This is a genomic window from Pseudomonas sp. F3-2 (genome assembly GCF_038804275.1).
Classification (GTDB): Bacteria; Pseudomonadota; Gammaproteobacteria; order Pseudomonadales; family Pseudomonadaceae; genus Aquipseudomonas.
The window spans coordinates 2,339,126-2,395,314 of the sequence record NZ_CP152388.1; the positions used below are offsets into that span (position 1 = coordinate 2,339,126).

The following is a 56,189-nucleotide window of genomic DNA, read 5'->3' on the forward strand; positions in this document are numbered from 1 at the left end:
GCTGACCGGCGCCTTGTTGCCTACTTGAAGGGATGTGTGGGATATCCGTCCAACGTGCCATATCTGAGCAAACATCTTGCCGCCAACGCTGTGCACGGAATCGGTGACAAGCTTCCACCCGTCAATTTGCTCCGGGCTATAGATTCCCGGGTTGTAGAGATAGCCGTGGCCTTCCCTGGAAACCGGCGTGCCTTCAGAAATGATGAGGCCCGCTGTAGCGCGCTGCGTGTAGTACAAAGCCAACTGTTCATTTGCAACCTCATTGCGCGCTCTCGAACGCGTCAGTGGCGCCATGACGATACGGTTATCAAGCGACAAACCCTTGAGGTCGGCTTTTGCGAAGAGATTATCCATTGCCTGTTTCCTGTATGGGTGACACGGCTGATTGGTCATGCTGTCGACCACACCAGCCGGGGGCTGGCAGTCGACTGGCTGACGAGTGAATGAAGTCTAGGGTTATGCTGGATACGCTACAATTCGTCCGTCCGGCAAAAGACTAATGCTGAAAAAGCATGTCAGCTGCAGTCTTTCTGGTCATCTTGCGAGCGACGATGGTTCGTGAGGTCAAATCTCTGCTGCATTTTGGGGTGGTCATGCAACTGAAGGCTCAGCGGTACCTGGCAATGGTCGCGACCACAGGCAGTTTCTCGGCAACGGCGCGGCACTTCCGCGTGCCGGCTTCATCGGTCTCACGGTTCATTGCCGCGCTGGAAGTGGAGGCAGGGCAGCAGCTGCTTTACCGAAACACCCGTGGCGTCAAACTGACCGAAGCGGGTGAGCGTTACTATCTGCAAATCCGCACGGTGCTGGAGCTGCTCGATGCTGCGGACGAAGAGCTGGCAGGCAACGTTGGAAAAATCCGTGGGATTGTCCGGGTCAACGCCCCTGCCACGTTCGGTCGATTGCATCTCGGCAAGCTGGTCACTGAACTGCGGTCTCTCTATCCGGACCTGATCATTGAGGTGACGGTCACGGATGAGCTGATCGATCCGGTGAAGGAGGGCGCGGACATCGTCTTCCGGATAGGGCATCTGGAAGATTCTGGTCTCATTGGAAGGCGCATCTGTGAGCAGCGTCATGTCTTGTGCGCAAGCCCGGAATACCTGAGCCAGCATGATGAACCCCAGACCCCTGATCAGCTCAGAGACCATTCGTGTCTGGTCCACATCACAAACGGGGGCTCGGAGCGATGGTACTTCCGTGGTCCCGAAGGCGGACTGCCCACTGCGGTGGATGTGACGGGGCCTATTCGAAGCAACAACAGTGAACTGCTGCTGCATGCCGCTCTGGCGGGCGAGGGGATCGTTCTGGTGCCTTCCTGGCTGTTGAAAAGCGACGCCTTCAAGACGCGACAATTAAAGCGTCTGCTGCCCGGGTTTGAGGGGGCGGTGAACGCTGTGCCGAGTCAGATGCATCTGATTTCACCCGAGAACAGGCTGCGCTCACACAAAGTGCGTGCCGTGTGGGACTTCCTGATCGAGGCCATCGGGTCGCCGCCTTATTGGGACTCAACCTCGTAAAGCCCCAGGCGGCTGCCCCGGTTGTGCCTGCCCGCAGCCAAGGCGCCGTCCCTGTTTGTCCCGGTCACGCGTTACCGCGCCGGTTTGCCGAACAAACGCAGCCGGCTGACGCCACCGTCCGGGAACACGTTGAGCCGCACGTGGGTGACGGGGCCCAGCTTTGCCAGCTCATCTGCGTAGACGTGCTCGCGATCCATCTCGGTTTTCTGCGGTGTCAGGAGTTCTCGCCAGAACAGGCTTTGGGTTTCGATCTGGCTGTCTGTGCCGCCTTTGACGCAAGCGGCCTGAATCGAGACCCGATCCGGGTAGTTGCCTTTGTAGTGCAGCGTGTCGATGACCACTCGCTCGATTTCCCCGGGAACGCCGAGGGCGACGATCACCCAGTCGTTGCCAGGTGTGCGTCGGCGCGCGGTTTCCCAGCCTTCGGCCATGACCGCAGCACGGCCCGGATTGAGGATGTTGCCCATTTGTCCATAGTGCTCGTCGGAGCAGGCAATGGCGCGACCGCCATTGAGTGCTGCGCACAGGTCGACGGTGTCCGTGGCGCTCACCGCCGACCAGTCTTTGTGCGGCACGCCATACACCCGCAACCGCGCGACGCCGCCGTCGGGAAAGATATTCAGGCGCAGGTGGCTGTAAGGCCGGGAATCGTCGATGGCATGGAGGTGGTGACTGTTGCCGTTCAACTCGACGGCGCCGAGCACCTCGGTCCACACGGTGGTGTCATCCGGATCGCCGACAGCCAGGAAGCAGGCGTCCAGTGAGGCCGAAGGCGGAAAGTTGCCGGTGAAGAACGACGTGTCGATGTCCACCCCCTTCAGAGTGCCGGCCACGCCCAGGCGGATGATCGCGTGATCGTAGCCCTCGTGGCGTTTGCGCCGCGACTCCCAGCCGTCCATCCATTTGCCGTTGTCATCGAACACATCGGCTTTGAAGACGGCAGGTGTGTGCTGGAACAGCCGGTTCACGTCAGCGAACCAGTCGTCGGTCACAGACAGCGCAACGGTGCCCAGCCGTGCGTCCGCCAGGTTGAGGTATTTCTCGAATGCGTGTTTGACGGTGTTCATGAATCACCCTGTTTCAGAAAGTAAGACGCCGGTCAACGCTGCGCGGCCTTGACGTGATCCGGGACCCACGGGCCCTTGACGGCGACGGCGGCGAACGCCTCGTCGATGACCTGCAATTGCGCATCCTTTGGCGTGTTGTCGCCCTGGCCCTGGATGTTGACGATGTCCTGCGGGCAGGCCGAGAAGGCCACGAAGCAATCCATCTCGGCGCGCAGGGTGATGTAGTCACCAGGGCGGGTGACCGTCGGCAAGGTGGCCAGCGTAATGTTGTCCGGCTGCACACGGATGTTCATGAAGATGTTGAACGAGGCAAGGTTGCGGCGCGGGGGCGTGACGCCCAGTTCCAGCATGCCTTCGAACAGGTTGTCGCTGCAGTTGCGATGATAGTGGGTGCACCCGAGCAACTCGTAGCGGCGGCGATCGCAGGCTGCCATGAAGGTGTCGTGCACACCGGGCGAAGTGTCCTCGACCACGGTCAGGATCGGATGACGTGCGTTGGTGACGAAGCTGTCGCCGACCACCGGGTTCAAGTGCTGCGTCCATACGCGCGTGGCTTCCATGCACATGAATTCTTCGAGGTCGTAGGCGTTCCACGCCCAGCAGTCGACCACCTGGGTGCCATGGGTATTGATGACGCGCACCGATTGCCCGGCTTTCAGGCGCACGGCCTTGCCGTGGCCGGCGGGAATGGTAAGGGACGCGAGAGGGACAGACATGGACAGACTCCTGTTCAGAATGGGTCAGACCGCACGATGGCGGATGAGGCGACGCTCGAGGGCGCCGGCCGCGGTGTCGAGCAACAGGGTGATCAGCCAGTAGGCAATGGCGACCACCAGATAGATTTCGAGCGGGGCGTAACTGGTGGAAATGGCCTGCTTGGCGGCATACATGAACTCTTCCACGCCGACCACCGACAGCAGCGCGGTGTCCTTGACCAAGCCGATGAGCAGACCCACCGAGGGTGGCAATGCCACCGGCAACGCTTGCCTGAGCAGCACGTGGCGCAGGGTTTCCAGGGGACTCAGGCCCAGCGCCGCGCTGGCTTCGTATTGCCCCCGGGCGATGCCGCCGAATGCTGTGCGCAGGACCTCGCCCATGTACGGCCCGTAATACAGCGTCAGCGCGGTCACGCCGACTGCGGGAGAGCTCAGCGTGACGCCGTATTCGGGCAGGATGAAGAACAGCAGATAGATCAGCACCAGAATCGGCAAGCCGAGCACGAAGTCGATGTAGGCGCGCACCGTCGCGCGCAGCCACGGACTGCCTTTTCGCAGTGCCCACGCCAGCAAGGCGCCTAGGGCAAGCGCCGTGCAGGCCGACACCAGGCTCAGGCGCAGGGTGATCAACAGCCCGGCGCCGAGGTCCGGAGCGTTGTCGAGAATCGCCGACCAATCCATCAATGGCTCCTTGCGCGGTTGAAGCGCCTTTCAAGGCGGCGCGCCACTTTCAGCGTCGGCCAGCAGATCAGCAGGTAACCGGCCACCACCAGCGCCAGTACCGGAGTGGCCTGGTAGGTGCGGGCGATCACCAGTTGTCCGGCGTACGTCAGCTCAGTGACCGCGACCACCGAGGCCAGCGGTGTGGTCTTGACCACCAGGGTGAATTCGTTGACCAGCGCCGGCAGGCTGCTGCGTAACGCCTGCGGCGCCGACACGTACCACCACACCTGGAAGTCCGACAGCCCGAGCGCGTGGGAGGCTTCGGTCTGGCCATGGGGCAGGGTGCGGTAATTGGCACGCAGAATCTCGGCGACATAGGCCGCGCTGTTCAGACCGATTGCCAGCACTGCCGCGAGCAGCGGTTTGCCTCCCAGACCGATCAGTGGCAGCGAGAAAAACACGATGAACAGCTGCACGATGGAGGGCACGCCGCGCATCAGGCTGACGTACAAATGCCCGATGCCGCGCCACAGTGGCAGAGACCGTCCGCGCAACCACCAGATGACGTGACCCATGACAAAACTGGTGACGGCTGCCAGCACCGTGAGTTCGAGTGTCACCCACAGGCCTCGGCCCAGATCTGGCAGGGCATTGAGCATTTGTGCGCTTGAGATCATCGATTAAACCGCAAAGTCGCTGAGGTCTTCGGCCACCGACAGTTCAACCGCGCCGGGGATGTCGTTGCCCGCGATGCCGGTGCAGCACGTGGACACCACGAAGAGCGTGTCCAGCACCACGCGGCAGGTGACCGAGTCACCGGCCTTGACAGTATTGGGCTGTGGCGACAGCGTCCCTTGCTGATCCAGCTGCACATGCATGAACAGGTTGATCGGGTCCGGAAGCTTGGGCTGCTCACGGCCCAGACGGCGAAGCTCACCTTGTAGCGCTTCGACGCAGCCCGTTTGCCCGGCATAACCGTTGGCGGCGAGGAACGACGTCGTCGAGGCTGGCAGCAGCAGGTCGTGGCGACCGACGCTGTCCTTGCCCAGCACCATCACCGGGCGACGACGGTTATTGACCATGCGCATGCCCGCGCCCAGCACGTAGGAATTGCTGAACACGCGCGTGTGGTGCACCGACAGATGCACGTCCGGCTCGATTTCGCTGAAGCCGAACAGGCTCGCGACGGCGCCGTCGTTCAGCGCCGTGATGCGCAGCAGTTGCCCGCGCTTGACCAGGATCGAACCGGCAGTGCCCGCTGCGACGCTGACCGTTTGCAGGGGCAACGGCGCGCGGGTTTCGGTGGCGTCTTTCATTAACAGCATGGGGTACTCCTTGAAAGTCTGTCAGGCGAATGGCGGCTGGTCATCGGAGATGACGATATCGATGGGCGTCACCAGCAGGCCGTTGCCGGGGATGATGTCCTGCGGGCACGACGACACCGCGCACACCAGGTCTTTAAGGGCACGGAACACGATGCGATCGCCTGCCTTGCTGATCGGGTCGGTGACTTGCATCCGGCAGTCGGCCGTCACCGGGCCGTTCTGAAACAGGTTGAACGGCTCGGGCACGTTGACCGCTGACACGCCGTACTCACGCAGGCCTTCGTGCATGTTGTCCAGGCAATTGCGGTGCCCGTCCACGCCGAAATCGACGCTGAAACGCGTGCAATCGCAGGCCGGGACGTTGGCGTCGTGCACGCCGACCGTGTCGTGCAGCACGTGAAGCAACGCCTCGTCGGCATTGGAGTACAGGCAGTCGCCGACGCTGAAAAACAGTGAGTCCAGACGCCGGCGGGTGTGGGTGGGCGACAGGTATTCGTCGGCCTGACCGTTGACGATGGCGACAAAGTCGGCTGCCTGCTGGCCGTCACGATCGATCACGGTAATGAACTGGCCGCGGCGTACTTCGAAGGTCCGGCCATGCCCGGCAGGGACATGAACGTGGGTGGTTGGCGAAGACATGGAGGTTCTCACTTGGCAGGGATGAAATCGTGGGAGGGCAGATCGAAGGTCACGCCCAGGTATTGCTGCTGCAATTTCTGCAGTTCACCCGAGCTCTGCATCGCGATGATCTGATCGCTGATGACCTTGTTCAGGCGTGTGTCGTCCTTGCGGGTCGCCCAGCTGATCCACTGACTGGCGCCCAGTTCGCCGACCTGACGCAGGTTGTCCGGGTGCTGCTTGAGCAGGCTGCCGAGAACGGTAATGTCGTCGAGGATGAAGTCGGCGCGTCGAGTCATCAGTGCCGAGAGGGTCTGGTCGACGCTGTCTACGCCGACGATCTTGATGGGGGCCAGGCCCTTGGATTTCAGCTCGACGTTGAACTGCTTGACCAGTTGCTCCGGCGCGGAGGTAGTCTTCACGGCGGCGCTCAGGCCAGCGAGGCTTTCCACTTTCAAGCCGGTGGGATCGATGCGCTTGTCGTCTGCGCGGGTCATTACAGCGTTCACGCTTTTGCCGAACGGGGCCACGAACAGCACTTTGCCGGCGCGCTCGGCGGTGACGTTGAGCGATGAGCCTTCGGCGTCCACCGAACCCGAAATCAGCGCCGGGATGATCCCGCTGAACGCCATCTTCTGGTACTCGACCTTGACGCCGAGGGTCTTGGCGACCTGCGCCATGATGGCCGGGGTGTAGCCGGTGATCGCGCCGCTGTCGTCGGTGTATTCGTACGGGGCGAAAGTCGGATCGATGGCCACGACCAGCGTGCCGCGTGCCTTCACGTCATCCAGTGTGTCGGCCAGTGACGTAGAGGCGTGCAGGCCGACGCCCAGCGTCATTGCGGCCAGAACGAGTGAAAATCCGGAGAACGTTTTTTTCATGATGGCGCCCTTGGGTGATGGGTAGACCCAAGGGGTATCGCAGATTCTGTGCCAGCATCGGCGTGGCGGCCCGAATAAAATCGCCAGCCCAGTAGAAACAAGGGTTTCAGAGGAATATTTTAAGAAACATATGTTTCTTAGGCTGAAACAGTTCTGCGGAGCTCGCGTGCGGCCTGCTCCGGGTTGGTGCGACGTTGCGCTATTATCGGGCCATTACCTGAAAAGAGGCTTATTCCAGCTCTTCCAGTTTCTGGTGGAGCACTTCGGCCTGGGCGAGATGGGTGGATTTCTCGCCTGCCAGCTCCTTGCCGACCAGCGAGCAGATCAGATTGGTGATGCCGGCGACACTGGCGTTGCTGTCGAACATCAGGCTGCCTTCGGTGTGGCAGCGGATGACCCAACGCGCAAGCTTCGCCGGCCTGCCGGTGAGCACGTCAGAGATGTACAGAATCTGCACGCCCAATCCCGCCATCACCGCCATGGCGCCTTCCAGCTGCGGCACGCGTCGGCGCAGTCCGATGCAGATCGCCACGTCGCGCTCGTCCAGTCCTGCCAGGTATTCGGCGAGGCTGTCGCCAGGAGCGGGCAACAAGAGAATGTCGCCACGCACCTGAATCAGATTGCTGCGAAACATCACGGCGATGGTCTGGCTGTGACGAAAACCGATGAGGACCACCCGCCGCGCCTTGGCGATGGCCTGGGTCATGTGGGCAAGATCGGTGTGGGAGAGCGATTCGTAGGTTTTAGCCAGATTGGCGATTTCCTGATCCAGATGATGCTGCACCAGCGCCTGAGGATCGTGGTCGGCGTCGTTCAGGTGCTGCAGATAGAGAGGGGAGCCGCCGCTGCTGGCTTTGCGCGCTTCACGTCGCGCCGCGTCGTAGGAGTCATAGCCCAGCGCCCGGAAAAACCGGGTCGTCGTCGCTTTCGATACGCCGGCGCTGATCGCAAGTTCGGTCGCGGTCTGCATGGCGAGCTGGCCGGGGGACGCCAGAATGACATCTGACAGTTTCTGCTCCACCGCCGACATTTGCTCATAGCGGCTGCGGATGCGGCTTTCCAGTGAGGCCGATGGCTCGGGTGACCTGGAAATGACCTTCGATGACATTGGGCGCTCCCCGGCGGGACAAAAGCGGCAGTGTATATAAAACACCTTTCGAAAAGGTACGGTGTTTGTGAAGGTCTTCGCGATGACTGCGCGGTCGACGGGTTCACGCAGACTGGAGCACCACCTCGTCTGCCGGACTCAGCCGCGTTATGGCGTTGCCGCCTTGCTCTGCACGCTGAATCACCTCGCCGATGAAATGCCGCAGCCAGAGGTGATGGGCGTCGGTGTGTCGCGCGTTGTCCCAGACCATGAAGCAGCGATACGAGGGCACGGGGAGCGGGACCGGGCTGACCTTGAGCCCGATCATCGTGGCGTAGGCAGTGGCGGCGAAGGTCGGCAGGGTGGCGATGGCGCCGCTGGACGCGAGGGTCGACAGCGCGCCCGAGAAGTGGCTGAACGAAGCAATGACTTTGCGTGCGTAGCCGGCGCTTTCGAAGATATCGTCGATGAAGCCCCTACGTCCGTCATACGAGATCCGCACGTGGTCGGCGTTGAAATAGTCGTCGATGCTCAGGCTGTCGGCGGCGTCCGGCCGTGGCCGGAACAGGCAGGAATAAGACGAGGAAAACAGCACCTGCGATGAGAAGCGCGTATTGAAGTCCTTCGGTTCGCAGCAGATCACCAGGTCCATGTCGGCATCCTGGAGTGAGGTTTTCCAGAGCGTGCTGTTGGTCTGGTGAAACGCGAAACTGACGCCCAGGCCGTCTTGCGCCGCTGCACTGACCAGCAAGGGCGCCAGGTAGCTTTCGATGTCATCGGACAAACCGATATTGAACACGTGGTGCGACTGCGCGGGACAGAATTCCAGCTCACCGGCGAGCAGTCCCGAGATCGACGTCAACGCTTCGGTGATCCTCGGCGCCAATAACATCGCCTTGCGCGTGGGCTGCATGCCTGATGCGGTACGCAGGAACAGTTCGTCGTCGAAATGCTCGCGCAGACGCTTGAGCGCCGAGCTGACCGCACCCTGCGTGACATGCAGCACGGTCGAGGCCCGCGTTGCACTGCGCTCGGTCATCAGGCAGTGAAACGTGAGCAGCAGGTTCATGTCGATGCGAGCGATATTACGTACGTTAATCCGGCTCATCTTTTCTAATCGTTTGTCAGGCGGGCTTCATCGTTTCTAGTCTGTTTTCCATCAACTGCACAGCGATGGGGAACGAGCATTGGACACGACACAAGAATCATCAGGGCAGAGCAAAATTCATTCCAGCGCCGAAGTAGACATGCGCAAACGCGCGGTTGCCGTGGGGATCGGCAATTTCATGGAGTGGTTTGATTTCGCCATTTACGGCTACTTCGCCGCCATCATCGGTACGCTGTTCTTTCCGTCCAGTGCCCCGGGCGTGTCACTGCTGTCATCGCTGGCGGTGTTCGCGGTGGGGTTCATTTCCCGACCGTTCGGGGCGCTGATCTTGGGGCCGATCGGCGATCGCCTGGGACGTCGCGCGGTGCTGATCATTACCGTGTTCGGCATGGGCATCTGCACCACGCTGATCGGGCTGCTGCCCACCTATGACGCCATCGGGATCCTGGCACCTGCGCTGCTGATTGCGCTGCGCTTCGTGCAGGGCATGATGGTCGGCGGAGAATGGTCGAGCGCCGGCATCTACATCGTCGAAAGCGCGCCCGCCCACCGCCGCGCCACGGCGGCAAGCGTGATCACCGGAACCGCAGGGTGCGCGTTCCTGTTCGGTACGTTCACTGCGGCGGTGCTGTCGAACGTGCTGAGCGATGCACAACTGAGCGCCTGGGGCTGGCGCCTGCCGTTTGTCGCATCGATCGTGATGACCGCTCTGGCGGTGTACATCCGCCGCAAGCTGGGCGATACGCCGGTCTACGAAAAGATGGTTCGCGAGCGCGGCACCAACAGGGTGCAGGCCCCTGGCGCGGCGGTGAAGCGTCAGGCGTTCATCACCACGTTTGCGTTCTCCGCTCTGTTCGGCGTGTCGCTGTACTTCTTCATCACGTACGCCAACAACCACCTGGTGACCACGGTCGGCCTGCCCAAGAGCACGGCGCTGTGGTTGTGCAGCGTGTCGTTGGTCCTGTACTGCGTGGCGCATCCGCTGATCGGCTGGCTGAGCGATGCGTGGGGCCGCCGCCGTTTGTTGCTGGGCGCTGCCGCCGGGCTGACGGTGCTGGCGTATCCGATCTTTCTGTTGCTCAACACCGGCAACCTGGTGGCAATCGTCTTCGGGCTGACATTGCTGGGCGTGCTGGTGGCCGTCACCGCCGTGATGGACGTGGTGCTGCTGGTGGAGGTTTTTCCAGCGTCCATCCGCTCCACCGGCGCGGCATTGGGGCACAACCTGGCGCTGGCCATCCTGGCCGGCCCTGGTCCGTTCATCGCCGCGGCGCTGGTTCGCGAGTTCGGCAACCCGGACCTGCCGGCGGGTTATCTGGCGGCGGTCTCGCTGATCTGCCTGCTGGTGCTGTGGCGCACCCTTCCCGAAACCAAAGACAAAGACATCACCCAATACTAGGAGCGATACCATGCGAGTGGCAGTTATCCAGGCAGCCTCGATTCCCGATGACGCGGCAGCCAGCGTCGACAAAGCGTGCGACATCCTGCGCCGTGTGGCCGGGCAGGGTGCCCGGCTGGCAGTCTTCCCCGAGGCGTTCATCGGTGGTTATCCCAAGGGAACAGGCTTTGGCAGCGTGGTGGGCAACCGCAGCCTGGCCGGGCGTCAGCAGTATCACGACTACGTCCAGGGCGCGGTGACCCTCGACGGTCAGGAGTTGCGCACGCTGGCCGCCGGCGTCGACGAGACCGGCGTGATCTGCGTGGTCGGCATCATCGAGCGCTTTGGCCGGACGTTGTATTGCACGGCCGTCACCCTGGTTCCCGGTCAGGGCATCGCGGGCTACCACCGCAAGCTGATGCCGACCGGGCAGGAGCGCATCATCTGGGGGTTCGGCGATGGTTCGACGATCGACGCCGTGCCCACAGAGCTGGGTGTGCTGGGCAGCGTCATCTGCTGGGAAAACTACATGCCCGCCTTGCGCCAGGCGATGTACGCCCAAGGGGTGCAGCTTTACTGCGCGCCGACCGCCGACGACCGACCGTCATGGCCCAGCTCGATGGTCCACATTGCCCTCGAAGGCCGCGTGTTCGTCTTGTCGGCGTGCCAGGCGATCAAGCTCGAAGCCTACTCCGAGGCGCACCAGGCGGCCTTCAGCCTCGACTTCAAGGGCGACGACTACATCATGCGCGGCGGCAGCATGATCGTCAGCCCGCTGGGTGAAGTGCTGGCCGGCCCCAGCTACGATTGCGAGACCGAACTGTATGCAGACCTGGACATGAGCCAACTGAGCAAGGGCAACCAGGACTTCGATGTCTGCGGTCACTACGCGCGGCCGGATGTCTTCGAGCTGAAAGTGAACGTGCAACCGATGAAGGCGGTGACATTCAGCTGAGCAGGGCCCACGGCGGCGCCGGCAGACGATGCCGGGCCGCCTGTGCGCCGCCGGCGGCCTCGGCCCTCACAGGCCTTTCAAGGCGTCGGCATCATCGGCGGTGTGTACGCCAGTGTCATGGAGAACGCCCAGAGCATCAGCAGCACCAGCGGGGTATGCACCAGCAATTGAGTGAAGGTGAAGCCCACCACGTCCCGCGCCTTGATGCCCAGAACACCCAGCAACGGCAGCATCCAGAACGGGTTGATCAGGTTGGGCAGCGCCTCGGCCGCGTTATAGACCTGCACCGCCCAGCCCAGGTTGACGTGCAACTCATTGGCCGCTTGCATCACATACGGCGCTTCGATGATCCACTTGCCGCCGCCGGAAGGAATCAGGAAACCGAGTACCGCCGAGTAGATGCCCATGACCACCGCGAAACTGTCGCTGTCGGCAATGGCCACGAACAGCGAAGCGATGTGGTGCGACAAGGTCACGCCATCGACGCCTTGTGCCTTGGTCATCATGAACGCAATGGCCCCGTATAACGGGAATTGAATGAGCACCCCCGCGACCGAAGGCACTGACTTGGCGATGGCATTGAGAAAGCGCTTGGGGCGCCAGTTCAGCAGCATGCCCAGCATCAGGAACAGAAAGTTGTAGGTGTTCAGCGATGAGATCGCGAAAATCGGATCCTTGGTCGAGAACTCGTTGAACAGCCATATCGCTCCCAGTGCCACCAGCAACAAGGTGAGCACCGGACTGTACTCCAGCCATTCGCCGGGCCGCCGAGGACCTTCGGCGGCTTCATCGATCACGCTGAGGTCGACGCCCATGTCCTGAGCCGTGCGTGCGCGGTTGCCGGTCGGCGTGGAGAACCAGGCCACCAGCAATGACACCACGATCAACGCCGCCGCCATGGTCATCGACTGCCAGAGGAAGATGGTTTGCGAGAACGGGATGACGCCGGTGATATCCAGCAGAGACTTGGGCAGGCTGGCGGGGTTGGCCTGCAGTTGCGCCGCCGCCGAACTCAGCCCCAGCGCCCACGTGGCGCCCATGCCCAGATACGCCGCGGCACTGGCAGCGCGATAGTCCATGGCCAGGTCTGTGCGGCGGGCAATCGCGCGCACCAGCAGTCCGCTGAAAATCAGGCTGATCGCCCAGTTGAACAGTGACAGCCCCATGCTGATGAAGGCGACGAAGGTCACCGCCGCACGCGCCGATTTTGGCAGCGCAGCCAGTTTCTCGATCAATGCCGAGGCGGGCGGGGAGACCGCCACGACATAGCCGGAAATCGCCACCAGCGCCATCTGCATCGTGAACGGGATCAGGCTCCAGTAGCCGTCTCCGAATGCGCCCGCGACGGACTTCACCGAAGCACCGGTGGCGAGCGAGCCCAGCGCGACCAGCACCACGGCAATGGCTGCGAATATGTAAGAGTCGGGAAACCAGCGCTCCGACCAGTTCGAGACACCAACTGCAATTCTTTCAAAAAAACCGAGGCTTTCTCTGGCCTCATCGGGGTGCAATACAGACGCTTTCATAATGTCTTCCTGAAGGTTCGGGGCGGAAGGCAGCAAGGGAAAATGACGCGCAGATTTCTGATTATTGTGAGCGTTGAACGTAAACCAGTTGAGCAGCCGCCAGGTCCTCCAGGGCCGTGCCGACTGCTTTGAAAACCGTGATGTGCTGATCGTCGATGCGGCCCGGGCTGCGTTCCTTGCACAGGCTCGCCAGATCAGCGCGGATGTCTTCCTTGCGCAGCACGCCGCTTTGCAGCGGGCTGAGCAGATCACCCGCTTTCATGGGCGCTTCGTCGGTATCGATGAACACCTCGGTGCCATCGAAACAGCCGTCATCGCTCTCGCGCATCTGGGGGGTGAAGCCACCGATCAGGTCCAGATGAGTGCCGGGCTTCAACCATCGGCGCTCGATGAGCGGCGCTGTCGACAACGTCGCGCAGGTCACGATGTCGGCCTGCTCGCAGGCAGCTGCCAGGTCATCGACCGCCCGGGCCTGGAACCCATCTTGCTGCAGTTGATCGACCAGCCGCGCGGCCTGCGCCGGGTTGATGTCCCACACCGCCACCTGCTGGATCGGGCGAACCGTGCGATAGGCATAAGGCAACAAACTTGCCACCCGGCCTGCGCCGACGACCAGCAGTGAAGAACAATCGCTTCTGCTCAGGTAGGTGGCCGCCAGGGCCGAGGCTGCCGCCGTGCGTCTGGAGGTGATTTCGTTGCCATCGATCAACGCCAGTGGCGCGCCGGTCGTTGCGCTGTGCAACATGTACGTGGAATGCAACCCGGGCAAGCCTGCGGCGGCGTTCTGCGCAAAAATGGTCACGGTCTTGATGCCCAGAAAGCCCTGGTTGTTCCAGGCAGGCATCAACAGCATGCAACCGGGCGCCGATGACTCAGGGTGAATGGCGTGGTTATGGCGCAGCGGCACGTGCACCTCTTCGCGGAAGGCCTCTTGCAGGGCGGGAATGAGGCGGTCGAACGGCAGCAGCGCGCGTGTTTTTTCAGCATCAATGATCAGCATGGTTCACCTGGGATTTCACACATATCAAGCATCCAGCGTCAGGGCGCTGGACGGGATGGCCTGGCAGGCCAGGCACGTCGATGGGGTGTCCGGTTCCTGTCCGTGCAGGTGCATGACCTGGCCGTGCCGCACGGTGACGGCGCAACTTTCGCACTGGCCCACGCGGCAGCCGCTGGGCAGGCGCACGCCCAGCTTCTCCGCGAAGGTGAGCAGCGAACCTTCATCGGATGACCAGCGCGCGGTGATGCCTGACCGGCTGAACGTCACCTCGTGGGACTGGCCGGGCGTGATGACCGGCTTGACCGGCGATTTGAAGGCTTCCTGCTGCATGTCGAAGCGCGGCACCCCGCGTTCGAGCAAGGCAGCACCGACTTCAGCCATCATCGCGTCCGACCCGCACAGGTAGACCAAGGGGCGCTGACGCAGCAACGCCTTGGGTATGTGCTCGGCGCTGACCCGCGCAGCCACGTCGTAGTCTTCGCCCTGGCGGTCTGACGCGGCGGGAAGGCTGTAGAAATTGACGATTTTCACGTTGGGCAGCGTCTGCGCCAACGCCCTGAGCCGCTGTTTGAAGGCGTGGTATTCGCCGTTGCGATTGCCGTAAAGCAGCAGAATATTCGGCGTCTGCGGCTGGTCTTGCAACGATTCCAGCAGGTTCAGGAACGGGGTGATGCCGATACCTGAGGCGACCAGCACCAGCGGTCGGCGACTGTGCATCGGCAGGATGAAATGCCCCGATGGCGGGTGAGCCATGAGTCGGTCGCCGACCTTCAATTGATCGTGAATGAAACCTGAGCCCAGCCCGAGCGTGGCCATGCCCTGGCTGTCGGTCGCCACTGCCCGGCGCACTGAAACCTGATAACCACGGCGCCCTTGCAGGTGAGCACGGCCGGTCAACGAGTAGGAACGCAAGGTGGGCTCATCGGGGGTGTTCAGCTCGAGGGTGATGTGCTGGCCGGGTTCAAAATCCGGCACCGTGCCGCCGTCGCTGGCTTCGAAGCTGACGGTGGTGACGTCCGCGGCTTCAGGTATGAGCGCTGTGACGGTGAACGGGCGCAACCCCTCCCAACGGCCGTGCGCAGCATCATTGAGCGTGTCCCGTTGCACGGTGCAGCGGTATGCGCGCAGAGGCGAAGAACCGCTGATGGGATCAAAGGCGGCGTCGCTGACCAGGCTGTTGAAGTTGCTGCTGTGGGAGCCCAGTACCGGCAGCTCGTTCTGCCCCAGGGCTTCACACCGTTGCCACCAGCCGTACTCGCCGACCACAACCGAGGGGTGCAAGCCGTCGACGATGCTCGCGCAGAATTTCGCCTGGCCGCTGTCTGTCGTCACCAACAGGGTGTCGCCGTTGTCGACGTGTTCTTGCCGGGCCAGCTCGGCGGATATCTCCAGCACCGGGTAAAGCGCTTTGCGCCGCAGTGAGGCCAGACTGCGGTGCTGGCTGTGGCAGAAGTAGCCGTTCTTGGCCGAGGTCAGGACCAGCGGAAAGGCGCGATGCATGGCTTCCTTGCGTGGATCGTTGGCGGACGCGCGGGGCAGAGGACTGTAGCCATGACGGAGCAGTTTTTCGGAGTACAGCTCGACCAGCCCGGTCGGCGTGTTGAACGCCCGGTGCCGTGGCTTTGCAGCGTATTTGCGCTGCACATCGGGGGTCTCGATGAACATGCCGCGAGGCTCGCGGCGCAGTTGCTCGACGGTCAGGCCCAGCGGCTCAAGCATGTGGTTCCAGCCTGCTTCCAGTGAGCCGCCGAAGAAATCCCCGGCCATGCCCAGGCGGGTTGCGAGGTCGAACACGATGTCGCTGTCCGAGCGCGAATCGCCGCGGGGCGACACCATGCGCTGGCGCAGTTGAACCCGCCGATCCGCCTCGGCGGAAATCTCGAAACCGATGCGCAGGCCTTCGCGCTCCCACGGCGTGTTCACTGGCAGAAAGATGTCGGCATAGCGCGCGCTGGGCGATTCGAACAGGTCGCAGTGCACATAAAAATCGAGCTTCTGCAGCGCCTGCGCGCCCAAGTGAACATCGGGCTGGGAGAGCAGGAGGTTAGTGCCGAACGCCACCAGTGTGCGGATGGCGTAGGGCTTTTCGTGGACGATGGCCTGGTACACGTCCCGCGCCGTGACCCAGCCCTGAGAAGGCGGCCCCAGCGGTCGCTCGTTGAGACCCAACGCCTTGGCGCGTTGCTCGGGAGCCAGCAAATCGAACGACATCACCGGGTTGTAGGGCGGCTTCTGATAGATCCGGTTGCCGCCGTCGCGGTCGAAGCTGCCGGTCAGGGCGTACAGGCACGCGATGGCCCGGTCGGTCTGTGATGCATTGTCCTGCTGACCCACGCCAGACCAGGCATGGAACGCGACGCGCGACGACGATCCGATCAAGGCCGCGGCCTGCTCAAGTTGCGCCACAGGCACGTGGGTCAGGGCCTCTACCCGCTGCGGCGTGTACAGCGCGCACTCACGGGCGTACAACTCGAACACCGGGGAGCATTCCAGCGGCGTGTCGGCGTCCTGCACATTCAGACTGAACGTTCCGCGCACTGCGGCCTGCTCAAGCGAAGTCGCGGTCATGGGCGAGGAGGCTTTAGGGGCATTGTGAACGGTGTCCCACACCACGTAGTCCTGGTCACCGGTGATGCCGATGTCTGCACAACGCAGGAAGTGGCCGTTATCGGCACGCACCAGCAGCGGCGCGTTGCTCCATTGACGAACGAAGGCCTGATCGAACGTGTCATTGGCGATCAGCAGGTTTGCCAGGCCCATCGCCAACGCCAGATCAGTCCCCGGGCAGACCCTAAGCCAACTGTCCGCCTGGCCGGCCAATGCAGTCTTGCGCGGGTCCACGACGATCATCCGCGCCCCGGCAGCCACACCCGCGCCGATGGCTTCGGCCTGGGCCAACCAGGTATTGGTGGGGTTGTGGCCCCAGAGCAGGATTACTTCTGCGCGGCGGTAATCGGCCGTGGGCATGCCGCAGCCGAAGGTGAACGCGTGAGCATGGTCTTTGTGCCAGTTGCAGATCTCGGTGGCATAGCAGGTGTTCGGGCTGCCGTACAACCGGATGAAGCGCTCGATCCAGTCGATGCTGTCGCTCAAGGGCGTGCCGCTGGGGGTGGTCACGGCAAAGGCCACAGACTCGGCGCCCCGTTCGCGCCGCGCCTGCTCGAGGCGCTCGGCAACTTCGCTCAATGCCTGTTCCCAGGAAATCACTTCCCAGCCAGGATCCGGGTGGTTCTTCGGCTGGGTGCGGCGCATGGGAAACAACTGCCGATCGGCGCTGTGCAACAACTCGGGCGCCGCTTTGCCCTTGAGACACATTGCCTTGCCCGTGGGGTGCTCGACGTCAGGGCGAACTTCGATCAGCCGGTCGTTCTCGACGGTGTTGATCGTTCCGCAGCGAGAGCGGCAAAGGGTGCAATAGCCCGCCTTGTCTTGCCGTTGAGTCACGTTCATTGCCGACCTGCTCTTGGAAAATCTCTGAGGGAGATGGTATTACTCCGGCTGATCACATTGAAAATTCAATGAATGTGTATTGCGATATTGAGAAAATCGATGCTCCCGACGTTGAAACAACTGCAGCACTTCATTGCGATTGCCGACACCGGGCAGGTGTCCAGGGCTGCCCAGCGCTGTCACGTCACCCAGTCTTCGATGACCGCCTCTCTGAAAACGCTGGAAACCACCGTGGGCGCGACGTTGTTCACGCGCCACGCGGCGGGCGTCCGACTGACCGAGGCAGGGGATCGTTTTCTGCGGCACGCCCAGCAAGTCGAAGCCGTCATGCGCGAAGCGATGGATTCCGTTGCGCTGCGGCCCTCGCAAGCCACCGGCCCGATCAGGATCGGCGTGACCGAGACGATCTCGGCGTACGTGCTGTCGCCTGTCATGAAGGCCCTTGAAAAGAAGTTTCCCGGGCTGGTGCCGACCTTCGTGGAGCTTGAGCGCAGCGAGGTCGAGGCGGGCGTTCGCCAGGGCACGCTGGAAATGGCCCTGTTGCTGGCCTCGAACCTGCCGGCCAATGAGTCCCTGCAATGCCAGCCGTTGATCCGTTCTCCCCGGCAACTCTGGGCCCCGCCTGAGCACCCACTGATGGTGGCCGATCGGGTCGCTCTGGCAGACGTGGCCACGTATCGTTACATCCTGCTGGACATGGATGAACACGTGTCCACTGTCGATAAATACTGGCGCGAATACCACCTGAGGCCGGATGTCGGGTTTCGCAGTTCTTCGATCGAGGCGGTGCGCAGTCTGGTGGCGTCGGGGCAGGGCGTGACGATTCTGTCTGATCTGGTTTACCGTCCCTGGTCACTGGACGGTCATCGCATCGTGCGGCGTCAGTTGGCCGATCCCGTGCCGTCGATGGACGTAGGACTGGTCTGGGACTCGGCGCGGCCCCACAGCCGGAATTTCTTCGAAGTGAAGGACTACTTGTCCAGCTCCTTCAGGGACATGCTGAGAATGTCGGCCTGACAAGTGCGTTGATATGAGAATCATTAGCAACTATGATCCGGCCTTCTTTCGGGAGGCGGGTAGTGAGCGAGGATCGTCTGGGGCTTCTCTATGCAGAGCACAATAGCTGGCTGAAAGGCTGGATTTATCGCCGTCTGGGTTGCACCAGTCAGGCGGCAGACATGGCGCAGGACACCTTCCTTCGCATCCTCAGTTCGCAACGTAAAACCGGCGAAAGGCTGAACCTGGACAGTCCGCGAGCCTATCTGGCGACGGTGGGCCAGCGGCTGATCTGCGATTACTTCCGCCGGCATTCGCTGGAGCGGGCGTACCTGGACATGCTCGCCACCCTGCCAGAAACCTTTTCACTCTCGCCAGAAGAACAGTGGGAATTGCGCGAAACCCTGTACCAGCTCGATGCGCTGCTTGATCGCTTGAAGCCTGTGGTACGGACAGTGTTCCTGCTCGCGCAGCTGGATGGCTTGACCTACCTGCAGATCGCCCGTCAGCTGGGCATCGGCGAGCGCTCGGTGAAACGTCATATGGCGACTGCGTTCGAGGCCTGCATCCTCTGGGAAATCGAGCAGTGATGTCGGCGCCGGCATCGATCAGTCGTGACGTTGCGCGTCAGGCCGCCCAGTGGTTGGTGCTGATGCATGACCAACCGCTGAGCGCTGCGCAGCATCAGGCCTGGACGCGCTGGCGGGCCGCCGACCCCGAACATGAACGCGCCTGGCAGCGCGCGCAGCACGTGCAACAACAGCTCAAAGGCCTTCCTCCTTCGATGGCCAAGGGCACACTCAACCGAGAGCGGCGTCAGGCGTTGAAGACCTTGCTGGTGCTGGGCGTGATGTCGCCCGCCGCCTTTCTGGGCTATCGATTTGGCGCCGGTCAGGGCTGGATAGCCGACTACCGCACCGCCACGGGCGAACGCCAGCAGATCACCCTGGCCGACGGCAGCGTGGTAAACCTGAACACCGACAGTGCAATCGACGTTCAATTCGATGCCGGTCAGCGCCTGATCCGTCTGGTGCGTGGAGAGATTTTCATCAGCACCGGCCAAGACCCGGCGCGACGGCCCTTGCGAGTGGCCAGCGAACAGGGCGTGCTGGAGCCGTTGGGGACGCGTTTCAGCGTGCGCCAGCTTGAAGGCGTTACGCAATTGGCGGTGTTGCAAGGCCGGGTGCGGGCGACCCCGAGCCACGCCGCGCCTCAGGTCATCGAAACCGGCGAACAACTGCAGTTCAGCGCTGCGGCGTTCGGTCCTGTGCGTCCGGCCAGTGAAGTGGCTACGCGCTGGACAGAAGGCCAACTGGTGGCCGAAAACCTGCGGCTGGGCGAGTTCCTCGCCGAGCTGGGGCGTTATCGCCCTGGCCGGTTGCACTGTGACGACAGTGCATCGGCGCTGCGTATCAGCGGTGGTTTCCAGCTCGAGAACAGCGACGCCATTCTCGCGGCCTTGCCAGACACCTTGCCCGTGACCGTGAGTTATCGAACCCGTTATTGGGTGACGGTCAGCAGAGCATGATTTTTTTTGGCCCGTTTTTTCAAGGCGCTCGTCCTTGGTAGTGAATCTGTAATCACCCAAGGACATTCGCTCCATGAAACATCCCAGCATCCCGCGCGCGACCACGTGCAACACCCTTGCAATGTCATTGCTGACTTTTGCGCTGGCCACTCAGCCGTCGCCTGCCCTGGCAGACGAAGCGATCCGGCATTACAGCGTCCAGCCCGCGACGCTGGCCCAGGCGATCACCCGCTTCAGCGCGCAGGCAAAAATCACCGTGCAGTTCGCCCCGGAACTGGCGCAGGGCCTGAATTCGCCGGGACTGGAGGGTGACTACGACACACAGAAAGGGCTCGCGGTTCTGCTCGCAGGTTCCGGCCTTGCGGCGGTGCCGCTGGGGGACGGCGTTTACGGATTGGTCAGAGTGCCCACTCAGGACAGCGGTGTGGTGACGCTGTCGGACGTCGATATCAACGGTAGCCCTCCCGGTGCCGATGGTTCTGAGGCTGCGGGTTATGTGAGCGAACACGTCAACAACGTGGGTGCGCTGGGTGGCATGAAGCTGCAGGACACGCCTTATTCCATGAGCGTGACTTCTCAGGCGCTGCTCAAGAACCTGCAGGCGACCTCGACCGACGATGTGTTCAAACACAACCCTTTTGCCCAGCTGTATTCGCCCAAGAGTGCCGGCTACGCCAGTGCTATCACCATTCGCGGTTTCGGCGGCTCGTCCAGCCTCAACATAGCCAACGACGGGCTGCGTTTCAGCACGCTGGCCGATGGCGGCAACTTCATCGAAGACACTGAACAGCTGGAAGTGGTGACGGGCCTGACCGGGTTTCTGTACGGCCCGGCTTCCCCCGGCGGCTTGGCGAACTATGTGCTCAAACGCCCAACTTACCAGCGCTACAACAGCGTCACGCTGGGCAATGCAGGGGGCGAAAACTACTATTTGCACGGCGACTTCGGCGGCCCGATCGACACGCAAGGCAAATTCGCCTACCGGCTCAACGTGTTGACGCAGGATGGCGAGACTGCAATCGACTTGCAAAAGCGCCGTCGGCAGATGATCAGCCTGGCACTGGACTGGAACATCAGTGACGATCTGCAGGTGCAGTTCGACGCGTCCCATAAGGAAAACCGCACCCGGGGCCTGACCAGCTATTGGTACTTTGCCGACGAGGCCTATCGTCCACGCGCCTCTTCACTGGATGCCGACAAGCTCTACAGCCAGAAGTGGGCGTTCTCCGACAACGAGACCGACAAGGCCGGCGTGCGGGCCAACTGGCGCCTGAACGACACGTTCAGTCTGCGTGGGGCATTCGCGGCTCAGCAATACACTCAGGAGTACACCTACACCGGCCCGCAGGTCGATGCGCCCGGTCAGTACACCCAACCGCTGTACGCGTTCGCACCCCTTCAGACTCAGGAATACTCAGGCTATCTGTTCCTGGACTCGCAGTTCGTGACCGGCCCGCTGGACCACAAGGTGACGCTGGGCTATCAGGGCAATACGGCGCGTACGTTGATGTACGAGGACCACATCCCGGATCAGCAATACAGCTCGGTGATCGGTAGCGCCGTGCCGCTGGACGACCAGCCGCAAGTGAGCAAGCCGGATTATTCGGTCGGTCACGGCGCTCGACACATCTCCAGTACCAGCGACACGCAGAACGTGTTGATCGGCGACATCATCACCTTCAACGAGCAGTGGTCGACGATCCTCGGGGCGACCCACACCCGCATCACCAGTTACAACAATGACTTCGTCTATTCCGCGACGCCGCGCAAGACCCGTTATGACAAAAGCCTGACCTCTCCCAGCGTGTCGCTGATCTACAAACCGGTCCCCTGGCTGACGACCTACGTCACCTACATCGAAGGTCTGCAGAGCAGCGGGGTGGCACCGGCCAGGGCCGTCAATGCCGGAACCGCGCTGGCTCCGCAGATCAGCGAGCAGTACGAGATCGGGGCCAAGGCCAGCATCGGCGAAACGCTGGTGACCCTGGCGCTGTTCAATATCGACAAGCCCAACACCTACACCAACAGTGCCCGGGTCTTCGTTCAGGATGGCCGCCAGGAAAACAATGGCATGGAGTTCAGCGTGACGGGCAAGGTGACCCCACAGCTGACACTCGTCAGCGGCTTCACGCTGCTCGATCCGGAAGTGAAGAAGGGCGCAACGCCGGCCAACGATGGCAACTCGCCGATCAACGTGGCCAAACAACTGGCCAAGGTCTATGCCGAATACGACGTGGCCTCCGCGCCTGGCTTTGCCGTGACCGGCGGTGCGTTCTATACCGGCAAGCAATACGCCGACGAAGCCAATGACTACACGCTGCCAGCCTTTACCACCTTCGATGCAGGTGCCCGCTACCGCCTGCCGCTGGGCGATGAAGCCCTGACCCTGCGGTTGAACGTGAGTAACCTGACGGACAAGAAATACTGGCTCAACACCAGTTACCTGGGCGATCCCAGGACCGTGGCGTTCTCTGCACAATTCGAGTTCTGATGACCCGTCGTGCAGACGACGCACGCCTGAAAATGGTCAGGAAGGGAAGGGGGAAGGCGCCGCAAGCCAGGCGGTTGGCCCCTTCCAGCCTAGACAGCCGGGCGGGCGTGCCCACATCGACGTGCTGCTGCAGTACCCTCTGCTGCCCGGGCGGACGATGCCCACGGCATCGACCGCCCCGAGGGCGAATCACATCAGGCGGGCAGAACCACTGAGGAGCGCGGGTCCTGGGCCAGGGCGCGCAACGCCGCTGCCACTTCCTCCAGTGCTTCACCTTGAAGGTCCAGCAAGGGGTGGCGAACCGAGCCGCCTTTGAATCCACGCAGGTTCATGATCGCTTTGGTGGTTTGCGGCTGACCGTGCTTGCGTGCCAGTTCGCGCAACGGGAACCAGAGGCGATGCAATTCGATCGCCCGCTTGGCGTCGCCGTTCTGGATCGCCCGGAACGTGGCTAGAATGAGCTCCGGCAGTGCGCCGCTGTTGGTGGAGCTGATGCCGTCGAAGCCCGCCATCATCGGACCGCTGAATACCAGGTCGGACGCGCAGAACAGGCGTACTTTGCCGCCCAGTTTGTTGGCGATGCGATCGATCACGGTCGGCGTCAGATCACCCTGTTTCAGACCGACGACGCCTTCGATGGCGGCCAGTTGTTCGATCACCGAGACCGAAAGCGTGATGCCGATGCCTGGCGCGTTGTAGATGAGGATGCCGGTTTTCGACAGCGGCGCCATTTCCTTGAAGAACGCGACGATCTGAGCGTCAGTGATTTCCGAGACGAACGGCGGCGTGACCATCGGCAGACCACCCAGATCGCCGGCCAGTTGCGTCAGTTCCCGCACCACGCGGCTGTCTGAGCCGGCCGTGCAGAGCATGACCGGCACTCGGTCACCGACGATATCCATGACCTTGCGGAACATGTCGGCACGCTCGGTGGTGCTCATGACCGGGAATTCGCCGTACGTCCCGCCAATCAGCAAGCCGTCATAACCCAGCGCGATGACCCGTTCGATGTTCTCGGCCATCGCGGCGTAGTCGAATTCGCCGGTGGCCGTGAACGGCGTGACGGTGATGTTGAAGATGCCGTGGAGGCGTTCGCGACACTCTTGAAGGCTTTGCATGCTTGAGTTCCTGAGGGGACGTTCGTAGAAGGCGGGCTGATATTGTATTATTTGTAATCATATGTACAATAAAATTTCTTCGGGCAAAGCGCTCCGCATGGCTGATGCTCATGAGCTAACGGATGGGCGTCCTTGGTAAGATGTGCGCACTTTTATCGTCTCGGGGTTCACTTTCCATGGCTTCGTCAAAGGGTCAGAACAGCCGCCGGCTGGCTAACCAGATTCTTGATTTTGTGCGCAAGGCGCGCTTCGAGCCTGGCCATCACCTGCGCGAGCAACAGATTGCCGATCTGCTGGGCGTGTCTCGCACGCCCACCCGGAACGCCCTGAATCTGCTGGTCGCCGAGGGCATCGTGGAGACCCGGCGCAATCAGGGGTTCTTCCTGCTCAAAGCCTTCGACGCCCTGCAGCGCGTCGAGCTGGCCGTGGGCTCCAGCGTGGAGGACTCGCTGTTCGAACGTCTGGTCAATGACCGGCTCAGCGGGGCGATCCCCAATTCCCTGACGCAGACAGAAATCGCCCGCCGCTACGACGTGGATCGCGTCACGCTGATGAAAACCCTGACGCGCATGGCCGAAGACGGCCTGCTGATTCGCAACAAGGGGCATGGCTGGAGCTTCCTGCCGACGCTGGACGACGCTGCATTGCGCAGCGGCTATCAGTTCCGCCTGATGATTGAACCGGCGAACTTTCTGCAGCCGGAATTCCGGCCCAATGCCGCCGCGCTGGAACGCTCGCGCCTTCAGCACCTTTACCTGGCCAGTCATTCGGACTCCTCGGCGGTGAGCAATGCCCAGCTGTTTGAAACCGATGCGCAGTTTCACGAAATGTTCGCCGAATTCGGCGGCAACACTTTTGTGATTCAGGCGATTCAGCAGCAGAACCGCCTGCGCAAGCTGCTCGAATTCGCCGGCTACGCCAACCGTCGCCGGGTGCGCGACTGGTGCGCCGAACACCTGGCGATCATCGATGCCGTTGCCACCGGGCGCTACGCCGACGCCAGCGAGCTGATGCGCAAACATTTGACTCATGCCGACAGCGCCGCGCTGCCGGGCAAGAAACCGGCGGGCAAAACGCCGGCCAAGACGCCGGCCAAACCCCGCGCCCCGCGCAAGACAGTCGATCTTTCTGTTCCCGGTTAGCGCCGTCTGGCGCCGGCCTTCACGTAAAACGAGGTTTTCATGGATTTAGGTTTGCGAGGTAAACGTGCACTGGTGTTGGGTGCAAGTCGTGGTCTGGGCCTGGCCATCGGCCAATGTCTGGCCGCTGAAGGCGCCATCGTGACGCTGTGCGGCCGCAACCGCGACGCGCTCGTTCAAGCGGTCGGCGCACTGGTCGAAGGCGGGGCCGAAGCCGATTTTCTGCAATTGGACCTCGCCGATCCGGCGCAACGCCGGTCCGCCCTCGACAGCCTGCTGGCTGATGGTCGCGGCTACGACATCCTGATCAATAACGGCGGCGGGCCAGCACCTGGCGCGGTCGCTGGCGTGGACACCGCGCAATGGCACGCGGCGTTCGACAGCATGGTCACCGCGCTGTTTGAAATCACCGCCCGCGTGTTGCCAGGCATGCGCGAGCGTGGCTGGGGCCGCGTCATCAATCTGGTGTCCTCGGGCGTGGTTCAGCCCATCCCCAACCTGGGTGTCTCCAACGCCTTGCGCGCCAGCATCATCGGTTGGGCGAAAACCCTGGCAGCCGAGGTTACCGCCGATGGCGTCACCGTCAACTCGGTCATTCCGGGACGCATTGCCACTGACCGTGTCGGCGAACTGGACGAGGCAGCGGCCAAGCGCAGCGGATCGACCGCAGACGCCATCGCCAAGGCTTCACGTGCCACCATTCCCATGGGCCGTTATGGGCAACCTGCAGAATTTGCCGATGCCGTGGCGTTTCTCGCCAGCGGCCGCGCTGGCTATATCACCGGCACTTCCCTGCGTGTCGACGGCGGCCTGATCCGCAGCATCTGACGTTCCCCACCTGATTTTCCCCTGCACCGTGGTGCAGCCGGTTTTCCTGTGTCACCAGTTGATTTATATGTGTCAACTGGTGCAATAAATGAGAGTACAGACATGATCAACCCGCTTTTGGCTCATCGTATGGGCCGCGTGCGTCCATCACCCACCGCAGAAATATCCGACAAGGTTCGCGCGCTGACTGCCGCTGGCCACTCAGTGATCAACCTGGGCGAAGGCGAACTCGATTTTCCCACGCCGTCGCACATCGCCGAGGCGGGCATTCAGGCGATCAAAGCGGGGGAGACCAAATACACCGCTGTGCCCGGCACGGCGCGCCTCAAACAGGCGATCATCGACAAGTTCGCCCGGGAGAATGGCCTTACCTACGCGCCCGCAGAAGTCATTGCCGGCGCCGGTGCCAAGCAACTGATCTTCAATGCACTCATGGCTACGCTGAACCCGGGCGATGAGGTGATCGTTCCTGCGCCGTATTGGGTGTCTTATCCGGACATGGTTTCGCTGGCCGAGGGCCAATGCAAGATCGTCCAGTGCCATGAGGCCGATGGCTGGAAGTTGCAGCCGCAGGCGCTCGAAGCCGCGATCACGCCCCGCACTCGCTGGGTGCTGCTCAACTCGCCGAACAACCCGACAGGCGCGGTCTACAGCGAGGCGGAAATCCGCAGCCTGACCGACGTCCTGTTGCGCCACGAGCACGTGCTGGTGCTGGCCGACGACATTTACGAACACACGCGCTTCGGCCAGCCGTTCTTCACCCCGGCTCAGGTTGAACCGCTGCTGTTGCCGCGCACCCTGACGGTCAACGGGCTGTCCAAGGCGTTCTCGATGACCGGCTGGCGCATCGGCTACGCGGGCGGACCGAAGTGGCTGATCGACGCGCTGCAAGTGTTGCAATCGCAAAGCACCTCGAACGCCAGTTCGATTTCTCAGGCGGCGGCAGTGGCTGCGCTGGACGGCGGCACCGGTTTCATCGATGAGTGGATCAGCCGTCTGGCGGCGCGCCGTGACCGGGTGCTGGCCAGCGTGGACCGAATCGATGGGCTGGCGTGTGCGATGCCAGAAGGGGCGTTCTATCTGTTCGTGAACTGCCAAGGCATGTACGGCAGGACGACGCCGGACGGCAAGCTGATCACCGACGATTTTGCGTTCGCCAGTTATCTGCTGGACGCTGCCAAGGTCGGGACGGTGCATGGCTCGGCCTTTGGTGCACCGGGTTATCTGCGCATCGCCTACGCGGTGAATGACGATGTGCTGGCCGACGCTTGCCAGCGGCTGGAGCAGGTCTGCGCGCAACTCAAGTAACAAAAAATCCCACGGTGGCATTGGCGTGCCGCCGTGGGATGCGTTTGTTTCAGCGTGGCGTTCAGATCTGCAACAGCGGACGCTCCAGGGTGCCCAGCACGCGGTACCCGGTTTCAGTGATGACCACGGTCTCGCTGACGCCCACGGTGAACTCCCCGTAGATGCGCAGGGCAGGGGGAATGTGGAAACTCATGCCCGGCTGCAGCTCGGTTTTCACACCGCTGTACAGGCTCAGAATCGAGCCTTCGCCCCAGTCTGGCGCGAACGAAATACCCACCGAGTAGCCCGTGCGTTTCTTGAACGCATCGGTAAAGCCTGCACGGTCGATCACCGCCTGACAGGCGATGTGCGACGCCTCGCAGGGCTCGCCGGGGCGCAGTGCATCCAGCGCGGCCTGCAACGCTTCCTGACAGACCTTTTCCATTTCGGCGGCGATGGCCGGCGGCTTGCCGAGCCAGGCGCACCGCATCAGCGCGGCGTGATAGCGATCGTGGCTGGCGGCCATTTCAAGAAATGCCGGTTCGCCGGCCTGCAGCACACGACGGCGCCAGGTGCCGTGGGGCACCCCGGTGCGAGGTCCGCTCGACACCAGCGGCTCCATGCCCATGTACTCGGAACCCGCGGCAATCGAGGCTTGAAGCATGGCGGCAACCAGATCGTTTTCACTGGCGCCTTCGCGTACTGCATTCATGCCTGCGCGCATGCCGGCATCGACATAACGGGCGGCGAACTCGAGCTTTTCGACCTCGGCGGCAGACTTCACCGCGCGCAACTTCTCGACCACGCCGGCGGCGTCGTGAATGGCGCCGAGTTTGCCCTGCAGCGCTTCGTACACCGCAATCGGCAGGAACCAGCCGCGTTTGTCGATGGCAATACGGCGATTGCTCCAGCCCTTGCGCTCGATGGCCGCGACCAGAAAGCTGACTGGATCGTCGCCGTCGAGGTACACCGACGCGTCGCTGATGAAGGTGTTGGCAATGAAGTTGAAATACTCCAGCTGGCGGATGACGAACATCGGTTCGCCGTCCACCGGCAACACCAGCGCCTGGAAGGTGTAGTAACCCGGGGTTTGCTGACCGGTCAGGTAGAAAATGTTTTCCGGGCCGGTGACGATCATCACGTCGATGCCGGCGTTGGCCAGATTGGTCCGGGCGCGACGGATGCGCTCGTCGTATTCGGCCGCCGGGAAGGCGGACTCGCTGCCTTGACGGACGTTGGTTGGAGGCGTTGGGTTCATCAGAAACTCCGAATCAATTGAGTTTTTCCAGGATCCAGGGTGATCCCCAGTCCATGTCCTGCCGGCACCTGCACGGTGCCGTTGGCGTACAGCAGTGGCCCGACGGGGTCGTCGCTCAGGCCGTCGGCGCCGTACAGCTCCGCGAAGCGCGGGTTGCTGGCGCACGCGACGTGCAGGGCGGCCGCCGTGGCCGCGGCGCCTTCGTTCATTTGTCCGATCATGCAGGGCACGCCCGCGCTTGCCAGCTGCCGCGCAGCCGCGAGACACGGCGCGATGCCGCCGACCTTGACCAGCTTGAGGTGCGCCCAGAGCTTGCCGCCCAGTGCGCAGAGGCGATCGACGTCGGCACGGCCGGCCAGACCTTCGTCGATCATCAACGGCACCGGGCTGTGCCGCGCCAGTTCCTCGATCGCCTGCCAGTCACCAGCGGCGATGGGCTGTTCCACATACGTCAGATCGAAAGCGGACAAGGCGTTTAGGTTCTTCGCCGCGGCCTCGCGGGTCCATTGACCGTTGGCATCCACGGCAATTTTGATGCGGGTGCCGAAGCATTCGCGCAGAGCCCGCAGACGCAGCAGATCCTCCTCAAAGGTGCTGACGGCGATGCGCACTTTCAGGTCGCGGAAGCCGCGGTCGACATAGGCTTGAGCCTGCGCCAGGAAGACGTCCATGGGCGACCAGAACAAGGTCTGGTTGCTGGCGTAACGGATGTCTCCTGCCGCAGCACCCAGCCATTGCGCCAGCGGCAATCGCGCACGGCGCGCCAGAAGGTCGTGCAGCGCACAGTCGATCAGGGTGCGCACCGGCATGCTCAGGTTCGCGGCGCCTGTCGAGATTCGCGCCAGCATCTGCGCCGGGTCCTCTTCCAGGTTCAGCCCGTCGATCGCCTGCAGGGCTTGGGCGATCACCTGATCCGGGGTATAGCCGTTGAGGTAGGCGATGTTGATCCGGACCTCGCCGACGCCTTGATGCTGACCGTCGTCCAGGCACAGGTACAGCGATTGCAGCTCGCCGACACTGCCGGAGGATGCCGTGTGCAACTGCACGCCATTGCCGTAATGCAGATTGGCGCGGCGCAATGAGCCTGTGAGGATCATGCGTTTTTCTTCGCCAGCATCTGCAGGGCGATATCCCGGTAGATCAGGCTTGAGGCGATGAATTCATCGATTGGCACGAACTCATCCGGCTTGTGGGCGACCGCAAGGGTGCCGGGTCCGATGACCGTGCCGGTGGTGCCCAGGCTGCGGAAATGCACCAGATCGCAACCGCCCTGGAAACCGAATGGACCGGCGTTGCCGCTGTTGTGTTCGCGACAGGCGGCAAGGCTGGCCTGGACGATGGGTTCCGACTCCGCGGTTTCCGTGGCGCCGCCGGTGGTGGCTTTGTACTCGAGCACCTCGGCGCGCACGCCGAAGCGCTCATTGGCCAGTGCCAGCAGTTGATCGATCTCGGCCTTGACCTCGTTTTCGTCTTCGCCCGGCACCATGCGCCGATCCAGCAACAGGTCGCAGGCGCCCGGCAGCACGTTGTCGGCATGCCCACCGTTGATGCGGGTGACCGTCAGACTCGCTTCACCCACCAGCGCGTGACAGTGGCACTTCACCGAATGCTCGTGATGTTCCTCGATCAGTCCCAACAGCTGGCCGGCGCGGTAGATCGCGTTCTCGCCCAGATGCGGCGTGCCGGAGTGCGCGGTCACGCCATGCACGCGCACCAAGGGGCGCAAGCTGCCTTTGTGGGCAGTGAATGCGGCGTTGGAGGTGGGCTCGCCGATCACGGCGAAGTCGATGTGCGGCGGTTGATGAGCGACGTAGTGTTTGGCACCTTCGCTGGCGATTTCCTCGTCGGCGGTAAAGACCGCCATCAGCGTTCCGGACCAGCGTTCACGGCAGGCAATCAGCATGCGCGTGGCTTCGATCATCGCCACCATCGGACCTTTGGCATCGCAGCTGCCACGGCCATACAGCTTGCCGTCGGCTTCGTGCAGCACGAAGGGGTCAGTCTTCCAGCCTTCGCCGGCGGGCACAGTGTCGATGTGGGTGTTGAAGGCGAACGTCGGGCCGGGGCCATTGGCGTACGTCGCGATCACGTTGACGCGGCCAGGCTTGTATTCCGACAGCGACAGATCGAATCCTTCAGCTTCCAGCAGGACCTTGAGGTGTTGCGCCGCTTCCAGTTCATGACCAGGCGGGTTTTCAGTGTTGATTGCGACGAGGGCGGCCAGGTCGCGCTTCATGCGGGCAAAATCAGGTTGTTCGTTCATGGCAGGGTCTCAGTGCAGGATCTGATCAAGAAAGTGGCGGGTACGCGGATTGACCGTGCCGCCGAAGAAGTCGGCATTGCTGGCGTTTTCGATGATTTCGCCTTTTTCCATGAACACGATGCGATCGGCTGCGCGTCGGGCGAAGCCCATTTCGTGCGTCACCACCAGGCTGGTCATGCCCTCGCTGGACAGGTCGGCCATCACGTCGACGACCTCGCGGATCATCTCCGGGTCCAGCGCGGAGGTCGGCTCGTCGTAGAGCATCACTTTGGGCTTCATCGCCAGAGAGCGGGCGATGGCCACCCGCTGTTGCTGTCCGCCGGAAATCTCGTCGGGATAGGCATCGGCTTTCTCGGGAATGCGCACTTTGCCCAGCAGCTCCAGGGCGATGTCATGGGCGTCGGCGCGGCTCATGCCCAGTACATTCATCGGCGCGAGCATGATGTTTTCGACCACGGACAGATGGGAAAACAGTTCGAAGTTCTGGAACACCATGCCGATGTCGCGGCGTAGCAAGTGCACCTGGCGACGGTCGTAATCGATGCGCCGGCCTTCGAAAAACAGGTCGCCGGCATCCGCCGGTTCCAGCTGGTTGACGCATCGCAGCAAGGTGGATTTGCCCGATCCGGAAGGGCCGATGATGACCACCGTTTCGCCGGAATGGACATTCAGCGAGCAATTCTTGAGCACCTGAAAAGGGCCGAAATGTTTGTCGATGCCGATCAGTTCAAGCAGCGGTTTGCCGTTGACCGGAGGGGAGCTGGTTTTCTGCATGATCGTGTTCTCCTAGCGAACGGTGGCGCCGCGTGACGAGCCCAGCATGCGCTCGGTCAGGCTGACGCGCGGGCCTTTGCGGCGCTGTTTCGGGTCCAGGCGGCGTTCGATCAGGGCTTGTACGCCCATGAACAGCGTGGTCAGCACCAGGTAGTAGATACCGGCAGCTGTCAGCGCCTCGAAGTAGCGGAAGTTGGAACTGGCGGTCTGATTGGCGACCAGCATCAGTTCTTCGACGGCGACCACCGACACCAGTGCGCTGAGCTTGAGCATGCCGACCATCTGGTTGCCGATGGGAGGCAGGATCATGCGCGTGGCTTGCGGAATCACCACATGGCGCAGCACGGCGAAAGGCTTCATGCCCAGGGCCAGGGCGGCCGTGCGCTGGCCCTTTTTCACAGCCTGCATGCCGGAGCGAATGATTTCGGCCATGTACGCGCCTTCGTTGAGCGACAGGGCCAGCACTGCGCTGACCATCGCTGTCAGGCGTATGCCGAATGTCGGCAGGACGTTGTAGATGAAGATGATCTGAAACAGCACCGGTGTGCCGCGAAACAGCCACAAGTAAACCAGCGCGACGGTACGGCCGACTCGCGTGTTGCTGTCCTGGAGCAGGGCGATGATCACGCCGACAGCCACACCGAAGACCAGCGAGTACAAGGTGATCAGCAAGGTGGTGACGGCGCCATGGAAGAACGCCGGGGAAATCAGGTATTGCAGGACCAGGTCGAACGACATGATGCTTCCTCAGTGAGCGGTGCCGGGCGTCGAATCAACACGCCGCCCGGGCTTCCGGAAATGGGCTTCAGTCGAACAGCGAAACGCTTGCAGGGAACTTCCATTTTTCGATGATTTGCTTGTAGGTACCGTCGGCGACGATTTCCTTGAGTGCGCCTTGCAAGGCATCGCTCATGGCCGTATTGCCTTTGGCGACGGCCATCCCGATCTGAGTCTGGGATTCGAATTCAGGGCCTACGGTTTTGTAGACGCCCGGCACTTCGCGCAGCATCTGGACGACGCCCGGCGTCGAATCGAACGTTGCATCGGCGCGGCCCTGACGCAGGCTCAGGGCCGAAGCCTGCGCGGTCGGCAAGGTCTGTACTTTGATCGCCGCAAGCCCGGCGCTCGTGCAGCGTTTGTCATCTTCGCGGGCGTAGGTTTCTTCGATGCCGCCCAGAGTGACCGCCACGGTCTTGCCGCACAGCGAGTTGTCGCGGCCGGTGATCTTGGCCGGGTTGTCCAGGGTGACCACCACCTGATTGCCGATGCGCAGGTAAGGGACGAAATCGACCTGAGTCGCGCGAGCTTCGTTCATGTACATCGCCGAGTTGATCAGGTCGACGCGCTTGCCCTGAAGCGCCGGGATCAGGCCCTGGAACTCCATGTTCATGGCCTTGGGCGTCAATGCCAGCTTCTTGCCCAGGGCCTCGATGAGGTCGATGTCGAACCCGGTCAGTTTGCCGTTGGACTGGAACTCGAAAGGCGCGAAGGTGGCCGCCGTGCCGTAGGTCAATTCACCGGCCGAGATCACCGGAGCCGTTGCGCCGGTCGCAGCGCTGACGAAAGGAGCGACCAGGAGCGAGGACAGTACTGCGAGGGCGCGCAGGTGGGTGGAAAGTGTTCTGGTCATAGGTGTCTCCAAGGTTCAAATTCATTGCACTATTTGTATCAAGTAGTGCAAATAAGTCTAAGGTCGTAGTGAGTCTTCAGAGGGCGTACCGCACTGAAGTGGTGCATTGGGTTGTTGGTTTTAGGTGCATCAAGCAGGGGAGGCGCAGCCCAGAGGAGCGTCAGTCAAATGGAGCAAGATGTGTTCCATGTTGTTATAGGTGTGTCGCAATCTACCGGGTGGCCTCGTCCTCAACGATGGATGGCCGAGCACTCGACGTCATGGCTGCGCGCATGAAGTCTTCGATCAGCGGGTGCGGCTTGCCGGCAGTGGAGCACTGCTCGGGGTGGCCTTGCATGCCTTGATAGAAGACGTGGTGCGGCCAGGCCATGGCGTCGACGACCTGTCCGGTGGCGTCGGTCGCCGTGATGATCATGCCTGCTGTTTCGAGCGGTGCGACGAGGTCGGGATTGAGGAAAAAACGGTGGTTGCAGCGGATCACCGGATGGCTTTGAAAACGCTGCTCAGCGGCTGCCACCTTGAAGGTCAGGCGACGATCACCGAGGCGATGTTCCTCGAGGCCCGGCAAACCGGCCATCGGCACGAAGCTCTTGATGGGCGCGTCCGGCGCGGCCTCGGCCATGTTGGCCTGTTCAAGTCCCGGAAGGCTCTGGGCCAGGGCGGTCGTCATCGACTGCATGCCCAGGCACAGCCCGAGCACGGGTGTGCCCGATAGCAGGCCATGGCGGGCCGCGCGGATTTGCCCTGGCACGTTGTTCATGTCCGAGCCGCCGGGCAGGACGATGCCGTCCACGTCAGCCAGCGCCTGTACGTCCAGCGACTGTGGATCGACGAAACGGACCTGCATCTCGAGGCCGCAGGCGTCGGCGGCATCGGCCAGTGCGGCGAGGGTCGCCGGATACACGTCCTTCTGATCCGCTTCGGCGCCGACAAGCGCCACTCGCAACAGCGCCAGGTCCGACGCTGTGGACGGCCGCGAATCGACGTTCATCCAGCGTCCGAACGCGTCCCGGCTACAGCGACCGTGAGCGGTAGGGCGGCCGTGCTGATCCAGCAGATACCATGAATCGTGATCGTCTCGGACCGTCAGATGACAGACCGAAACCCCGGCGGCCTCGGCTTGCTCGACCAGGGTCTGCAGCGTTGCACTCAACTGGTGTGCGTCATCCCAGGGGACGACCACGTCGCACTCACCGGCCCGGGCAATGATCGCCTCGGGATCGCTGGCCGCCTCGATCTGGCGGTCGGTCAGCCGTTCGTACCAGAGCAATCCGCTAGGAACCAGCGAGCCGCTGCTCGCCACCATTTGTACGCGGTCAGCGCCTTGAGTGGAGTCGAACGCGATCGGCAGATGCATCAACACGGCATCCTGCGCACAGGCGACGGTTGCAGCCATCGCGCCATACAACGCAGGAGAACAGGGCGAATGATGAACCAGCGTCAGTGTCATTGATGACTCCTCGGAAAAACCTGACCACAACAATGCTTGCATAGACTGTAGGTTTGCCGGCATTCGAGCTAGCATGTTTTTATTGTTTCAAAAAAAAGTATTTCTTATGGACACGCGTTACCTGAAAAGTCTTTTAGCTGTCGTGGACTGCGGGTCGATCGTCGATGCCGCCCGTACAGAAGGCGTGACAGCTGCGGCTGTCAGTCAACGGATGCAGGTATTGGAGCGTACGCTGGGTTTTGCGCTGTTGTCCCGCGTCGGGCATTCCGTGAAAGCCACCGAAGCGTGCGTTGCCCTGTTGCCACGGGTGCGTCATATCGTCGGGCAGGTCGCGCTGCTTGCCGGCGATGCCGACGCGAGCGGGTTGACTGGATCACTGCGCATCGGCGCCATCTCCACCACGCTCGCCGGGCTTTTACCCCGGGCATTGCTGGAGCTGAGTCGTCTTGCCCCAGGCATCAAAACCTCGATCTTGCCCGGGACATCGCGCTCTTTGTACATGGCGCTGCAAAATGGCGAACTGGACGCCGCCGTGATCGTGGCGCCGCCCTTTGACCTTCCGAAAATGTTTCGCCTGGCGCCGCTGCACGTCGAAAAGCTGGTGCTGGCCTCCAAAGCCCCGCCAGGGATGAGCATTTCCGAGGCCCTGCAGAGCTTTCCCTACGTCTGCTACGAACCTACTTCCTGGGGCGGGCTGCATGCCAAACGTTATCTGGACGATAACGGTCTAGCGGTGACGCCGCTGTTCAGCCTGGACGGCCTTGAAGCGATTGCGGCCCTTGTCGCCAACGGCATCGGCGCCAGCCTGATGCCCATGTGGTCGGGACTTGAGCAGCTCGCCAAGGACTTCACCATCACGCCCGTCGGCGACGGCTACGACCGCGAAATCGTGCTGGTGACGCTCGCCCATACGGACCGGCCGCGCATGCTCGAAGTGTTGCTGCAGGCACTCGCCAAGTGATCGGTGCGTTGCGCGTGCCGCTGATCGCGACGTCTCGCCTGGATGAAGGTCACGTATTGACATATCGATAAATCTCGATACGATCGCGGCATGGAACTGATCGAAATATTCAAAGCCCTCTCGAATCCCACACGCCTTCAAATCCTGAAAGGCTTGAAGGACCCTGTGAAGAACTTCCCCCCGCAAGATGAGGGTGACGTTCACACCGTGGGCGTGTGTGTCAGCAGTATTCAGGAAGGGATCGGGCTGTCTCAGTCAACGGTCTCCGGCTACCTTGCCACCCTGCAGCGCGTGGGGCTGGTCGAGGTCAGGCGGATCGGTCAGTGGACTTACTACAAGCGCAATGAAGCCACGATCAGTGCGCTTGGCGAGGTCATAGGGAAAGAGTTGTAAGTTTTTTTTACCCTAACATATCGAGATATCTCGATATCCCTCTTTGTAGATTTGAGGATTCATGATGAAAGCGATGGTGCTTAACTCATTCGGCGGGCCGGCCTCGTTCCAGCTGTGCGATGTGCCCAAGCCAGTGCCCCAGGCCGGGCAGGTGCTTGTACGGGTCCATGCAACCTCCGTCAATCCGCTGGATTATCAGGTTCGACGCGGCGACTATCCCGATCTGGTTCCGCTGCCGGCCATCACCGGGCACGACGTATCCGGCGTGGTTGAGGCGGTCGGACCGGGCGTGACGGCGTTCGTGCCGGGCGACGAAGTCTGGTACACCCCGCAAATCTTCGACGGGGCAGGCAGCTATGCCGAATACCACGTTGCCGCTGAAAGCATCATCGGCAAGAAACCTGCCTCCCTCAGCCACCTCGAGGCGGCGAGTCTGAGCCTGGTGGGCGGTACGGCGTGGGAAGCGCTGGTCGTGCGTGCGGCGCTGAAGGCAGGGGAGAGCGTTCTGATACACGGCGGCGCGGGAGGCGTGGGCCACGTGGCGATCCAGCTGGCCAAGGCCATGGGCGCCAGAGTGTTTACGACGGTGCGCCAGGCCAACGCTGAATTCGTCCGCACTGCAGGGGCGGATGTGATCATCGATTACGAGAAGGAAGATTACGTCGATGCCGTTCTGCGGGAAACCTCAGGCCACGGCGTCGATGTCGTGTTCGACACCATCGGCGGCAACACCTTGTCGCGCAGCCCCGACGCGCTTGCACAGCTAGGCCGCGTGGTCTCGATCGTGGACATCGCTCAGCCACAGAATCTGATTCAGGCATGGGGCAAGAACGCGAGTTATCACTTCGTGTTCACCCGGCAGAACCGCGGCAAGCTCGATGAGCTGAGCGCACTGGTGGAGCGCGGCCAGCTGCGGCCCCAAGTGGGCGCGGTCTACCCGCTTGCCGACATCGCGCTCGCCCATGCCCGGTTGGAAAGCCCGAATCACGGTGTTCAAGGCAAGATCGCGATTGCTGTCGAGCCGTCGCTCATCGCGTGAATGCAGCCCTTCATCCACCTGAATCGATACCGAGGAACACCATGATTTACGAGATCGCTTTGCTCCCCGTTCACCCTGATCGCATCGACACGTTCAGGCATGCGTTCGCCGAGGTCGCGCCGTTGCTCACGCGTGCCAAGGGCTACATCGGTCACATGCTCGCCCAAGGGATCGAGCGCCCTGAACACTTCAATCTGATCGTGCAATGGCGGTCACTCGAGGATCACTCGCCAGGTTTCGAAGAGAGTGAAGATCATCAGCGGTTCATGCGGGGGCTGGAGGATTACTTCTCGGCAGAACCGCAGGTCTACCACATCGAAGGCGCCGCTTTTTTCAACGGAGCATAGGCTGCCCGGCAGCACCGTCTGCCTGCCTGATCCCGCCTGCGCGCGTGCCGCGCCTCAGAGTTATGAGCAAACATCGAGCAGGATCGGGATCACCCCCGCAGTCACCTCGACGCCATCATTGATTGAGCAGCCAGCGCAAGGTGCTGGCTTCCTCTCACTTGATGGACGTCGCAGGGCGGCGCAGGGTCAGACACGATGACAGATAAACGGGCAAATACGGTGGCGCTCGTGACGGGGGCGTCGAGCGGGATAGGTCAGGCAATTGCCCTGGCGCTTTCCGGCACGGGTGCAAGCGTGGCATTGGTGGGGCGGCGTGCCGACCGACTTGACGCGTTGGCGGGCAAGATTCGCGATGCAGGCGGCACCGCGCTCAGCATCCCGGCGGACCTCACGTCCAGTGCGGGTGCCGCGCAAGTCGTCGAACGCACGATCGAGGCGTTCGGCCGGCTCGACACGCTGGTCAACGCTGCCGGCCTGATGCTCAACGGGCCGTCGATCGAGTCGCCTCTGCACGAATGGGATCAGATGATCGACATCAACTTGCGTGGCTTGGTCTACATCACCAAAGCCGCGCTGCCGTACCTCGTTGCTGCCGTCGCGACCAGCCCGCGATCGGCGGTCGACGTGATCAATATCTCGTCCGTCGCAGGGCGCGTCGCCGCTGCGCAGGTGGCGGTCTACAACGCCACGAAGTTCGCGGTCACGGCGGCAACAGAGGCGTGGCGACAGGAGTTCACCCGACAGTCCGTGCGCTTCTCGGTGATCGAACCCGGCGCGACCGCCACAGAGTTGTTCGAGCAGAAGTCAGGCCAGTGGGAAGGGTTTACCTCGATGTTCGGCGAGGTCGAGCGGCTGCAGGCTGAAGACGTGGCCAACGCGGCGCTGTTCATCGCCACCCAGCCACGCCGGGTCGCCATCAACGAAATCGTCATCCGTCCGACCGATCAATCCTGAGTTGGATCAGGCACAGGCCGTCACATGCGCCGGCTTGCGGGTTGTCTTCACAGGCGAGGAAAATTTGCTCGTCGCGCCGTCTCTCGGCACTCTAAAGAAAGTACCGCTTGTGAAGGCCTCGGGAGACACGGGCATGACCCCACATCAGGCAACGCATTGTCAGGAGGACACTTCGGCGGTTCGCTCCCGAATCGCCGCGACCATCGTCAGTTACCTCGACGGCCAGCAAGAGCGTGACACAACCGTCTCGGGCCTGACTCTGATTCAACGCACAGCCCCGGTTCCGGTGACCTCGTTCGTCTACGAGCCCTCGCTTGCGATGATCATGCAGGGGCGCAAGCACATATTCCTGGGACAGACGACCCATTACTACGATGAGTCATTGTTCTTTCTAACGTCGGTGGGGCTGCCGACGATGACGGAGGTGGTCGAAGCGAGCGAGGAGCGCCCCTACGTTTCGGTGCTTCTCAACCTGGACATGGCGATGATCAGGAGCGTCATCGCTGAGATCGCCATCCACGATCACTACCCCCAGGGCGGCACGGCCCAGGCTTTTGGGCCTGCCGATCGCCGGTTGTTCGAAGTCATGGAGCGGCTGATCAATATTGCCGTCGCCCCCTGCGCCAACGTTTTTCTCGAAAACCTGGCCAAGCGGGAACTGTTGTATTACCTGCTGACAGGCCCTGCAAGCCAGCGCGTGCAGCAAACCGCATTGCTGGGCACGCAAGGCAATAAAGCCAGCAAGGCCGTCGAGTGGCTGCATCGACATTACGCCGCGCCACTGCGCATCGCCGAACTGGCTGAGCTTTGCTCAATGGCCGAGTCGAGCCTGCACCATCGCTTCAGGGCGCTGACCTCCATGAGCCCGTTGCAATTCCAGAAGAATCTCCGTCTGCACGAGGCCAGAAGGCTGCTGCTGTCCCAGGACATCGACACGGCGACCGCTGCCTATCACGTGGGTTATGAAAGCGTGCATCAATTCAACCGCGAATATAAACGCGCATTCGGCGCGCCTCCGAGGGCCGATATTCAGTCGGTGAAGCGCCTCGGCGCGAGCTGATCGAACCGTCGTGCGCTTCGTCCCGGAAAGTGCAAGACCGATCAAATACTGAATCCCTGATTTGATAACCTCATCCCCACTGTTCATGGAGCATGGTTATGAGGAATGTGGAAAGCGCCTTGTGGTTCATCGAGCGTGAACTGGGCTCGCATCTGGATCTGGGAAAGGTGTCTCGCCACTGTAAGATCTCGCCTTTTGCGATGTCCCGTCTCTTCGCACTGTCGACGGGGTGGCCGGTCATGAAATATGTACGCGCCCGTCGGCTGACTCAGGCGGCCCTCGCATTACGCCAGGGAGCGCCTGACATCCTGCAGGTGGCACTGGATGCCGGCTATGGCTCCCATGAAGCTTTTACTCGCGCGTTCAGCGAGCAGTTCGGTGTCACGCCCAAACGCGCCCGCGAAACCGGGCATGACCTTCGGCTGGTGGAGCCATTGCGCATGAAAGAGATGAAACCGGTGACATTGTCCGAACCTCGTTTCGAAAGCAGATCAAGCTTCCTGATTGCAGGCCTGGGCGATCGGTTTACCTTTGAAAAGAACGAGGGCATCGTCGGCCTGTGGCAAGCGCTGATTCCTCATCTGGGTAACTTGGCAGGCCAAGTGGATGGCACGAGCTACGGGCTTTGTTGTAATCCTGGTGAAGATGGAAGCTTCGAATACATCGCAGGCGTCGAAGTGTCTGCGATCGACGATCTGCCGCCGCACTTCCGGCATTTCCGCGTCCAGGAACAGTATTACGCCGTCTTTCGCCACTTGGGCCATATCTCGACGATCCATCAGACCTTCTTCACCGTCTTCAACCATTGGCTGCCTGAATCCAGCTATGTGCTCGCGGACGCGCCTGAATTCGAGCAGTACAGCCCGGATTTTGACCCCTCACAAGGAAAGGGCCACGTCGACATCTGGATTCCGCTGGTCACGGCAGGCTGAACGTTACGCGTCTACCGAACGGCCAGCCAACTGCCGATGGTGATCTCTACGTCCGCAGCCATTGATCAAGTACCGCTGATGGTTCCGGCCAGGGAATAGGGCGCTGTCATGTCGACCAGAAACAGCACGAGCGAGCTGTCCCCCTCCGCCTGGATGGAGGGCAGCGGTGCCTGCGCGGAGCTTACGCCGTCGCCTTTGCCAAGCGAGTGTTCACCCACGCTCACCTCGCCATCCAGCACGTATAGCCAGGACACGAGGCCGGGTCGCTCGACCGGCGCGATCCGACAGCGCCTCGGGTTGCCATGGCGGATCAGTCGCCAAATGCTTCCATCAACACTTGAACCAACTGACCGCCCTCCGGCGTAGCCCAGCTGCCTGCCAATTCGGCGATCAGCTGGTTGGTCGTAGTGAGGGTCACACCGGCCTTATCCATACGCCGCAAGGCAATGTCGTCAGCCATTTTGGTAGGGGAAGCACCACCGTCAGCCACGACCTGAACCTCGAAACCATCGCGTACCAGCGACAGCGCTGGATAGACCGTGCAGACATCGTTGGTCACGCCAGCGATGATGAGTTTCTTGCGGCCGGTAGCGTGCACCGCAGCGGCGAAGTTTTCATCGTCCATAGCATTGACGATGCCCAGGCGTTTGATGCGACCGGCGTATTCGGTCGGAAGGATCTCTTCCAGCTCGCTCAGCAAAGGCCCTTGGGCGTGCTCTTCCATGCTGGAAGTCAGCACCACAGGGAGCTTGAGGATACGAGCGGCCTTGGCGAGCATGAGCGCATTGCGTTTGAGTTCTTCGAACGGCATGGATTTAGCCCAGCCCATGGTGCCGACCTGGTGGTCGATCAGCAGAAGCGCCGCATTGTCGGCACTGAATTTTTCGTACGTCATGGTGATTCTCCTGGCGATTGTGTGGGGTGGATCGCCCTGGTGGGGGTGGCCTGTATCAGGTCACACTGTGCAGCTTTCCGAATGCGCCGCGTTGGTAGCCGGTGACGGCTTTGACCAGCGCGTCGGCGGAGGCAAGTGCCAGCGGCCCTTGCCAAAAAACCGGCTGATTCAACGGCACACCCGAAAACATGACCGCCTTCGCGTTACCTTTTTTCGCAGCCAGCTTCACCAATCGATCTGCGGTCTGGGGCAGATTCACTGCCGCTTTGGGCTCAGTCAGATCAAAAGACTGGTCGTCTACAGATATCTCCCCGTCGATTGGCATGACAAAGGCGACATGGCCCTGTGGAACAGAAATCGCGACTTCTCCGCCATCTTCAAGCGAGATGTCCAGAAGGCGTACGTCTGTAGGCACCGTCAGAGGGGAGACAGCTCCCTCAAAGCTGCCCAGCGGCACACGAATCTTTGCTCCTGATTTATAGATGACGGGCACGTGTTGAGCTTCGAGACTCAATGCAAACGGCGCAGCGTCCTGTTTCTGCTCAGGTAAGTTGATGAAGATCTGCAGCATGTGGACTGTCTTGCCGGGCTCAGCCGGAACTTCCTCATGCACGATGCCTTGCCCCGCTGCCGTCCAGTGCAGCCCACCGGGCTGAATCACGTTGCGATTGCCCAGGGAGTCGCGATTGTCGATGCCTGTCTCCGAGTCCAGAAACAGGTAGGAAACTGCCGAAAAACCGGCATGAGGGTGCGGTGGAAACGTCGGCCCGCTGATCCAGGCGTGATCAACACCCAGGAATGGATCAATAGGTTTTGCGTACTGATCGCCCCGCAGGTTGAAGGCGCTGAATTGGCTGCCATGGTTCATGCGCTGCAAACGTGCACTGGATAACATGACCTTCTCCTCAGGCCCTTTCGGTCAGGGCGGGGTAGTCGATATAGCCTTCAGCGCCAGGGGCGTAGAAGAGGTCTTTGTTCGGGGCGTTCAGGTCGGCATCGGCGCGGAAACGCTGTGGAAGGTCAGGGTTGGCGAGAAAGGCGCCCCCGAATACAACCGCGTCTGCTTTCTTCTCCGCGATCAGCGACTCGGCACTTTCCTTGGTCTGGCCACTGCCGATCAGATAGCTGCCGTTGAACAGCGGGCGCAGGGCAGTGTGGTAGTCAAACTGGGCACCGAACAAGGCAACGTGCAGGTACGCCAGCTTCAGGTCGCGCAGTTGCGTAACGAGATAGGTGTACGTCTCCTGCGGGTTGGCATCGACAATGTCGTTGAAGTCCATCTCCGGCGAAATCTTGATACCGACGCGATCACCGCCCACCTCGGCGACCATCGCGGTAAGCACTTCCAGCACGAAGCGAGCACGGTTTTCCACGGAACCGCCGTATTGATCGTCGCGCTGGTTGCTGCCGGTGGAAAGAAACTGCTCAGGCAGATAGCCGGACGCGGCATGCAACTCGACGCCATCGAAACCCGCTTCAATCGCCAGACGTGCAGCGTTGCGATACCCCGCGACCACGTCTGCAATCTCGGCAACGGTGAGCGCATGCGGGGTGACAAAGTCCTGCAACCCGGTCGCGGTGTAGGTCTGACCCGCTGCCTTGATCGCTGATGGCGCCTGCGGTTGTGCGCCGTCCGGCAGCAGCGAAGGGTGGGACACGCGACCACAATGCATCAACTGCATGAAGATGCGACCGCCACGAGCGTGCACGGCGTTGGTGACTTTCTTCCAGGCCGCCACTTGCTCGGCGGTTTCGAGACCCGGCGTGCGGACGTAGCCCTTGCCCATGGCAACGGGGAACACGCCTTCGCTGATGATGAGACCGGCAGAAGCGCGCTGGAAGTAGTAAGTGGTGACCAGATCGGATGGCACGCCTGCATCGTCAGAGCGGGAGCGAGTCATCGGCGCCATGACCATGCGGTTGGAAAGCGTGTAACGACCGACTTTGACTTCAGAAAAAAGAGAGTTCATTGCGGTGCTCCTCAGAGGTGATGTGACTATGATTGATCAATCCGAATCCGGGATAAACCCGGGTAAACTGAATTGACTGATCCACTGATGGAGCAATTCGTTGGAATATCTGAATGACATGGCGTTGTTTGTCGAGGTTGTAAAAGTGCGCAGTTTTCGGCGAGCTGCCGAAGCGCTCGACATGCCGAATTCCACGCTTTCGCGCCGTATCAGCGGCCTGGAGAAGGCCATTGGTCTTCGCCTGTTGCACCGTACAACTCGGAAGATTGAGCTGACCGAGGCGGGGCAGCTCTACTACGAACGCTGTAAACGGATCGTCGACGAGGCAAGACTGGCCCATGAGCAACTCGGCGAAATGCTGGCTCGGCCGAGCGGCTTGCTGCGGGCGTCGCTTCCCGTGGATTTTGCCAACGTCTACCTGGCGCCGCTCATCGCCGAGTTCGCCCAGCTCTATCCCGGCATCAGTTTTGACTTCGATCTCACCCCGCGTCAGGTGGATCTGGTCAGTGAGCCAGTGGACGTGGTCATCCGCATGGGAGAGCCTGCGAACTCCAATCTCATCGCGCGGAAGCTGGCGAGTATTCAACGCTTTCTCTACGCCTCACCTCACTATCTGCAAACGTCGGGTGAGCCGCAGTCGCCTTCGGACTTGAGCGGTCACGAATGCCTGCGGCTGCGGGGGCCAGACTCGGATCGCTGGACGCTTTCCGGTGGCGGTGAAACGCAGCAGGTCGATGTTGGCGGGCGCTTTCAACTCAACAGCGTGGGCATGCTGAGGCACCTGGTCTCGTTAGGGCTGGGCATTACGTTGCTGCCCGAAGGTATTGCCGCTCAGGACGTGGCGGACGGGAAACTGCGACGGATCCTGGTGCAATGGCAAGCGTCACCGGTCTCGGTGTATGCCCTGACCGAAACGCGATTGCTCCCGGCCAAGACTCAGCGTTTTATCGAATTTGTGCGCGACAGGCTGCAGGCCTGAGTGGAATGCCAGTCCACCGCTTCCACGGCAAGCTGCAGGGCAGGGCTATCACGCGCCGCCTGATAGGAGTTCCAGTTCCGGCGATCAGTTGACCCGTTAGACGGCCGCTCTTAAATCCGATGATGCTCCACCAGAAAATCCACGAACAACCGAACCCGCGCCGGCATCGTCGCACCCCCGACGAACACGGCATGAATGGGCTCCTGGTCGCCGGGGTTCCAGCTTTCCAGAAGCGGCAGCAGATCGCCGCGTTGCAGGTCTTCACTGACGGTGAAACGGCCGATGCGTGCAATGCCGGCGCCGACTCGCGCAAGCTGCGCGAGCGCTTCGCCACTGCTGCATTCGATGTTGCCGCTGACCTGGAGGGAAAACTCTTTTCCGCCGCGCATGAACGGCCAGTTGGGTTCGGCACGCCGGAAGTTGAAGCGCAGGCAGTTGTGGCGCAGCAGGTCTTCCGGCTCATCGGGGATGCCGTGGCGCTGCAGATAATCAGGCGATGCCACGACCACCTGGCCGGTGTCGCCGATTCGTCGCGCGGTCAGCGGACTGTCGGGCAGATGCCCGAAGCGGACCGCCACGTCGGCCTGACCGCCGAGAATGTCCACCACTTCATCGCCGAGTGTCAGGTCGACGACGATGTTCGGGTAACGAGCGCTGAACGCTGCCACCAATGGAACGATCGCCGTCCGCCCATGACCGAGGGCGGCGCTGACCCGCAACCGGCCTTTTGGAACGCCTTGGTCGGCGATGGCTTCTTCGACTTCCGCCATGTCGGCGAGGATGCGCATGGCGCCGCGCAGAAAGGCTTCGCCTTCGGCGGTGAAAGTGATCGCCCGGGTCGTGCGCAGCAGCAGGCGGGTGCCGAGGCGCTGCTCGGTACGCGCGATGATCCGGCTGACGGCCGAGGGTGTCAGGCCCAGTGTGCGTGCAGCGGCGGAAAGGCTGCCTTCCTGCGCCACGGTGGCGAACACAGCCATTTCACCTGACCTGCCGTTGACGTCCATTCGTGCTCCTCGCGCAAAGGTGATTGCCTAAAATGCCGTCTACCGGCTTCAAGCGCTGGATCGTAGCATTAGCCGCATAGATAAGGAGCCTTCCATGCGTATCAATCCACCACTTGTCGCACTCTCCATGGGTGCCTTCGGCATCGGCGTCACCGAGTTCGCCCCCATGGGCATGTTGCCGGGCATCGCTGCCGACCTCGGCGTTTCCATTCCTGCCGCGGGGCTGCTGGTCAGCGCCTACGCCTTGGGCGTGTTGCTCGGCGCGCCGCTGATGACCCTGACCACCGGCCGGATTCCGCGGCGTTATCTGCTGATCGGACTCATGGCGATCTTTACCCTCGGAAATCTGATGTCCGCACTGGCGACCGATTACTACAGCCTCATGGTCGCCAGGGTGGTGACCTCCCTCAATCACGGAGCGTTTTTTGGCGTAGGTTCCATTGTCGCTGCCAGCGTCGTCGCCCCGGAAAAACGCGCCGGGGCAGTGGCCGCCATGTTCATGGGGCTGACCGTCGCAACGATCGGCGGGGTGCCGCTCGCCGCCTGGTTTGGCGAATTGTTCGGCTGGCGCACGGCGTTCTGGGGCATCACCGGCCTGGGCGTGATCGCGATGACTGCGTTGTGGTTCGCGCTGCCCAACCTGCGCTTGCCGCAGAGCGGCGGTGCACTGGCTGAAATCCGTGTGCTGGGCCGCGGCCCGGTGCTGGGCGCCTTGGCCCTGACGGTGGTGGGCTCGGGGGCAATGTTTACCGTATTCACTTACATCGCGCCGATCCTCAGCAGCGAGGCCCACGCGTCCACCGCTTTCATTACGGCGATGCTGGTGCTGTTCGGCGTGGGCTTGACGCTGGGCAACGTCTGGGGCGGCAAGGCTGCCGATCGCTCGATCGACCGGACGCTGATCGTCTCACTGAGCGTGCTGATCCTCGTCCTGCTGGCGTTCACGGTGCTCATGCAATGGCCGCTGCCCGCCGCCGTGGCCATCCTGATCTGGGGTATCGCCAGCTTCGCTCTGGTGCCGCCACTGCAGATGCGCGTCATGGAAGCGGCCAAAGACGCGCCCAACCTGGCATCGGCGGTGAACATCGGCGCCTTCAACCTTGGCAACGCCATCGGTGCAGCGCTGGGTGGCGCGGTAATCAATGCCGGCCTGGGATACCCGGCGATCTCCCTGGCCGGCGCCGCCATGGCGGCGCTGGGACTGCTGATGGTACTGGCCTTCGCCTGGCGCTCCAGAACAGTTGCCGCAGCGGTGGCGTGAGGAGAGAAGCTGCGTTCTGGATATATCGCCCTGCGCTCATCCTTTCAGAAAGCGTTTCGGGTGGTCGGAGGGAGGCGTGCGGCTGCTGTCGTACCTGCCGAACAGACGGTAGCGATTCAGCGCGACTTTGTCGTACATCCAGTCGCGGACCTTGCGCGGAACACATTTCGCTACCCTGAGCCAGGGCCACGGCGGCGGCAAGCGAGCGAGGATTTCGAACATCGCGTCAGAGCGAACGAAGAACCGGTCGTCAGTAATCAGCACCACGGTGTTGAATTGATCGGTTGGCAGCCCGGCCCATTTGAGCAGCGCCTGGCCTTGGGATGATTGCACCGTCGCGAGGAGAATCCGGCCCGGACGGTCATGTTGAATGATGAATTTCGCCCACCCGTTACACAGCTTGCAGGTGCCATCGAAGAGCACCACCGTTTCGCCGGTTTGCAGGAGCGGGGCAGAGCAGGAGGGCTGGTTGATCATCGCGGGTTCCCATGGGTTTGCCAGGCGCAGTGATCGTCATCTCGCCACCTCGCAGATTTGCCATCGTTAATCAGTGCAAACCATAGTCGCATAACCACGCACACGCCGCCGGGCTTGAAGCACAGGAGGCCGATGCCCCTGTGTCTTCGACGGCGTTCCGCTGGTAATGAGGTGCGGCCCTAGCGCTTGCGCATCATGAGCAGCGCGATGACGACCGCCATCGCTGCAATCACCGTCGCGATCCAGCCCAGTGCGTCCAGGCCGAATTGGCCGATGCCCAGACCGCCGAGGATTGCGCCTAGCCCGATACCCGCGTTTGCCGCCGAAATGTTCAGCGACGCCGCGAGCGCCTGGGCTTTCGCGCCTGCCTGCATCACCCGGACCTGGCAGATGGGGAAGAGTGCCGTGTACGCCACGCCCCATACTGCCAGCGCGCAGATCAGCCAGGGATGATTGGCCGCCAGAGGCGCGGCGGCGGTCATGCCGACGCCCAGCACGATCAGGAACAAGACCATTGCCCCAAGCGGGTAGCGATCCACCAGCGCTCCGCCCCAGTGGTTGCCGATCATGCCCACGGCGCCGAACCCCATCAGCCACCATCCCACCTGGTTTGCCGGAACGCCGGCCAGGCTTTGCAGGATGTCGGCAAGGTAGGTATAGGCCGTGAACATCGCTGTGAACGTCAGCACCGACAGCAGAATGTGGGCGAGAAAACGTGGCTGTTTGAGAATGTCGGTCTGTTTCTCGCCTTGCTGTTTCTGCGGGGACGACGGAAGCGTGGGCATGCAAAGCTGCATGAGCGCCGCGATGATCAACGAGATGACGGCAAGCACCCAGAAGCTGCCGCGCCATCCGAGGGAGTCAGCCGCAACGGTACCCAACGGCACGCCGAAGACCAGCGCGGCGGAGATGCCCAGATAAACCCGCGAGACGGCTTTGCCGGAGTTACCGGGACCTGCGAGTTGGCCGGCGGTCTCGCTGGCGGTTCCCCAGAAGACCGGCAAGCCGAGCGCAGGGATGAACCGCGCCAGCGCCATTATCCAGATGTTGGTCGACAACGCGGCAAGCACGTTGGACGCCGCGAAAACCAGCAGGATCAGCGTGAACAGTTTCTTGTGTTCGACGCCCGCCAGTCTGGCTGTGAGGACAGGCCCGAACAGCATCACGGTGAACGCGAAGAGCGTGACCACCTGACCGGCTACGGCCACCGAGACGTTGAGGTCGCGCGCCATCGCCGGCAACAGCCCGACGATCAGGAACTCGGTGGTGACGATGATGAAGGCGGCGACCGCCATGATGAGGATCTGAACGGCGGATCGCGCGGAAGCGGAGGGCGCTGCCACCGCTTCTGTGGTCGAGGGATGCATGAAAGGTGACGCTCCAAGGGATTTTGGCATAGCCTATTAGAGATTTACCTTCTCATCCGGGATATAAATGACCGGTCATGCGGAACTGGATTCAGTAATCGAGAGGTGCCATGTATTCTTCGGAGCGGCTTAAAGGAATCGATGTGTTCGTCACGGTCGCTGATGTGGGCAGCTTCGCCAGTGCCGCGCTGCGCCTGAATCTGACGGCATCGGCGGTCAGCAAGAGCGTCGCCCGGCTGGAGCAGCGATTGGGACAGCGCCTGTTCGCCCGGACCACCCGAAGGCTTTCTCTGACCGAGGCGGGCGTCAAGTATTACCGCACCTGCACCGGCGTGCTGGCTGACCTTGAGGAATCGGAGCTGGAGATCGCTTCTGACCGGCATGAGCCCCATGGTAGGGTGCGGATCGACTTGCCAGCTTCCTACGGACGCCTGCACGTGCTGCCGTTGATACTCGAGTTCGGTCGGGCGTATCCGTCGCTTCACCCGCACATTTCCTTCTCGGATCGCTTTGTCGATCCGGTCCATGAGGGGATCGACATCGTCGTTCGAATCGGTGGGCCGGACGCCTGGCATTCCGGTCTTGGCCACAGGTTCATAGGCGCCCAGCGTCTGGTGTTCTGCGCGGCACCGCGTTACCTCAGTGAGTACGGCACGCCGCGTTCAGTCACGGAACTGGAGAACCATCACTGCATCGCATATGGGCTCACGGATGGGCAAGTTGGCCCGTGGTTTCTCAAGGGCCGTCTGCCGGGCGATCAGGAGCGACGCGTCATCCATCCCCGCATTGCGGTGGGTGACGGCGAAGGCGAGGTGTCGGCAACACTGGCGGGCTATGGCATTGCGCAATTGCCTACCTGGCTGGTTCAGGGGCATCTCGATGCGGGGCGCCTGGTTGAGGTTCTGCCCGAGCTTGCAACGGAAGGCCTGCCGATGAACCTTGTCTGGCTCAAGACCCGAGAATCGTTGCCGAAGGTGAGCGTCCTGCTGGACTACCTGAGTGAACATCTCGCGCCCCATGGAAGCGTATGAGGTGCTGCGGCGACGGGTTCAGCCTGCAGACGGGACTGCGTTTTGCGACCGCAGCCGACGTCAGGCCGACGGCGCTTCGTAATCCAACACAGTGCTGGCCGCCTCGGAACACCACCGGTTCCGGCCGCCGTTCTTCGCAACGTACAAGAATGCATCCGCCGACTTGATCAGGCCTGCCGGCGTGGTCCCGTCCCTGGCCGGTGTGCCGCAGGCGACGCCCGCGCTTGCGGTCACCCTGCCGAGCGGATGATCGGCATGTTCGATGTCCAGCGCGCGAACGGCTTGCAATATCTCCTCGGCCAACTGCCCGGCGCCGCGGGCATCAGTGTCCGGCAGCAGCACCGTGAACTCTTCACCGCCGTAACGCACCGCCAGGTCCGCTGGCCGCTTGAGGGCTTGCCGGATGGCCGACGCCACCTGGCGCAGACACTCGTCACCGGCAGGGTGGCCATAGCGGTCGTTGAAACGCTTGAAGTAGTCGACATCCAGCATGATCAGCGCCAGAGGCGTGCCTTGGCGCCGCGCCCGTTCCAGCTCTTGTGCCAATGCGATATCCAGCTTTCGACGATTCCCCAGGCCCGTCAGGCTGTCTGTCAGCGCCATGTCGTGCACCGTCTGATGCGCAATGCGGATCTGCTCCTCCAGTTCGATGCGCGCACGCAGCTGGGTCAGCACCAACACCCCGAAACCGCTGAGTCCGGCGATGAGCACGAGCAGCACCATGCCGGTCTTGAACAGATCATGGCGCCATGGCCCCACAAAAGACTCCCGCGAAAGGCCCGCTTCCACGACGAGCGGATACGACGTCAGCGCTCTGTAGGCATAAAGCCTGTAGGTGTTGTCGATGACCGCCTTGACCTCGGCGACACCTTCGTTCGAGAACGGAAGATAACGGGTGAAAATCTCGCTCTGCGCAAGGCTGCGGTCTGTCGTCGGGGCCACGAACGGCCGCCTGACCAGCACTTCGCCGCTGCGCATCGCCAGCACCAGCGCGCCTTTGTCATCAATCTTGAAATCCCCGTAATAGTCGAGGAAATAGCTGACCTTGATGGTGCCGAGAAGCACGCCGGCAAACGATCCATCGGGGTTGTCCAGCCGACGGGATATGGGAATGACCAGCTCCCGCGAGGAGCGGCTTTTCACAACGTTGCCGATGCGAATCCCTCGCCCGGGATGGGTGCGGTGGAAGGCGAAATATTCACGGTCGGCATTATTGGCCGTTTCGGGGGTGATGTACTGATTGGTCACGACCCAGTCGCCGTTCGCCGCATAGATGAACAAGCCCTGAAGCTGCGGCATGATCCTGGTTTGCTGGTCGAGCAGGGCGCGGATCCGGGGAACATCGATGTTGCCGAGCCCGTCGCCCTCGACGCGCTCGCGCAACTCGGCGGTCAGCACATCGACCTGGCGGACGGCATCTTCGGCGTGTTGCGCCGTGGCCTGGGCAAGGTTTCTGGCGGAGTCCTGGGCGGACGCATACGCATGCCGGTAGTCCCGCCAGGACCTCCACCCCTCGACGGCCAGGAATGAAATCACCATGAGCAGCATGAAGCTCAAGGTCAGTCGAAAGACCGTCGCGCTGTTGCCACTGTTCAACGCCAGGCCTTCGCGGCTGGGATCGGCTGTCGAAGGTCTCATGGGTTTGCGTCCACGCATCATCAATCCTTACTGGAGGCTTCCAGGCCGCATCAGACGACCGAAACGGGTGCGATTCGGTAGACATCAGCACAGGTGCCGATGCTCGGTGAACGAGGCGATTTGCTCTGGATCATCGATCGCCGGCCGCTTCCTGACCGTTCGCGGTTGAAGACAGGATCATCTGATACAGGCGCTCGGCCGCTGGGGAGAGCACGCGTCCGCGGCGCTTGATCAGCCCGCTGGTGCGGTTGAGCACGGGCTTGATCAACGGCACGGCGCATAATTCCGAGCGCATCAGGTGAGGCGGAATCGCCAGTTGCGGAACCGCCGCGACGCCCAGACCGGCGGCCACCATGTCGACCACAGTCCGGACGTGCCGGGCTTCGCAGATGGCCGTTGGCAGGTCGGGAACGTCCGCCAGTGCCAGGTCCAGCAGCAAACGGTTGCCGCTGGCCTTGCTCACCGCGATGTAGTCGTGCCGGGTCAGCTCCGCCCAGGTGACCGAGCGCCGGGACGCCAGCGCATGGTCACGACGGCAGGCCACCACGAATCGCTCCTTGAAGATCGGGACGAACTCCAGATTCGCTTCCTGCACACCGATGTAGTTGATGCCGAAGTCGGCCTCGTTGCGCGCCACCGTGGACAGCACGTCACTGGCGCCTTCGTCCAGCACGCGGACCAGAATGCGCGGGTACAGCCGTTGATATTCGGTCAGTACCGTCAGCAGGCAGTGATGCACGGCGGTCGGCACGCAAGCGACAGTGACCTCACCGCGCAGGTTGCTCGTGCCTTCTTTTATCCCCATGAACGACTCGTCGAACGTGTTGACCACCTGACGCGCTTTACGAGCGAACTCGCGTCCGGTGGCCGTCAGCTCGACGCGGCGGGTCGTTCGCTCCAGCAGTCGCACGCCCAGATTGCTCTCCAGTTTCGAGATCCGTCTGGACAACGCGGGCTGCGACAGATGCAGCTCTCTGGCGGCAGCACTGAAGCTTCCAAGCTCCGCAACGGCCACCAACGCGCGCAGATCTCCCATCTCAACATTCATGTTAACCATGCATAAGTACCCAACATTATTGCAATTAACTTAGCAGAAGTTGTGCGTCATGATCATCGGTGCGTGAAAGCACATGCATCCAGATAATGACAAGCACAGGAGCATCTATGAATTCTTTCAACCGCCGCACACTGCTCAAGGCTGGCGCCATCGGGTCCGTCGCCGCAGCCGCCCCCGGCCTGGCATTTTCGGCTGAGCCCAAGGCATCGGGTGCGTCCAGCTCAACGGCTGCCGCCGGTGGCGCGAGCGCTTCGCAGGGTAAGGACGTCACCCGGATCCTCGCCGCCTATCTGGTGAAGGCCCGATATGAGGATCTGCCCGCCAACGTGCGCAGGGAAGGCTGCCGCACGCTGATGAACTGGGTCGGTGTCGCGGTCGGTGGCTCCCATCATGAGACGGTTGAGCGAGCGATCGTTGCGCTGAAACCGTTTTCGGGGCCAGAACAAGCGAGTCTGCTGGGGCGCAGCGAGCGGTTCGACATCATGAACGCGGCGTTTCTGAATGGCGTCGCCAGCCACATTTTCGACTTCGACGACACGCACCTGAAAACCATCATCCACCCGGCCGGGCCAGTGGTTTCGGCGATTCTGGCCCTTTCGGAGTATCGGCCGGTGTCTGGAAAGGCGTTTCTCAACGCCCTGGTTCTGGGCGTTGAAACCGAGTGCCGGATCGGCAATTCCGTTTACCCGGAACATTACGATGTGGGCTGGCACATCACGGGCACCGCCGGGGTGTTCGGTGCTGCCGCGGCGGCGGGCAAGCTGCTTGGGCTGACTGAGCAGCAGATGGTCTGGGCACTGGGGCTGGCGGCCTCGCAGCCGGTCGGGCTGCGGGAGTCATTCGGATCGATGAACAAAAGCTTCAACCCTGGCCGGGCAGCGAGCAACGGTCTGTTCGCAGCCTTGCTGGCCGCCCAGAACTACACCAGCTCGGAGATGATGATCGAGGCGAAACGTGGCTGGGCGCACACCATCAGCACCAAGCAGGATTTCAGTCAGATCACCGACGGATTGGGCAGCCACTACGAGTCCGCGCTCAATACCTACAAACCCTTCGCCTGCGGGATCGTGATCCACCCGGCCCTCGATGCGGCCATCCAGTTGCGCAACGAATACAAGCTGACCGCTGACCAGATCGCCAGAGTCGACTTGAAGGTTCACCCGCTCGTGATCGAGCTGACGGGCAAGAAAACCCCGAAGATCGGTCTGGAGGGCAAATTCAGCATTTACCACTCCGTTGCCGTTGCGATCGTTCAGGGCGCCGCGGGCGAGCGCCAGTACAGCGATCAGGCGGTGCAGGATCCGACGGTCGTTAAATTGCGCGATCGGGTGGTGGCGACCATCGACCCCGCGATCAAGCCCGAGCAGGTCGACATGACCATCACCCTCAACGACGGACGTACGCTGCACAAATTTATCGAGCACGCGATCGGCAGCGTCGAAGTGCCCATGACGGATCAGCAACTGGACGCAAAATTCCTCGATCTGGCCAAAGACATCCTGACGCAGACTCAGGCTGAGCACCTCATCCAGCTGTGTCGCAACGTCGAGTCGCTGGCCTCGGCTGCCGAGATTGCCAAGGCGGCGACCTCAAAGGCCTGAGCCTTCCAGCGCGGTGCCGTTTCATCTCCCATGACAATAACCGTCCCGCGTCCATCACGACGGGACACTGGAGGCTCCATGAACACATTATCGTGGTCCCGTCGCCGGGTGCTGCAAGGCGGTGCACTGCTTGCGGTCGGACTGACGCCCTGCGGAGCGCTTCTGGCGTCGGAAAAAACCGGCGACATCACGGCGCAGCTTGCCCGTTACATTGTCGCCTCTCGGGATCTTCCGTTGCCGGACGCGGTGGCGGTGGCCTGCAAGAACCACATTCTGGATACCATCGGCGCGATGATTTCCGGTTCGCAGATGCGCCCGGGCCAACTTGCCCTTCGCTACGTCGCGGGGCAGGGCGGCACGGAGCAGGCCTCTGTCGTGGGTTCGGGGTTTCGTACCACTGCCATCAACGCGGCACTGGCCAATGCAATGTGCGCGCACTCCGATGAAACCGATGACTTCGAACCAGTGACCAAAGCCCACCCGGGCAGTTCGGTCGTGCCTGCCGCGCTGGCCATGGGCGAATCGCGCCACAGCAGCGGCGAGGCGTTCATGCGCGCGGTGGCGCTGGGGTATGACACGGGCTGCCGTTTGCTGATGGCGCTCGGGCCTGATCTGGTCAGGGGTTCGCATCGCAGCGCCGAGGGCACCGCGGCCACCTTTGGCGCGGTCGCCGGGGCGGCATCACTGGCCCAGTTGGACGCGCTGAACACCTGTTATGCCTTGTCCTATGCCGCGCAGCAGGAGTCGGGCATCTGGAGCTGGGTCAAAGACCATGACCATATCGAAAAGGCATTCGATTTTGCCGGCATGGGGGCGCGTAACGGGGTTCAGGCGGTGAGCATGGTCCAGGCCGGCATGACGGGCGTCGCCGACGTGCTGGACGGCACTCACAATCTGTTGATTGCACTCTCGACCCAGCCCCAGCCGGAGCAGATGGTGGACGGCCTCGGCAAGCGTTTCTTCGTGGTCGAAACCGCGATCAAGACGTACTCGGTCGGCTACCCGATCCAGTCGCCCCTCGACGCCATCCTCACCTTGCGCAAGGCCCATGGACTGACCCCGGACAACGTTCGGAGCATCGAAGTCAGGGTGCCGAGCGATGCGGTCGGCATCGTCGGTGACAGCGCCATGCCGGACGTGAACTGTGCCCACATGGTGGCCGTGGCGGTGGTCAAAGGTCAGGTGTCGTTCGTCGACAGCCACGATGCCGCGCTGATGCATGACCCAGGACTGGTGGCGCAACGCAGCAAGATCAAGGTGTTCGCCGATCCCGCGCTGGACGACCCCGCAGCCCCGCGCGGCGCCAAGGTCAGCGTGACGATGACCGATGGCCGGACCGTCACGCATCACACCCGTTTCCCGTCAGGCACGAAGGAAAACCCCTTGAGCGTGGAGGCGGTAAACAACAAGGTCCGTGACTTGATCGTTCCGGTGATCGGCCAGGATCGCGGCGAGCGTCTGATCGATCAGATCAACCATCTGGAGCGACTCAAGGACGTTGCACAACTGCGCGAGCTGCTCATTGCCCAAGGCGCGTGAGAGGCATGGTCTTCGCCCCGACTCCGCGCCGGACGCGATCATCCGGCGCGTGGCGGGCATGCGGCTACTTGGAGGCGAACGCTGCATTCGCAGACCCGGCTCGGGATTCAGCGGGCATGAGCCCCGAACGGGCGCGTTATGGCGTGCCGGATCTACCGAGGAAACCGGTTGTTGGTGGTGCCCTTGGCGGTGTCGACGAACCAGAAACCGTGGTCGTCGGCTTTCACAATGTTGCATTCCTCGCCATAGGCCGAATACGTCACGCAAATGACGTCGCCGGTAATCTTCCATTTTCCGGTTGCTTCGGGATTGCCGCTGATCTGAATCCTGGCGTTGCCGTCGGGCGACAGCACCTCGGTGAACGTCTGTCCGCTTGAGGTCACGCTCTGATGGGGGCGGCCAATGAATTGACCGGAGATTTCGGTGCCGCTGAGTTGCCTGGCGCCGGTTGGCGGTGGCGAGTGCGCGTCCTTTACCGGATTGTGTCCGTCGGACGCGCAGCCGATCAGCAGTGCTGCGAATACCGCAACGTAAACGGCTTTCATGAGTCATCCCTCTCGTTAATGAAGGTATGAGCCATTTGCAGCGGGAAACAACCTGTCAACGGCACACGACTGACATTCCTTGACGATCTGCTTGGGAATAAACAGATGTTCAGGCAACTGACTCCCATTGAATCTAGCAGGTTACGCCAGCGCTGTTGGTTGGCCGAAGACCTGACGCCGCACTTGCCGGGATCAGCGGACTGCAACGGGCATGATGATCGTGCCCGGACCGCTCTGCGACGCGGTCAGACGCGCTGACACGACGCGCGTAACTCGTCGGCATTTCATCGGCTGAAAATGCTGCAGGCCGCGCCGTTCAAAGCTTTGCTCCCCATTTAATGCTATGAGCGGTATTCAGAAATGCCGCCCATGGCCGATGGATAAGGCAGGCGTAATAAGCGCTTTACTGCTGTGACCAACAGCATTCTCGTGATTTCGTGAGCGCTTGAGCATCAACCATGAAGAGTTTCTTATTGCACCGTCTGAGGCCGTTGATCACGGTGCAGCGCGACAATCCCCGCTTACTGAAAGCTCAATACGTCGCGCTGTCCCGGCAGTTGCCGATCATGTACGCGATTCTGTTGATCAACACTTTGGCCCTGGCTGCCACGCACTACACCATTGCGCCGCGCTGGCTCGCGCTTTATGTACCGGCTGCGCTGACACTGCTGGGCAGCGGGCGCGCCTTGATGTGGTGGCGCTTGCGAAGCGTGCCTGCCACACCCGAACGGGTTTTCAAGACACTCACGCGCACCAACCGTCTGGCGTTTTTCATCGCCCTGAGTTTCACCGCCTGGGCGTTGGCCCTTTTCCCGTACGGGGACAGCTATACCCGTTCCCACGTCGCGTTCTACATGGCGATAACCGTCATCGCCTGCATCTTCTGTCTGATGCACTTGCGCTCCGCCGCGCTGACCACCACGGTGGTGGTCAACCTGGCATTCGTGGTGTTTTTTCTGGCGGCGGGCAACCCCACTTACACCGCCATGGCGATCAATGTGCTGCTGGTGTCCGCGGCGATGATCCTGGTGATGCACGACCAGTATCAGGACTTCACGCGGTTGGTGAACACCCAGGCCCGCT

54 protein-coding genes (2 of these 54 running past the window's edge) are annotated in these 56,189 nt (G+C 62.0%); 23 read left to right on the top strand and 31 right to left on the bottom strand.

Translation table 11 applies throughout. From position 1 onward, the window contains the following. Positions 1-354, bottom strand: the start of a protein-coding gene (locus AAGQ88_RS10765; protein ID WP_342655290.1) for an alkene reductase. Its footprint begins 714 nt before the window's first position; the window shows 354 of its 1,068 coding nt (coding positions 1-354); its start codon is at positions 352-354; the stop codon falls past the left edge of the window. Positions 355-551: 197 nt separating this feature from the next. Here AAGQ88_RS10765 and AAGQ88_RS10770 point away from each other — a divergent pair, with 197 nt between their 5' ends. Then, the gene (locus AAGQ88_RS10770) at positions 552-1,520 is read left to right on the top strand and encodes a LysR family transcriptional regulator (protein ID WP_342655291.1); all 969 of its coding nucleotides are present in this window, start codon (positions 552-554) and stop codon (positions 1,518-1,520) included. Between the two features lie 71 nt (positions 1,521-1,591). Here AAGQ88_RS10770 and alc read toward each other — a convergent pair whose 3' ends face one another. From alc to AAGQ88_RS10815, 9 genes are all read right to left on the bottom strand, one after another. Further along, the gene (gene alc, locus AAGQ88_RS10775) at positions 1,592-2,587 is read right to left on the bottom strand and encodes an allantoicase (protein ID WP_342655292.1); all 996 of its coding nucleotides are present in this window, start codon (positions 2,585-2,587) and stop codon (positions 1,592-1,594) included. Positions 2,588-2,619: 32 nt separating this feature from the next. Further along, positions 2,620-3,303 (bottom strand): urea carboxylase-associated family protein, encoded by a 684-nt coding sequence (locus AAGQ88_RS10780; protein ID WP_093458151.1) that lies wholly within the window; start codon positions 3,301-3,303, stop codon positions 2,620-2,622. A gap of 24 nt (positions 3,304-3,327) precedes the next feature. After that, positions 3,328-3,984, bottom strand: a complete 657-nt coding sequence (locus AAGQ88_RS10785; RefSeq protein ID WP_342655293.1) for an amino acid ABC transporter permease — start codon at positions 3,982-3,984, stop codon at positions 3,328-3,330. Beyond that, positions 3,984-4,643: an amino acid ABC transporter permease gene (locus tag AAGQ88_RS10790; protein WP_342655294.1), complete on the bottom strand. Its 660-nt coding sequence runs from the start codon at positions 4,641-4,643 to the stop codon at positions 3,984-3,986. Before AAGQ88_RS10790 ends, AAGQ88_RS10785 begins: the two co-directional genes overlap by 1 nt. Before the next feature lie 3 nt (positions 4,644-4,646). Further along, positions 4,647-5,291, bottom strand: coding sequence for an urea carboxylase-associated family protein (locus AAGQ88_RS10795; protein ID WP_342655295.1), 645 nt, complete (start codon positions 5,289-5,291; stop codon positions 4,647-4,649). A 21-nt stretch (positions 5,292-5,312) separates the two neighbouring features. Then, positions 5,313-5,930, bottom strand: coding sequence for an urea carboxylase-associated family protein (locus AAGQ88_RS10800; protein ID WP_342655296.1), 618 nt, complete (start codon positions 5,928-5,930; stop codon positions 5,313-5,315). Between the two features lie 8 nt (positions 5,931-5,938). Continuing rightward, on the bottom strand, positions 5,939-6,790 hold the full coding sequence (locus AAGQ88_RS10805) for a transporter substrate-binding domain-containing protein (RefSeq protein WP_342655297.1): 852 nt from the start codon (positions 6,788-6,790) through the stop codon (positions 5,939-5,941). 229 nt (positions 6,791-7,019) lie between these two features. After that, complete coding sequence (locus tag AAGQ88_RS10810) at positions 7,020-7,898, bottom strand: MurR/RpiR family transcriptional regulator (protein WP_285424656.1); 879 nt, start codon at positions 7,896-7,898, stop codon at positions 7,020-7,022. Between the two features lie 103 nt (positions 7,899-8,001). Then, on the bottom strand, positions 8,002-8,985 hold the full coding sequence (locus tag AAGQ88_RS10815; RefSeq protein WP_342655298.1) for a LysR substrate-binding domain-containing protein: 984 nt from the start codon (positions 8,983-8,985) through the stop codon (positions 8,002-8,004). Between the two features lie 139 nt (positions 8,986-9,124). Between AAGQ88_RS10815 and AAGQ88_RS10820 the strand changes: the two genes are divergently transcribed. Next, complete coding sequence (locus AAGQ88_RS10820) at positions 9,125-10,384, top strand: MFS transporter (RefSeq protein ID WP_342655299.1); 1,260 nt, start codon at positions 9,125-9,127, stop codon at positions 10,382-10,384. A gap of 10 nt (positions 10,385-10,394) precedes the next feature. Further along, on the top strand, positions 10,395-11,318 hold the full coding sequence (locus AAGQ88_RS10825; RefSeq protein ID WP_342655300.1) for a carbon-nitrogen hydrolase family protein: 924 nt from the start codon (positions 10,395-10,397) through the stop codon (positions 11,316-11,318). A gap of 77 nt (positions 11,319-11,395) precedes the next feature. Here AAGQ88_RS10825 and AAGQ88_RS10830 read toward each other — a convergent pair whose 3' ends face one another. The 3 genes from AAGQ88_RS10830 to AAGQ88_RS10840 form a co-directional block, all read right to left on the bottom strand. Continuing rightward, positions 11,396-12,844, bottom strand: coding sequence for a TIGR00366 family protein (locus AAGQ88_RS10830; RefSeq protein ID WP_342655301.1), 1,449 nt, complete (start codon positions 12,842-12,844; stop codon positions 11,396-11,398). 61 nt (positions 12,845-12,905) lie between these two features. Beyond that, positions 12,906-13,844, bottom strand: a complete 939-nt coding sequence (locus AAGQ88_RS10835; RefSeq protein WP_093458162.1) for an ornithine cyclodeaminase family protein — start codon at positions 13,842-13,844, stop codon at positions 12,906-12,908. 24 nt (positions 13,845-13,868) lie between these two features. Next, positions 13,869-17,294 (bottom strand): molybdopterin-dependent oxidoreductase, encoded by a 3,426-nt coding sequence (locus AAGQ88_RS10840; RefSeq protein WP_342655302.1) that lies wholly within the window; start codon positions 17,292-17,294, stop codon positions 13,869-13,871. Between the two features lie 99 nt (positions 17,295-17,393). On the opposite strand from AAGQ88_RS10840, the gene AAGQ88_RS10845 reads away from it, so the two are divergent. The 4 genes from AAGQ88_RS10845 to AAGQ88_RS10860 all read left to right on the top strand — a co-directional run bounded on the left by AAGQ88_RS10845 (position 17,394) and on the right by AAGQ88_RS10860 (position 22,309). Beyond that, entirely contained in the window at positions 17,394-18,311 is a 918-nt protein-coding gene (locus AAGQ88_RS10845; protein ID WP_342655303.1) for a LysR family transcriptional regulator, read from the top strand. Positions 18,312-18,373: 62 nt separating this feature from the next. Next, positions 18,374-18,880 carry a sigma-70 family RNA polymerase sigma factor gene (locus AAGQ88_RS10850; RefSeq protein WP_342655304.1) on the top strand — a complete coding sequence of 169 codons (507 nt, stop codon included), beginning with the start codon at positions 18,374-18,376 and terminating at the stop codon, positions 18,878-18,880. Then, positions 18,880-19,818: a FecR domain-containing protein gene (locus AAGQ88_RS10855; protein ID WP_342655305.1), complete on the top strand. Its 939-nt coding sequence runs from the start codon at positions 18,880-18,882 to the stop codon at positions 19,816-19,818. The genes AAGQ88_RS10850 and AAGQ88_RS10855 overlap by 1 nt, the downstream gene beginning before the upstream one ends. Positions 19,819-19,891: 73 nt before the next feature. Beyond that, positions 19,892-22,309 (top strand): TonB-dependent receptor, encoded by a 2,418-nt coding sequence (locus AAGQ88_RS10860; RefSeq protein ID WP_342655306.1) that lies wholly within the window; start codon positions 19,892-19,894, stop codon positions 22,307-22,309. 194 nt (positions 22,310-22,503) lie between these two features. Here the strand turns inward: AAGQ88_RS10860 and AAGQ88_RS10865 are convergent, their stop codons facing one another. Continuing rightward, positions 22,504-23,427, bottom strand: a complete 924-nt coding sequence (locus AAGQ88_RS10865) for a dihydrodipicolinate synthase family protein (protein WP_093458168.1) — start codon at positions 23,425-23,427, stop codon at positions 22,504-22,506. 176 nt (positions 23,428-23,603) lie between these two features. Here AAGQ88_RS10865 and AAGQ88_RS10870 point away from each other — a divergent pair, with 176 nt between their 5' ends. The 3 genes from AAGQ88_RS10870 (at position 23,604) to AAGQ88_RS10880 (ending at position 26,702) form a co-directional block, all read left to right on the top strand. After that, a complete protein-coding gene (locus tag AAGQ88_RS10870) occupies positions 23,604-24,569 on the top strand; it encodes a GntR family transcriptional regulator (protein WP_342655307.1) in 966 nt (321 codons plus the stop codon). Between the two features lie 39 nt (positions 24,570-24,608). Further along, positions 24,609-25,394: an SDR family oxidoreductase gene (locus AAGQ88_RS10875; protein ID WP_342655308.1), complete on the top strand. Its 786-nt coding sequence runs from the start codon at positions 24,609-24,611 to the stop codon at positions 25,392-25,394. A 102-nt stretch (positions 25,395-25,496) separates the two neighbouring features. Beyond that, the gene (locus AAGQ88_RS10880) at positions 25,497-26,702 is read left to right on the top strand and encodes a pyridoxal phosphate-dependent aminotransferase (protein ID WP_342655309.1); all 1,206 of its coding nucleotides are present in this window, start codon (positions 25,497-25,499) and stop codon (positions 26,700-26,702) included. Between the two features lie 61 nt (positions 26,703-26,763). Here the strand turns inward: AAGQ88_RS10880 and AAGQ88_RS10885 are convergent, their stop codons facing one another. The 7 genes from AAGQ88_RS10885 to AAGQ88_RS10915 form a co-directional block, all read right to left on the bottom strand. Beyond that, positions 26,764-27,939, bottom strand: coding sequence for a Xaa-Pro peptidase family protein (locus tag AAGQ88_RS10885; protein WP_093458172.1), 1,176 nt, complete (start codon positions 27,937-27,939; stop codon positions 26,764-26,766). Next, positions 27,939-29,036: a mandelate racemase/muconate lactonizing enzyme family protein gene (locus AAGQ88_RS10890; protein WP_342655310.1), complete on the bottom strand. Its 1,098-nt coding sequence runs from the start codon at positions 29,034-29,036 to the stop codon at positions 27,939-27,941. The genes AAGQ88_RS10885 and AAGQ88_RS10890 overlap by 1 nt, the downstream gene beginning before the upstream one ends. Then, positions 29,033-30,202: a M20 family metallopeptidase gene (locus tag AAGQ88_RS10895; protein ID WP_285424675.1), complete on the bottom strand. Its 1,170-nt coding sequence runs from the start codon at positions 30,200-30,202 to the stop codon at positions 29,033-29,035. The genes AAGQ88_RS10890 and AAGQ88_RS10895 overlap by 4 nt, the downstream gene beginning before the upstream one ends. A gap of 9 nt (positions 30,203-30,211) precedes the next feature. Continuing rightward, positions 30,212-30,976, bottom strand: a complete 765-nt coding sequence (locus AAGQ88_RS10900; RefSeq protein ID WP_093458175.1) for an amino acid ABC transporter ATP-binding protein — start codon at positions 30,974-30,976, stop codon at positions 30,212-30,214. Between the two features lie 12 nt (positions 30,977-30,988). After that, a complete protein-coding gene (locus AAGQ88_RS10905; RefSeq protein ID WP_342655311.1) occupies positions 30,989-31,714 on the bottom strand; it encodes an amino acid ABC transporter permease in 726 nt (241 codons plus the stop codon). 67 nt (positions 31,715-31,781) lie between these two features. Next, a complete protein-coding gene (locus AAGQ88_RS10910; protein ID WP_093458177.1) occupies positions 31,782-32,606 on the bottom strand; it encodes an ABC transporter substrate-binding protein in 825 nt (274 codons plus the stop codon). 211 nt (positions 32,607-32,817) lie between these two features. After that, the gene (locus AAGQ88_RS10915; RefSeq protein ID WP_342655312.1) at positions 32,818-34,056 is read right to left on the bottom strand and encodes a hypothetical protein; all 1,239 of its coding nucleotides are present in this window, start codon (positions 34,054-34,056) and stop codon (positions 32,818-32,820) included. Between the two features lie 106 nt (positions 34,057-34,162). On the opposite strand from AAGQ88_RS10915, the gene AAGQ88_RS10920 reads away from it, so the two are divergent. The 7 genes from AAGQ88_RS10920 to AAGQ88_RS10950 all read left to right on the top strand — a co-directional run bounded on the left by AAGQ88_RS10920 (position 34,163) and on the right by AAGQ88_RS10950 (position 39,742). Beyond that, positions 34,163-35,017: a LysR family transcriptional regulator gene (locus AAGQ88_RS10920; RefSeq protein WP_285424678.1), complete on the top strand. Its 855-nt coding sequence runs from the start codon at positions 34,163-34,165 to the stop codon at positions 35,015-35,017. 90 nt (positions 35,018-35,107) lie between these two features. Beyond that, on the top strand, positions 35,108-35,410 hold the full coding sequence (locus tag AAGQ88_RS10925; RefSeq protein WP_285424679.1) for a metalloregulator ArsR/SmtB family transcription factor: 303 nt from the start codon (positions 35,108-35,110) through the stop codon (positions 35,408-35,410). Between the two features lie 64 nt (positions 35,411-35,474). Then, on the top strand, positions 35,475-36,449 hold the full coding sequence (locus tag AAGQ88_RS10930) for a zinc-dependent alcohol dehydrogenase family protein (RefSeq protein ID WP_342655783.1): 975 nt from the start codon (positions 35,475-35,477) through the stop codon (positions 36,447-36,449). A 41-nt stretch (positions 36,450-36,490) separates the two neighbouring features. Beyond that, entirely contained in the window at positions 36,491-36,796 is a 306-nt protein-coding gene (locus AAGQ88_RS10935; RefSeq protein WP_342655313.1) for an antibiotic biosynthesis monooxygenase, read from the top strand. Positions 36,797-36,991: 195 nt separating this feature from the next. Continuing rightward, positions 36,992-37,750: an SDR family NAD(P)-dependent oxidoreductase gene (locus tag AAGQ88_RS10940; protein ID WP_342655314.1), complete on the top strand. Its 759-nt coding sequence runs from the start codon at positions 36,992-36,994 to the stop codon at positions 37,748-37,750. Between the two features lie 133 nt (positions 37,751-37,883). Beyond that, positions 37,884-38,810: an AraC family transcriptional regulator gene (locus tag AAGQ88_RS10945; protein ID WP_342655315.1), complete on the top strand. Its 927-nt coding sequence runs from the start codon at positions 37,884-37,886 to the stop codon at positions 38,808-38,810. A 98-nt stretch (positions 38,811-38,908) separates the two neighbouring features. Continuing rightward, positions 38,909-39,742, top strand: coding sequence for an AraC family transcriptional regulator (locus AAGQ88_RS10950; protein ID WP_342655316.1), 834 nt, complete (start codon positions 38,909-38,911; stop codon positions 39,740-39,742). A gap of 65 nt (positions 39,743-39,807) precedes the next feature. Here AAGQ88_RS10950 and AAGQ88_RS10955 read toward each other — a convergent pair whose 3' ends face one another. The 4 genes from AAGQ88_RS10955 to AAGQ88_RS10970 are packed head-to-tail and all read right to left on the bottom strand — an operon-like array spanning position 39,808 to position 42,607. After that, positions 39,808-39,996, bottom strand: coding sequence for a hypothetical protein (locus tag AAGQ88_RS10955; protein ID WP_342655317.1), 189 nt, complete (start codon positions 39,994-39,996; stop codon positions 39,808-39,810). A gap of 56 nt (positions 39,997-40,052) precedes the next feature. Next, positions 40,053-40,637 carry an isochorismatase family protein gene (locus AAGQ88_RS10960; protein ID WP_342655318.1) on the bottom strand — a complete coding sequence of 195 codons (585 nt, stop codon included), beginning with the start codon at positions 40,635-40,637 and terminating at the stop codon, positions 40,053-40,055. A 55-nt stretch (positions 40,638-40,692) separates the two neighbouring features. After that, positions 40,693-41,532, bottom strand: a complete 840-nt coding sequence (locus AAGQ88_RS10965; protein WP_342655319.1) for a pirin family protein — start codon at positions 41,530-41,532, stop codon at positions 40,693-40,695. Positions 41,533-41,542: 10 nt separating this feature from the next. Continuing rightward, complete coding sequence (locus AAGQ88_RS10970; protein ID WP_342655320.1) at positions 41,543-42,607, bottom strand: alkene reductase; 1,065 nt, start codon at positions 42,605-42,607, stop codon at positions 41,543-41,545. Positions 42,608-42,707: 100 nt separating this feature from the next. On the opposite strand from AAGQ88_RS10970, the gene AAGQ88_RS10975 reads away from it, so the two are divergent. Continuing rightward, complete coding sequence (locus tag AAGQ88_RS10975) at positions 42,708-43,586, top strand: LysR family transcriptional regulator (RefSeq protein WP_342655321.1); 879 nt, start codon at positions 42,708-42,710, stop codon at positions 43,584-43,586. 110 nt (positions 43,587-43,696) lie between these two features. Here the strand turns inward: AAGQ88_RS10975 and AAGQ88_RS10980 are convergent, their stop codons facing one another. Beyond that, positions 43,697-44,590, bottom strand: coding sequence for a LysR family transcriptional regulator (locus AAGQ88_RS10980; protein WP_342655322.1), 894 nt, complete (start codon positions 44,588-44,590; stop codon positions 43,697-43,699). Between the two features lie 94 nt (positions 44,591-44,684). Between AAGQ88_RS10980 and AAGQ88_RS10985 the strand changes: the two genes are divergently transcribed. Then, complete coding sequence (locus AAGQ88_RS10985; RefSeq protein WP_342655323.1) at positions 44,685-45,851, top strand: MFS transporter; 1,167 nt, start codon at positions 44,685-44,687, stop codon at positions 45,849-45,851. Positions 45,852-45,887: 36 nt separating this feature from the next. On the opposite strand, the gene AAGQ88_RS10990 is transcribed toward AAGQ88_RS10985, so the two are convergent. Continuing rightward, positions 45,888-46,328: a thiol-disulfide oxidoreductase DCC family protein gene (locus AAGQ88_RS10990; protein WP_342655324.1), complete on the bottom strand. Its 441-nt coding sequence runs from the start codon at positions 46,326-46,328 to the stop codon at positions 45,888-45,890. A 179-nt stretch (positions 46,329-46,507) separates the two neighbouring features. Further along, complete coding sequence (locus AAGQ88_RS10995; RefSeq protein WP_342655325.1) at positions 46,508-47,695, bottom strand: MFS transporter; 1,188 nt, start codon at positions 47,693-47,695, stop codon at positions 46,508-46,510. A gap of 110 nt (positions 47,696-47,805) precedes the next feature. On the opposite strand from AAGQ88_RS10995, the gene AAGQ88_RS11000 reads away from it, so the two are divergent. Further along, positions 47,806-48,726: a LysR family transcriptional regulator gene (locus AAGQ88_RS11000; RefSeq protein ID WP_342655326.1), complete on the top strand. Its 921-nt coding sequence runs from the start codon at positions 47,806-47,808 to the stop codon at positions 48,724-48,726. A gap of 60 nt (positions 48,727-48,786) precedes the next feature. Here AAGQ88_RS11000 and AAGQ88_RS11005 read toward each other — a convergent pair whose 3' ends face one another. Both AAGQ88_RS11005 and AAGQ88_RS11010 read right to left on the bottom strand, forming a co-directional pair. Further along, positions 48,787-50,274 (bottom strand): sensor domain-containing diguanylate cyclase, encoded by a 1,488-nt coding sequence (locus tag AAGQ88_RS11005; RefSeq protein WP_342655784.1) that lies wholly within the window; start codon positions 50,272-50,274, stop codon positions 48,787-48,789. 220 nt (positions 50,275-50,494) lie between these two features. Continuing rightward, positions 50,495-51,412: a LysR family transcriptional regulator gene (locus tag AAGQ88_RS11010; RefSeq protein WP_342655327.1), complete on the bottom strand. Its 918-nt coding sequence runs from the start codon at positions 51,410-51,412 to the stop codon at positions 50,495-50,497. Positions 51,413-51,528: 116 nt separating this feature from the next. Between AAGQ88_RS11010 and AAGQ88_RS11015 the strand changes: the two genes are divergently transcribed. Together AAGQ88_RS11015 and AAGQ88_RS11020 are read left to right on the top strand one after the other, a co-directional pair. Further along, entirely contained in the window at positions 51,529-53,022 is a 1,494-nt protein-coding gene (locus tag AAGQ88_RS11015; protein WP_342655328.1) for an MmgE/PrpD family protein, read from the top strand. A gap of 78 nt (positions 53,023-53,100) precedes the next feature. Further along, positions 53,101-54,561 (top strand): MmgE/PrpD family protein, encoded by a 1,461-nt coding sequence (locus AAGQ88_RS11020; RefSeq protein ID WP_342655329.1) that lies wholly within the window; start codon positions 53,101-53,103, stop codon positions 54,559-54,561. A gap of 152 nt (positions 54,562-54,713) precedes the next feature. Here the strand turns inward: AAGQ88_RS11020 and AAGQ88_RS11025 are convergent, their stop codons facing one another. Next, positions 54,714-55,106 carry a hypothetical protein gene (locus tag AAGQ88_RS11025; protein ID WP_342655330.1) on the bottom strand — a complete coding sequence of 131 codons (393 nt, stop codon included), beginning with the start codon at positions 55,104-55,106 and terminating at the stop codon, positions 54,714-54,716. 458 nt (positions 55,107-55,564) lie between these two features. Between AAGQ88_RS11025 and AAGQ88_RS11030 the strand changes: the two genes are divergently transcribed. Further along, positions 55,565-56,189: the 5' portion of an EAL domain-containing protein gene (locus AAGQ88_RS11030; protein WP_342655331.1), read on the top strand. Its footprint extends 1,331 nt past the window's final position; only the first 625 of its 1,956 coding nucleotides appear in the window; the start codon lies at positions 55,565-55,567; the stop codon falls past the right edge of the window.

Coding starts and splice junctions, on each gene's coding strand:
- AAGQ88_RS10770 (WP_342655291.1), top strand. CDS start 552: ATGGTTCGTGAGGTCAAATCTCTGCTGCATTTTGGGGTGGTCATGCAA.
- alc (WP_342655292.1), bottom strand. CDS start 2,587: ATGAACACCGTCAAACACGCATTCGAGAAATACCTCAACCTGGCGGAC.
- AAGQ88_RS10780 (WP_093458151.1), bottom strand. CDS start 3,303: ATGTCTGTCCCTCTCGCGTCCCTTACCATTCCCGCCGGCCACGGCAAG.
- AAGQ88_RS10785 (WP_342655293.1), bottom strand. CDS start 3,984: ATGGATTGGTCGGCGATTCTCGACAACGCTCCGGACCTCGGCGCCGGG.
- AAGQ88_RS10790 (WP_342655294.1), bottom strand. CDS start 4,643: ATGATCTCAAGCGCACAAATGCTCAATGCCCTGCCAGATCTGGGCCGA.
- AAGQ88_RS10795 (WP_342655295.1), bottom strand. CDS start 5,291: ATGCTGTTAATGAAAGACGCCACCGAAACCCGCGCGCCGTTGCCCCTG.
- AAGQ88_RS10800 (WP_342655296.1), bottom strand. CDS start 5,930: ATGTCTTCGCCAACCACCCACGTTCATGTCCCTGCCGGGCATGGCCGG.
- AAGQ88_RS10805 (WP_342655297.1), bottom strand. CDS start 6,790: ATGAAAAAAACGTTCTCCGGATTTTCACTCGTTCTGGCCGCAATGACG.
- AAGQ88_RS10810 (WP_285424656.1), bottom strand. CDS start 7,898: ATGTCATCGAAGGTCATTTCCAGGTCACCCGAGCCATCGGCCTCACTG.
- AAGQ88_RS10815 (WP_342655298.1), bottom strand. CDS start 8,985: ATGAGCCGGATTAACGTACGTAATATCGCTCGCATCGACATGAACCTG.
- AAGQ88_RS10820 (WP_342655299.1), top strand. CDS start 9,125: ATGCGCAAACGCGCGGTTGCCGTGGGGATCGGCAATTTCATGGAGTGG.
- AAGQ88_RS10825 (WP_342655300.1), top strand. CDS start 10,395: ATGCGAGTGGCAGTTATCCAGGCAGCCTCGATTCCCGATGACGCGGCA.
- AAGQ88_RS10830 (WP_342655301.1), bottom strand. CDS start 12,844: ATGAAAGCGTCTGTATTGCACCCCGATGAGGCCAGAGAAAGCCTCGGT.
- AAGQ88_RS10835 (WP_093458162.1), bottom strand. CDS start 13,844: ATGCTGATCATTGATGCTGAAAAAACACGCGCGCTGCTGCCGTTCGAC.
- AAGQ88_RS10840 (WP_342655302.1), bottom strand. CDS start 17,294: ATGAACGTGACTCAACGGCAAGACAAGGCGGGCTATTGCACCCTTTGC.
- AAGQ88_RS10845 (WP_342655303.1), top strand. CDS start 17,394: ATGCTCCCGACGTTGAAACAACTGCAGCACTTCATTGCGATTGCCGAC.
- AAGQ88_RS10855 (WP_342655305.1), top strand. CDS start 18,880: ATGTCGGCGCCGGCATCGATCAGTCGTGACGTTGCGCGTCAGGCCGCC.
- AAGQ88_RS10860 (WP_342655306.1), top strand. CDS start 19,892: ATGAAACATCCCAGCATCCCGCGCGCGACCACGTGCAACACCCTTGCA.
- AAGQ88_RS10865 (WP_093458168.1), bottom strand. CDS start 23,427: ATGCAAAGCCTTCAAGAGTGTCGCGAACGCCTCCACGGCATCTTCAAC.
- AAGQ88_RS10870 (WP_342655307.1), top strand. CDS start 23,604: ATGGCTTCGTCAAAGGGTCAGAACAGCCGCCGGCTGGCTAACCAGATT.
- AAGQ88_RS10875 (WP_342655308.1), top strand. CDS start 24,609: ATGGATTTAGGTTTGCGAGGTAAACGTGCACTGGTGTTGGGTGCAAGT.
- AAGQ88_RS10880 (WP_342655309.1), top strand. CDS start 25,497: ATGATCAACCCGCTTTTGGCTCATCGTATGGGCCGCGTGCGTCCATCA.
- AAGQ88_RS10885 (WP_093458172.1), bottom strand. CDS start 27,939: ATGAACCCAACGCCTCCAACCAACGTCCGTCAAGGCAGCGAGTCCGCC.
- AAGQ88_RS10890 (WP_342655310.1), bottom strand. CDS start 29,036: ATGATCCTCACAGGCTCATTGCGCCGCGCCAATCTGCATTACGGCAAT.
- AAGQ88_RS10895 (WP_285424675.1), bottom strand. CDS start 30,202: ATGAACGAACAACCTGATTTTGCCCGCATGAAGCGCGACCTGGCCGCC.
- AAGQ88_RS10900 (WP_093458175.1), bottom strand. CDS start 30,976: ATGCAGAAAACCAGCTCCCCTCCGGTCAACGGCAAACCGCTGCTTGAA.
- AAGQ88_RS10905 (WP_342655311.1), bottom strand. CDS start 31,714: ATGTCGTTCGACCTGGTCCTGCAATACCTGATTTCCCCGGCGTTCTTC.
- AAGQ88_RS10910 (WP_093458177.1), bottom strand. CDS start 32,606: ATGACCAGAACACTTTCCACCCACCTGCGCGCCCTCGCAGTACTGTCC.
- AAGQ88_RS10915 (WP_342655312.1), bottom strand. CDS start 34,056: ATGACACTGACGCTGGTTCATCATTCGCCCTGTTCTCCTGCGTTGTAT.
- AAGQ88_RS10920 (WP_285424678.1), top strand. CDS start 34,163: ATGGACACGCGTTACCTGAAAAGTCTTTTAGCTGTCGTGGACTGCGGG.
- AAGQ88_RS10925 (WP_285424679.1), top strand. CDS start 35,108: ATGGAACTGATCGAAATATTCAAAGCCCTCTCGAATCCCACACGCCTT.
- AAGQ88_RS10930 (WP_342655783.1), top strand. CDS start 35,475: ATGAAAGCGATGGTGCTTAACTCATTCGGCGGGCCGGCCTCGTTCCAG.
- AAGQ88_RS10935 (WP_342655313.1), top strand. CDS start 36,491: ATGATTTACGAGATCGCTTTGCTCCCCGTTCACCCTGATCGCATCGAC.
- AAGQ88_RS10940 (WP_342655314.1), top strand. CDS start 36,992: ATGACAGATAAACGGGCAAATACGGTGGCGCTCGTGACGGGGGCGTCG.
- AAGQ88_RS10945 (WP_342655315.1), top strand. CDS start 37,884: ATGACCCCACATCAGGCAACGCATTGTCAGGAGGACACTTCGGCGGTT.
- AAGQ88_RS10950 (WP_342655316.1), top strand. CDS start 38,909: ATGAGGAATGTGGAAAGCGCCTTGTGGTTCATCGAGCGTGAACTGGGC.
- AAGQ88_RS10960 (WP_342655318.1), bottom strand. CDS start 40,637: ATGACGTACGAAAAATTCAGTGCCGACAATGCGGCGCTTCTGCTGATC.
- AAGQ88_RS10965 (WP_342655319.1), bottom strand. CDS start 41,532: ATGTTATCCAGTGCACGTTTGCAGCGCATGAACCATGGCAGCCAATTC.
- AAGQ88_RS10970 (WP_342655320.1), bottom strand. CDS start 42,607: ATGAACTCTCTTTTTTCTGAAGTCAAAGTCGGTCGTTACACGCTTTCC.
- AAGQ88_RS10980 (WP_342655322.1), bottom strand. CDS start 44,590: ATGGACGTCAACGGCAGGTCAGGTGAAATGGCTGTGTTCGCCACCGTG.
- AAGQ88_RS10985 (WP_342655323.1), top strand. CDS start 44,685: ATGCGTATCAATCCACCACTTGTCGCACTCTCCATGGGTGCCTTCGGC.
- AAGQ88_RS10990 (WP_342655324.1), bottom strand. CDS start 46,328: ATGATCAACCAGCCCTCCTGCTCTGCCCCGCTCCTGCAAACCGGCGAA.
- AAGQ88_RS10995 (WP_342655325.1), bottom strand. CDS start 47,695: ATGCATCCCTCGACCACAGAAGCGGTGGCAGCGCCCTCCGCTTCCGCG.
- AAGQ88_RS11000 (WP_342655326.1), top strand. CDS start 47,806: ATGTATTCTTCGGAGCGGCTTAAAGGAATCGATGTGTTCGTCACGGTC.
- AAGQ88_RS11005 (WP_342655784.1), bottom strand. CDS start 50,274: ATGCTGCTCATGGTGATTTCATTCCTGGCCGTCGAGGGGTGGAGGTCC.
- AAGQ88_RS11010 (WP_342655327.1), bottom strand. CDS start 51,412: ATGAATGTTGAGATGGGAGATCTGCGCGCGTTGGTGGCCGTTGCGGAG.
- AAGQ88_RS11015 (WP_342655328.1), top strand. CDS start 51,529: ATGAATTCTTTCAACCGCCGCACACTGCTCAAGGCTGGCGCCATCGGG.
- AAGQ88_RS11020 (WP_342655329.1), top strand. CDS start 53,101: ATGAACACATTATCGTGGTCCCGTCGCCGGGTGCTGCAAGGCGGTGCA.
- AAGQ88_RS11025 (WP_342655330.1), bottom strand. CDS start 55,106: ATGAAAGCCGTTTACGTTGCGGTATTCGCAGCACTGCTGATCGGCTGC.